General features: G+C 35.6%; 51 protein-coding genes, 1 pseudogene and 1 riboswitch (1 of these 53 running past the window's edge). Of the genes and pseudogenes, 29 read left to right on the plus strand and 23 right to left on the minus strand.

Annotated features, from left to right (window positions below):
* Positions 1–315 precede the first annotated feature (315 nt).
* The 10 genes from rppH (at position 316) to gltP (ending at position 11844) form a co-directional block, all read left to right on the plus strand.
* Positions 316–888, plus strand: a complete 573-nt coding sequence (rppH, locus tag GQ590_RS06390; protein WP_160407410.1) for an RNA pyrophosphohydrolase — start codon at positions 316–318, stop codon at positions 886–888.
* A complete protein-coding gene (lgt, locus tag GQ590_RS06395) occupies positions 885–1754 on the plus strand; it encodes a prolipoprotein diacylglyceryl transferase (protein WP_160407413.1) in 870 nt (289 codons plus the stop codon). Before rppH ends, lgt begins: the two co-directional genes overlap by 4 nt.
* Complete coding sequence (thyA, locus tag GQ590_RS06400) at positions 1751–2545, plus strand: thymidylate synthase (RefSeq protein ID WP_160407416.1); 795 nt, start codon at positions 1751–1753, stop codon at positions 2543–2545. Before lgt ends, thyA begins: the two co-directional genes overlap by 4 nt.
* 233 nt (positions 2546–2778) lie before the next feature.
* The gene (gene lpxL / locus GQ590_RS06405) at positions 2779–3729 is read left to right on the plus strand and encodes an LpxL/LpxP family Kdo(2)-lipid IV(A) lauroyl/palmitoleoyl acyltransferase (RefSeq protein WP_160407419.1); all 951 of its coding nucleotides are present in this window, start codon (positions 2779–2781) and stop codon (positions 3727–3729) included.
* Positions 3730–3773: 44 nt separating this feature from the next.
* Entirely contained in the window at positions 3774–4856 is a 1083-nt protein-coding gene (gene rlmM / locus GQ590_RS06410; protein ID WP_160407422.1) for a 23S rRNA (cytidine(2498)-2'-O)-methyltransferase RlmM, read from the plus strand.
* A gap of 20 nt (positions 4857–4876) precedes the next feature.
* A complete protein-coding gene (locus tag GQ590_RS06415; RefSeq protein ID WP_160407425.1) occupies positions 4877–6718 on the plus strand; it encodes a penicillin-binding protein activator in 1842 nt (613 codons plus the stop codon).
* Entirely contained in the window at positions 6684–7055 is a 372-nt protein-coding gene (locus tag GQ590_RS06420) for a YraN family protein (RefSeq protein ID WP_065636069.1), read from the plus strand. Before GQ590_RS06415 ends, GQ590_RS06420 begins: the two co-directional genes overlap by 35 nt.
* 15 nt (positions 7056–7070) lie before the next feature.
* Complete coding sequence (locus GQ590_RS06425) at positions 7071–7649, plus strand: SIS domain-containing protein (RefSeq protein ID WP_160407427.1); 579 nt, start codon at positions 7071–7073, stop codon at positions 7647–7649.
* Positions 7650–7746: 97 nt separating this feature from the next.
* On the plus strand, positions 7747–10443 hold the full coding sequence (gene gyrA, locus GQ590_RS06430; RefSeq protein ID WP_160407429.1) for a DNA topoisomerase (ATP-hydrolyzing) subunit A: 2697 nt from the start codon (positions 7747–7749) through the stop codon (positions 10441–10443).
* A 78-nt stretch (positions 10444–10521) separates the two neighbouring features.
* Positions 10522–11844, plus strand: a complete 1323-nt coding sequence (gene gltP / locus GQ590_RS06435; RefSeq protein WP_065636066.1) for a glutamate/aspartate:proton symporter GltP — start codon at positions 10522–10524, stop codon at positions 11842–11844.
* A gap of 144 nt (positions 11845–11988) precedes the next feature.
* Here gltP and rpmG read toward each other — a convergent pair whose 3' ends face one another.
* Positions 11989–12156 (minus strand): 50S ribosomal protein L33, encoded by a 168-nt coding sequence (rpmG, locus tag GQ590_RS06440; protein ID WP_034884348.1) that lies wholly within the window; start codon positions 12154–12156, stop codon positions 11989–11991.
* 15 nt (positions 12157–12171) lie between these two features.
* Positions 12172–12408: a 50S ribosomal protein L28 gene (gene rpmB, locus GQ590_RS06445; RefSeq protein WP_034884345.1), complete on the minus strand. Its 237-nt coding sequence runs from the start codon at positions 12406–12408 to the stop codon at positions 12172–12174.
* 390 nt (positions 12409–12798) lie between these two features.
* On the opposite strand from rpmB, the gene aroE reads away from it, so the two are divergent.
* Both aroE and aroL read left to right on the plus strand, forming a co-directional pair.
* On the plus strand, positions 12799–13629 hold the full coding sequence (aroE, locus tag GQ590_RS06450; protein WP_160407431.1) for a shikimate dehydrogenase: 831 nt from the start codon (positions 12799–12801) through the stop codon (positions 13627–13629).
* 751 nt (positions 13630–14380) lie between these two features.
* On the plus strand, positions 14381–14893 hold the full coding sequence (gene aroL / locus GQ590_RS06455; RefSeq protein ID WP_160407434.1) for a shikimate kinase AroL: 513 nt from the start codon (positions 14381–14383) through the stop codon (positions 14891–14893).
* Positions 14894–15147: 254 nt separating this feature from the next.
* Here aroL and GQ590_RS06460 read toward each other — a convergent pair whose 3' ends face one another.
* From GQ590_RS06460 to gltB, 3 genes are all read right to left on the minus strand, one after another.
* Positions 15148–15426, minus strand: coding sequence for an NINE protein (locus tag GQ590_RS06460; RefSeq protein ID WP_160407437.1), 279 nt, complete (start codon positions 15424–15426; stop codon positions 15148–15150).
* A gap of 669 nt (positions 15427–16095) precedes the next feature.
* The gene (locus GQ590_RS06465) at positions 16096–17508 is read right to left on the minus strand and encodes an FAD-dependent oxidoreductase (protein WP_160407440.1); all 1413 of its coding nucleotides are present in this window, start codon (positions 17506–17508) and stop codon (positions 16096–16098) included.
* A gap of 13 nt (positions 17509–17521) precedes the next feature.
* The gene (gene gltB / locus GQ590_RS06470; RefSeq protein ID WP_160407443.1) at positions 17522–21979 is read right to left on the minus strand and encodes a glutamate synthase large subunit; all 4458 of its coding nucleotides are present in this window, start codon (positions 21977–21979) and stop codon (positions 17522–17524) included.
* Positions 21980–22357: 378 nt separating this feature from the next.
* Here gltB and GQ590_RS06475 point away from each other — a divergent pair, with 378 nt between their 5' ends.
* On the plus strand, positions 22358–23539 hold the full coding sequence (locus GQ590_RS06475) for an NAD(P)/FAD-dependent oxidoreductase (protein WP_160407446.1): 1182 nt from the start codon (positions 22358–22360) through the stop codon (positions 23537–23539).
* 19 nt (positions 23540–23558) lie between these two features.
* Here GQ590_RS06475 and GQ590_RS06480 read toward each other — a convergent pair whose 3' ends face one another.
* Complete coding sequence (locus GQ590_RS06480) at positions 23559–24998, minus strand: sigma 54-interacting transcriptional regulator (protein WP_160407550.1); 1440 nt, start codon at positions 24996–24998, stop codon at positions 23559–23561.
* A 256-nt stretch (positions 24999–25254) separates the two neighbouring features.
* On the opposite strand from GQ590_RS06480, the gene lysA reads away from it, so the two are divergent.
* Genes lysA through GQ590_RS06500 form a run of 4 tightly spaced genes read left to right on the plus strand, consistent with a single transcriptional unit; the run spans position 25255 to position 30691 of the window.
* The gene (gene lysA / locus GQ590_RS06485; RefSeq protein ID WP_160407447.1) at positions 25255–26652 is read left to right on the plus strand and encodes a diaminopimelate decarboxylase; all 1398 of its coding nucleotides are present in this window, start codon (positions 25255–25257) and stop codon (positions 26650–26652) included.
* A gap of 52 nt (positions 26653–26704) precedes the next feature.
* A complete protein-coding gene (locus GQ590_RS06490; protein ID WP_160407450.1) occupies positions 26705–28111 on the plus strand; it encodes an APC family permease in 1407 nt (468 codons plus the stop codon).
* A 25-nt stretch (positions 28112–28136) separates the two neighbouring features.
* Positions 28137–29243 carry an alanine/ornithine racemase family PLP-dependent enzyme gene (locus tag GQ590_RS06495; protein WP_160407453.1) on the plus strand — a complete coding sequence of 369 codons (1107 nt, stop codon included), beginning with the start codon at positions 28137–28139 and terminating at the stop codon, positions 29241–29243.
* Between the two features lie 53 nt (positions 29244–29296).
* Positions 29297–30691, plus strand: a complete 1395-nt coding sequence (locus tag GQ590_RS06500; protein WP_202112907.1) for an amino acid permease — start codon at positions 29297–29299, stop codon at positions 30689–30691.
* 79 nt (positions 30692–30770) lie between these two features.
* Here the strand turns inward: GQ590_RS06500 and GQ590_RS06505 are convergent, their stop codons facing one another.
* The 7 genes from GQ590_RS06505 to GQ590_RS12875 form a co-directional block, all read right to left on the minus strand.
* Positions 30771–31373 (minus strand): MarC family protein, encoded by a 603-nt coding sequence (locus GQ590_RS06505; protein WP_160407455.1) that lies wholly within the window; start codon positions 31371–31373, stop codon positions 30771–30773.
* A gap of 147 nt (positions 31374–31520) precedes the next feature.
* Positions 31521–31871, minus strand: a complete 351-nt coding sequence (rplS, locus tag GQ590_RS06510) for a 50S ribosomal protein L19 (RefSeq protein ID WP_034900792.1) — start codon at positions 31869–31871, stop codon at positions 31521–31523.
* Between the two features lie 33 nt (positions 31872–31904).
* A complete protein-coding gene (trmD, locus tag GQ590_RS06515) occupies positions 31905–32657 on the minus strand; it encodes a tRNA (guanosine(37)-N1)-methyltransferase TrmD (protein ID WP_160407458.1) in 753 nt (250 codons plus the stop codon).
* 16 nt (positions 32658–32673) lie between these two features.
* Positions 32674–33204, minus strand: a complete 531-nt coding sequence (gene rimM, locus GQ590_RS06520; RefSeq protein ID WP_160407461.1) for a ribosome maturation factor RimM — start codon at positions 33202–33204, stop codon at positions 32674–32676.
* Positions 33205–33227: 23 nt separating this feature from the next.
* Positions 33228–33476 carry a 30S ribosomal protein S16 gene (gene rpsP / locus GQ590_RS06525; RefSeq protein ID WP_034900786.1) on the minus strand — a complete coding sequence of 83 codons (249 nt, stop codon included), beginning with the start codon at positions 33474–33476 and terminating at the stop codon, positions 33228–33230.
* A 252-nt stretch (positions 33477–33728) separates the two neighbouring features.
* Positions 33729–34103 (minus strand): DUF956 family protein, encoded by a 375-nt coding sequence (locus GQ590_RS06530; protein WP_160407464.1) that lies wholly within the window; start codon positions 34101–34103, stop codon positions 33729–33731.
* 203 nt (positions 34104–34306) lie between these two features.
* Positions 34307–34876, minus strand: a complete 570-nt coding sequence (locus GQ590_RS12875) for a DDE-type integrase/transposase/recombinase (RefSeq protein WP_202112908.1) — start codon at positions 34874–34876, stop codon at positions 34307–34309.
* A 249-nt stretch (positions 34877–35125) separates the two neighbouring features.
* Between GQ590_RS12875 and folK the strand changes: the two genes are divergently transcribed.
* The 3 genes from folK to gluQRS all read left to right on the plus strand — a co-directional run bounded on the left by folK (position 35126) and on the right by gluQRS (position 37134).
* Positions 35126–35611, plus strand: a complete 486-nt coding sequence (gene folK, locus GQ590_RS06540) for a 2-amino-4-hydroxy-6-hydroxymethyldihydropteridine diphosphokinase (protein ID WP_160407467.1) — start codon at positions 35126–35128, stop codon at positions 35609–35611.
* Positions 35612–35747: 136 nt separating this feature from the next.
* Entirely contained in the window at positions 35748–36203 is a 456-nt protein-coding gene (gene dksA / locus GQ590_RS06545; RefSeq protein WP_160407470.1) for an RNA polymerase-binding protein DksA, read from the plus strand.
* A gap of 43 nt (positions 36204–36246) precedes the next feature.
* Positions 36247–37134, plus strand: a complete 888-nt coding sequence (gluQRS, locus tag GQ590_RS06550; RefSeq protein ID WP_160407473.1) for a tRNA glutamyl-Q(34) synthetase GluQRS — start codon at positions 36247–36249, stop codon at positions 37132–37134.
* Here the strand turns inward: gluQRS and moaA are convergent.
* On the minus strand, positions 37114–38088 hold the full coding sequence (gene moaA, locus GQ590_RS06555; protein WP_160407476.1) for a GTP 3',8-cyclase MoaA: 975 nt from the start codon (positions 38086–38088) through the stop codon (positions 37114–37116). The genes gluQRS and moaA overlap by 21 nt on opposite strands.
* Positions 38083–38209, minus strand: a riboswitch (molybdenum cofactor riboswitch). (Overlaps the previous gene by 6 nt.)
* A 494-nt stretch (positions 38210–38703) precedes the next feature.
* Between moaA and GQ590_RS06560 the strand changes: the two are divergent.
* A pseudogene (locus GQ590_RS06560) lies at positions 38704–39254 on the plus strand (transposase); the annotation flags it as partial.
* Positions 39255–39306: 52 nt separating this feature from the next.
* On the opposite strand, the gene GQ590_RS06565 reads toward GQ590_RS06560, so the two are convergent.
* From GQ590_RS06565 to GQ590_RS06605, 9 genes are all read right to left on the minus strand, one after another.
* Positions 39307–40218 (minus strand): PTS system mannose/fructose/sorbose family transporter subunit IID, encoded by a 912-nt coding sequence (locus tag GQ590_RS06565; protein WP_160407479.1) that lies wholly within the window; start codon positions 40216–40218, stop codon positions 39307–39309.
* Between the two features lie 16 nt (positions 40219–40234).
* On the minus strand, positions 40235–41035 hold the full coding sequence (locus tag GQ590_RS06570) for a PTS mannose/fructose/sorbose transporter subunit IIC (RefSeq protein WP_160407482.1): 801 nt from the start codon (positions 41033–41035) through the stop codon (positions 40235–40237).
* A 20-nt stretch (positions 41036–41055) separates the two neighbouring features.
* The gene (locus tag GQ590_RS06575; RefSeq protein ID WP_160407485.1) at positions 41056–42030 is read right to left on the minus strand and encodes a mannose/fructose/sorbose PTS transporter subunit IIA; all 975 of its coding nucleotides are present in this window, start codon (positions 42028–42030) and stop codon (positions 41056–41058) included.
* A gap of 131 nt (positions 42031–42161) precedes the next feature.
* Positions 42162–43064, minus strand: coding sequence for an N-acetylmuramic acid 6-phosphate etherase (gene murQ, locus GQ590_RS06580; RefSeq protein ID WP_160407488.1), 903 nt, complete (start codon positions 43062–43064; stop codon positions 42162–42164).
* Positions 43051–44238, minus strand: coding sequence for a lysophospholipid transporter LplT (lplT, locus tag GQ590_RS06585; protein WP_160407491.1), 1188 nt, complete (start codon positions 44236–44238; stop codon positions 43051–43053). The genes murQ and lplT overlap by 14 nt, the downstream gene beginning before the upstream one ends.
* Positions 44239–44253: 15 nt before the next feature.
* Complete coding sequence (aas, locus tag GQ590_RS06590; RefSeq protein WP_160407494.1) at positions 44254–46395, minus strand: bifunctional acyl-ACP--phospholipid O-acyltransferase/long-chain-fatty-acid--ACP ligase; 2142 nt, start codon at positions 46393–46395, stop codon at positions 44254–44256.
* Positions 46396–47052: 657 nt separating this feature from the next.
* On the minus strand, positions 47053–48069 hold the full coding sequence (gene gpsA, locus GQ590_RS06595; protein ID WP_160407554.1) for an NAD(P)H-dependent glycerol-3-phosphate dehydrogenase: 1017 nt from the start codon (positions 48067–48069) through the stop codon (positions 47053–47055).
* A 43-nt stretch (positions 48070–48112) separates the two neighbouring features.
* Entirely contained in the window at positions 48113–48589 is a 477-nt protein-coding gene (gene secB / locus GQ590_RS06600) for a protein-export chaperone SecB (RefSeq protein WP_160407497.1), read from the minus strand.
* A 25-nt stretch (positions 48590–48614) separates the two neighbouring features.
* On the minus strand, positions 48615–49055 hold the full coding sequence (locus GQ590_RS06605; protein ID WP_160407500.1) for a rhodanese-like domain-containing protein: 441 nt from the start codon (positions 49053–49055) through the stop codon (positions 48615–48617).
* Between the two features lie 437 nt (positions 49056–49492).
* Between GQ590_RS06605 and glnA the strand changes: the two genes are divergently transcribed.
* The 8 genes from glnA to cra all read left to right on the plus strand — a co-directional run.
* On the plus strand, positions 49493–50902 hold the full coding sequence (glnA, locus tag GQ590_RS06610; RefSeq protein ID WP_160407502.1) for a glutamate--ammonia ligase: 1410 nt from the start codon (positions 49493–49495) through the stop codon (positions 50900–50902).
* Between the two features lie 70 nt (positions 50903–50972).
* Complete coding sequence (glnL, locus tag GQ590_RS06615; RefSeq protein WP_160407504.1) at positions 50973–52022, plus strand: nitrogen regulation protein NR(II); 1050 nt, start codon at positions 50973–50975, stop codon at positions 52020–52022.
* An 11-nt stretch (positions 52023–52033) separates the two neighbouring features.
* On the plus strand, positions 52034–53488 hold the full coding sequence (gene glnG / locus GQ590_RS06620) for a nitrogen regulation protein NR(I) (protein WP_160407506.1): 1455 nt from the start codon (positions 52034–52036) through the stop codon (positions 53486–53488).
* A 218-nt stretch (positions 53489–53706) separates the two neighbouring features.
* The gene (locus tag GQ590_RS06625; protein ID WP_160407509.1) at positions 53707–54660 is read left to right on the plus strand and encodes a siderophore ABC transporter substrate-binding protein; all 954 of its coding nucleotides are present in this window, start codon (positions 53707–53709) and stop codon (positions 54658–54660) included.
* An 11-nt stretch (positions 54661–54671) separates the two neighbouring features.
* Positions 54672–55628 carry an iron chelate uptake ABC transporter family permease subunit gene (locus GQ590_RS06630; protein WP_160407556.1) on the plus strand — a complete coding sequence of 319 codons (957 nt, stop codon included), beginning with the start codon at positions 54672–54674 and terminating at the stop codon, positions 55626–55628.
* The gene (locus GQ590_RS06635) at positions 55618–56589 is read left to right on the plus strand and encodes an iron chelate uptake ABC transporter family permease subunit (RefSeq protein WP_160407510.1); all 972 of its coding nucleotides are present in this window, start codon (positions 55618–55620) and stop codon (positions 56587–56589) included. The genes GQ590_RS06630 and GQ590_RS06635 overlap by 11 nt, the downstream gene beginning before the upstream one ends.
* On the plus strand, positions 56586–57341 hold the full coding sequence (locus GQ590_RS06640) for an ATP-binding cassette domain-containing protein (RefSeq protein WP_160407512.1): 756 nt from the start codon (positions 56586–56588) through the stop codon (positions 57339–57341). Before GQ590_RS06635 ends, GQ590_RS06640 begins: the two co-directional genes overlap by 4 nt.
* Positions 57342–57465: 124 nt before the next feature.
* Positions 57466–57671: the start of a catabolite repressor/activator gene (gene cra, locus GQ590_RS06645; protein ID WP_160407514.1), read on the plus strand. Its footprint extends 799 nt past the window's final position; the window shows 206 of its 1005 coding nt (coding positions 1–206); its start codon is at positions 57466–57468; its stop codon lies off the right edge, out of view.

Genomic DNA, 57671 nt, shown 5'->3' on the forward strand with positions numbered 1-57671 from the left:
TGCCGAACTCAGAAGTGAAACGCCGTAGTGCCGATGGTAGTGTGGGTATTACCCATGTGAGAGTAGGGTGCCGCCAGACTTTTAAATACACGAGCCCAGCAGCAATGCTGGGCTTTTTTCTTTTGTAGTTTTTTATTTAGAGATAAAAGTAGTACATAATGACATGTGTATATGAGTAATATTATAGTAAATATTTTTAGTGTTAAAAACGCACAAAAAAGATGTATTTATCCTATTAATACTATTTTTTTATTTATTTATTGCTCTATGTATGAAACAATTTAACTATATAAAAATAGATTTTTGAGGTAGTCAGTGATCGATAATGATGGCTACCGTCCAAATGTAGGAATAGTTATTTGTAACAGGTATGGTCAGGTACTTTGGGCTCGTCGTTACGGGCAGAATTCCTGGCAATTTCCTCAGGGCGGCATAAAACAAAACGAAACGCCTGAGCAGGCAATGTTTCGTGAATTAAACGAAGAAGTTGGTTTATCATCAAAAGATGTGAAGATTTTATCCGTTACTAATGGTTGGTTACGATATAAATTACCTAAAAGGATGGTTCGTTGGGAAAATCACCCCGTCTGTATTGGACAAAAACAAAAGTGGTTCTTACTAGAATTAATATCTGATGTATCGGTAATAAATCTTAATACATCGTCAACTCCTGAATTTGATGATTGGAAATGGGTCAACTATTGGTATCCTATTCGGCAAGTAATTACTTTTAAAAGAGATGTTTATAGGAAAGCAATGAAGGAGTTTTCTTGTATTGTTTTTTCGATTCAAATTGAAATAGATGTACCTATTACTAACATTTCTAAAAAGAAACGGTTTAATTTCTTTGTTCATAAACATAAAAATAAAAAGCGTATTAAAAAATGAATCAATATTTGCAATTTCCTAATTTCGATCCAATAGCATTTTCTATTGGTCCTATATCGCTCCATTGGTATGGTGCTATGTATTTGTTTGGTGTGCTTGGAGCTCTTTATTTAGCCAAACGCCGTGCAAATAAACCTAATAGTAAATGGACGTCACAACAGGTTGAAAATTTATTATTTTGGGGATTTTTAGGCCTTTTTATTGGTGGTAGATTAGGTTATGTTTTCTTTTATAACTTTGATGCCTTTATTAAAGATCCTGTTATTTTATTTAAAGTTTGGGAAGGAGGAATGTCTTTCCATGGTGGTTTAATTGGCTCTATTTGCGTTATTGCTATTTTTGCAAAAAAAGCAAAGAAAACTTTTATGGAAGTAGGTGATTTTGTTGCTCCGCTTGTCCCGATTGGTTTGATGTTTGGACGATTTGGTAATTTTATTAATGGAGAACTTTGGGGAAGAGTAACTAATTTGCCTATTGGTATGTTATTTCCAACCTCAGCACATGCCGATTTTATGTTTGTTCAGTCCCATCCTGAATGGTTTTCACTTTACTCACAACTAAATGGTATTTTGCCAAGGCATCCTTCGCAGCTTTATGAAATGCTGTTTGAAGGAATTTTATTATTTATTATTTTAAATATTTTTATCCGAAAGCCAAGACCTGCTGGCGCAGCATCAGGGTTATTTTTGCTTTGCTATGGTTTATTTAGATTTGTTATAGAGTTTTTTAGGCAACCAGATGAACAACTAGGTTTATTTTTAAATATTATCAGTATGGGACAAATATTATGTCTACCAATGATTATTGGTGGTATTTTAATTCTTTTATTTGCGTATAGATTTAATAATAAGGCAAAAACACAATGAAACAATATTTAGTGTTAATGCAAAAAATTTTAGATGAAGGTACTCCTAAATCAGATAGAACAGGAACAGGCACGTTATCTATTTTTGGTCACCAAATGCGGTTTAATTTACAAGAAGGTTTTCCGCTTGTTACAACTAAAAAATGTCATTTACGGTCAATTATCCATGAGTTGCTTTGGTTTCTAAGAGGCGATACTAATATCAACTATTTAAAAGATAACAAAGTAACAATTTGGGATGAATGGGCTGATGCCAACGGTGACTTAGGGCCTATTTATGGCAAGCAATGGCGAGCATGGGGTTCTGCTGATGGTCGTCAAATAGATCAAATTTCACAATTAATTGATCAAATTAAAAATGATCCTGATTCTAGACGTATGATTGTTTCTGCTTGGAATGTTGGAGAATTAGATCAAATGGCATTAGCACCATGTCATGCTTTTTTCCAATTTTATGTTGCAAACGGTAAACTTTCTTGTCAGCTTTATCAGCGTTCTTGTGACGTATTTTTGGGACTACCATTTAATATAGCTAGCTATTCATTGTTAGTTCATATGGTTGCACAACAATGTGAGTTAGATGTCGGTGATTTTGTGTGGACAGGTGGTGATACACATCTTTACTCTAATCATATGGAACAAGCTCATTTGCAATTAAGCCGTGAGCCAAGAGTATTGCCAAAATTAACTATTAAACGTAAACCTCCAACAATTTTTGATTATAAGTTTGAGGATTTTGAAATTGCTGGCTATGATCCACATCCAGCAATCAAAGCCCCCGTTGCTGTTTGATTTTTGTCAAAAAGTTTCAGGAAACTATGTGTTTCAGTATAAAAATAGATAATTTTAAGAATAAATCATAGTTCATAAGTTTCAATTATTAACTATGATTTATCTTAAATATCAATTGATAACAAATATTGTAACACAATAATGTTATTAAGCTTTGTTTATTTTTATGTCCTGAAAAATAAGATATGGTATATAATAAACAACTGCATTATTAATAATAATTTGATCTTAATATGAGTCAAAACCAAGAAATTCGGCCTATTTTTACTAAAAATTTATTGCACCCTCGTTATTGGTTAACGTGGTTTGGTATTGGTGTTTTATATATAATCGTTTTATTGCCATACCCTATTATTTATCAATTAGGAAAAGGGTTAGGATTGCTTTCGATGAAACTAATTGGTAAACGGAAAGAGACTGCAAGGCAGAATCTTAAACTTTGCTTTCCAGAAAAAACGCCGCAAGAACGTGATCAGATGTTGCGTGAGAACTTTATTTCTACTGGATTAGCTATTTTTGAAACCGGTATGGCTTGGTTTTGGTCTGATAAACGTTTAGCTAAAAATACGTCTATTGTTGGCGATAATTATATAACAAAAGTACAACAGTCAGGTCAAGGCGTTTTACTTATTGGTATCCATTTTTTAACATTAGAATTAGGTGCACGTATTTTGGGAATGAGTCATCCAGGAGTGGGGGTGTATCGACCGAATGATAACCCTGTTATGGATTATGTTCAGCTTAAAGGACGTTTAAAATCAAACAAATATATGTTGGAACGCCATAATACAAAAGGTATGATTAGGGCATTAAAAAATGGTGAATTGCTTTGGTATGCTCCTGATCATGATTATGGTCCTAAAAATAGTGTTTTTGCTCCTCTATTTTCAGTTGAAAAAGCAGCGACAACAGTAGGTACGCGTATATTAGTCAAGTTAGGTCATCCTGCTATTATTCCATTTACACCTAAACGAGAAAAAAGTGGTCGGTATGTTGTTTATATTTCTCCTAGAGTTGAAGGATTTCCTATAGAAGATGATGTTCTAGCGGCAACGTTCATGAATAAAATAATTGAACAAGAGATTTTAAAAGCACCAGAACAATATATGTGGTTACATCGTCGATTCAAAACACGTCCAAAAGGAGAAGCCCCTTTATATTCTAATAATGTGCAATCTGATTAAAATATTTTTTTATAACATCTTTTAAAAGAGTAAAAAATTACAATATGCAAAAACTAAATAAAATTATTTTATATTGTCGTTCTGGATTTGAAAAAGAGTGTGCGGCAGAAATTACAGATAGAGCTGTGAAAAAAGAAATATATGGTTTTGCTAAAGTAAAAGAAAACAGCAGTTATGTTATTTTTGAATGTTATCAAGATGGTGATGCGCAATTATTAATAAAAGATTTGGCTTTTCGGACACTTATTTTTGCACGGCAAATGTTTGTAGCAGGTGATTTATTAGTTGATTTGCCAACAGATGATCGTATATCTCCTATTATTAATGCATTATCTGGATGTATAGATAAAGCCGGTGATTTACGAGTTGAAGTTGCTGATACTAATGAAGGCAAAGCGCTTTCAGGATTTTGCCGTAAATTTACTGTTCCGCTTCGTCAAGCATTACGAAATAAACGTATTTTATTGAAAGTTGAAAATCCTTCTCGTCCGGTTATTCATTTATTTTTTATCAATAATAATAGCTGTTATGTTGGTTATTCATTTAGCCAAAATAATTCTCCTTTTTATATGGGAATTCCACGGCTAAAATTTCCTGCAGATGCTCCAAGTCGCTCTACGTTAAAATTAGAAGAAGCTTTTCATATTTTTATCCCATATGAAGAGTGGGATGAGCGATTAAAAGGTGGGTTGAATGCTGTCGATTTAGGAGCTTGCCCTGGGGGATGGACTTATCAGCTGGTTAAAAGAAGTATGATGGTTTATGCCATTGATAATGGATCTATGAATGAAAAATTAATGCAAACAGGTCAAGTTAAACATTATAGAGAAGATGGTTTTAAATTTATGCCTAAAAAGCATAATATTTATTGGTTGGTCTGTGATATGGTTGAAAAACCAACCAAAGTAACCGAATTAATAGCTAAATGGCTAATTAATGGTTGGTGTAGAGAGGCTATTTTTAATCTCAAATTACCAATGAAAAAGCGTTATGAAGAAGTAAAACAAAGTTTACAATTACTAAACAATGAATTAAATAATAAGAAAATTAATGTACAAATTCAAGCTAAACAGCTTTATCATGATCGAGAAGAAGTGACCGTTCATGTACAACGAATTTGGGGATAACAACTTATAAGGGAATAGGTATGAATCTAAAACGCTCCTTTTGTGTTATGTTAATAATGTCATTATTTGTATTTTTGGTGGGATGTAGTTTTGAATCAAATAAGTCTCTTGACTTTGATGAGCATCAAAACTCTAATTATTATTTGTCACAAGCGGATAATAGCACAGGTTCCATTAAAGTTAATTGGCAACTATTAGCTATTCGGGCTTTAATAAAAGAAAATAAATTTTCGCAAGCAAATGCATTATTAGCAAATTTACCTCTTAATCTTAATGCTGAACAGCAAAAAGAAAAGTTATTATCAGAAGGTGAAATTGCTGTAAAAAAGAGGAAAAAATTTGACCTTAATCAATTTACTCTCGATAATTTGACTAATTCACAGTTATACCGTTATTACACTATAAAATTAGGTCTAGATATAAATAATAAAGATATTAATGCTCAAGCTCATGATTATCTTCAATTAGAAAAGTATGTATCAGAAACTGAAAAACGGCAATTATTAATTAATACATGGAATTTTTTTCGTAAGTTAAAATCTGATAAACTTGGTAAGATTTTAGTTGATGAAAACGAAACCGTATTACGAGGTTGGGTTGATTTAGCTTACACTTACCAAAATAATAGTAACAAACATGTTTCGCAAGATGATGATACTCCAGAAACAATTGCAGCAAAATCTGAAAATCAAAAACAGTTACTAAACCAAGCTATCAATAATTGGGCTACACAATACCCACATCACCCTGCTAACGAAATTATTTCAATATTGACTGGAGGGCAAACACTTTCGGTTGATGCTAATGCAAAAAATGTTGCTTTATTATTACCATTAAATGGTCCTTCACGTATATTTGGTGAAACGATTCGTCAAGGTTATATCAATGCTATAAATTTTTTTCCGCAAGAGCCACAACAAAATGTGATTGTATTTGATACAACTAGTGCTCCTATGGATACTTTAATTCAACAAGCACAAGAGCAGAATGTTGAATTAATTGTAGGGCCTTTATTAAAAAATGAAGTTACTAAAATAAAAGAATTAGCACCAACCATTCCGGTTTTAGCCTTAAATAAAGTTGATAGCATGGCTTCTTCTGCTAATAAAATGTGTTTTTTTGCTTTATCTCCTGAAGATGAAGCAAAAGATGCGGCAGACCATATTTATTCTCAAAATAAAGTAAAACCATTGCTATTAGTACCCCAAACTGATTTAGGACGACGTGTTGCTCAAAGTTTTGCAATGGAGTGGTCACAATTGTCGGCAAATAACTCACAAGCTTACGTACAATATTTTGGTAATACTACAACATTAAGCGCCAATATGAATCATAATATAGGTATTACCCTTGCAGGAAATCCTATCTTGAATGATGAGGCCGTGTCAGAGGGAATGTTATCTACTGGGTTTGATGCTATTTATATTTATTCTTCATATGATGAATTGACATTGATAAAACCAATGCTTGATATGGGGGCAAATAAAACTATTGGCAATTCATCGGCTATTATGCTTTATTCAAGTTCAAAAAGCCATGTAGCTAATGCTTCTAAAGATTTTAACTACGATATGAATAAAACTGAATATGCAGAAATTCCTATGATTGTGAATCAAAAGGATAATACAAATAATATTCCTAGTAATGTTCAAAAAGATTATTCATTAATGCGTTTGTATGCGATGGGAATTGATGCGTGGAGACTTGCCAATCGTTTTAATCAACTTAGTTCATATCAGCCTAATTTTTTAGATGGAATGACAGGTAAATTATCCACAACTGATCAATGCGAAGTAACTCGAACACTCTCTTGGCAGCAATATATTTATGGTGATGCTAAATCAGATTCTAAGAGCGAATAAAAAACAAATTGGTGAGTATTATGAAAATATTGCTTGCCAATATCTACTTAACAAAGGTCTTATATTTTTAGCACATAATATTCAATTTCGCCAAGGTGAAATCGATTTAATAATGTTAGATAAGGACTGCATTGTTTTTATTGAAGTGCGTTACCGAAAAAATGCAAATTTTGGTGATGCCGAAATGACCGTAACATTAAATAAACAAAATAAGATAAAGCAGGCTGCTCAGCTATGGATGATAGAGCAAAATTTAAATATTGAAGATACCGCGTTTAGATTTGATATTTTTGCTATTACAGGTAAAAGTCAAAAGTGGATTATCAATGCATTTTAATTTTTAGGTGAAAGCGTGCAAGATTTAATTAAAAATTATTTTACTGAAAGTATTCAGACTCAAATCGTAATGGCTGAATCACTTGGTTATTCTATCGAAAAAGCAGCAAATATTATTGTTGATAGTTTACTTAATGGTAATAAAATTATGAGTTGTGGCAATGGCTCATCAGCAGCCAATGTGCAAAGCTTTACTTCACGTTTAATTACTAGTATTAACATTGAAAGACCGAGTATTCCTGCGATAGCTTTAGTATCGGACAATGTTTTATTAAGTGCGATAGCTAATCATGAAGAAATTTATGCTCGTCAAATTCAAGCACTAGGGCAACAAAGCGATGTTTTAATTATAGCTACTTGTCAAGGTAAAAGTCGTGCAATTATTCGAGCTGTTCAAGAAGCAGTAATTAAAGATATGAAAATTGTTGCATTAACGGCATTTGATGGTGGTGAAGTTATTGGTTTATTAGGACAAAACGATATCGAAATTAGAATACCATCTTATAAAAAGGTCATGGCTTACGAAATGCATGCCATGATTTTAAACTGTTTATGCCAATTAATTGAAAATACCTTGTTTAATCACGTTGAATAAGTTTGAATAAAACAGTTTTGTTCTGCCTTAATAGTGAATATTATGCTATAATTATAAGCTGTTTTAATGAATTAAATTATTAAGAGAAGTTGGTGTTATGACCGAACTAGCCAAAGAAATAACTCCCGTTAATATTGAAGATGAACTAAAGTCCTCATATCTTGATTATGCTATGTCAGTAATTGTAGGTCGAGCTTTACCTGATGTGCGAGATGGTTTAAAGCCGGTGCATAGGCGTGTTTTATTTGCAATGCATGAAGCAGGGTATGATTGGAATAAACCTTATCGAAAATCGGCACGTGTTGTTGGGGATGTAATTGGTAAATACCATCCGCATGGTGATTCTGCTGTTTATGATACAATCGTCCGTATGGCTCAACCATTTTCATTGCGTTACATGCTAGTTGATGGTCAAGGTAACTTTGGTTCTGTTGATGGCGACTCAGCTGCTGCAATGCGTTATACCGAAATTAGGATGCAAAAATTTGCAGGAGCATTGCTTACAGATCTTGATAAAGAAACTGTTGATTTTTCACCTAACTATGATGGATCAGAAATGATCCCAGATGTGTTACCAACTCGTATTCCAAATTTGTTAATTAATGGTTCATCAGGAATTGCTGTTGGTATGGCAACTAATATTCCTCCTCATAATTTATCTGAAGTTATTAATGGTTGTTTGGCCTTTATTGAAGATGAAAATATCTCGATTGATGGTTTAATGGAATATATTCATGGGCCTGATTTTCCGACAGCAGCATTAATCAATGGTCGAAAGGGTATTGAAAACGCATATCGTACTGGTCGTGGTATTATCTATATTCGCTCTAGAGCAACAATTGAAGTTGATGAGCATAGCGGTCGTGAAACAATTATCGTTAACGAAATTCCATATCAAGTTAACAAGAAAAAATTGATCGAAAAAATTGCTGAATTAGTCAAAGATAAAAAAGTAGAAGGTATTTCGGCATTACGTGACGAATCAGATAAAGATGGTATGCGTATTGTTATTGAAATAAAACGTGATGCTGTTGGTGAAGTTGTTTTAAATAACCTTTTTTCTTTAACTCAATTACAAGTTTCATTTGGCATTAATATGGTGGCCTTGCATAAAGGTCAACCTAAACTGTTAAATTTGCGTGAGATGATTGAAGCTTTTGTACTTCATCGCCGTGAAGTTGTAACGCGTCGAACCATTTATGAACTACGCAAAGCACGCGAACGCGCTCATGTATTAGAAGGTTTAGCAATCGCACTTGCCAATATTGATCCTATCATTGAACTAATTCGTGCTGCTGCAACGCCTAGTGAAGCAAAAACTAAATTATTGAGTCAAGCTTGGCAACTTGGAAATGTTGCAGCCATGTTAGAAAAAGCAGGTAATGATGCAGCTAGACCAGAAGATTTAGCGCCAGAGTTTGGTATTCATGATGGACATTATTATTTATCAGAAGCACAAGCTCAAGCGATTTTAGATCTTCGCTTACACCGCTTAACTGGCCTTGAACATGAAAAAATTCTTCATGAATACAAAGATTTGTTAGTTCAAATTGGTGAGTTATTGCATATTTTGGCAAGTTCAGAGCGTTTAATGGAAGTGATTCGTGAAGAATTAGAAAGTGTTCGAGACCAATTCCAAGATGCTAGACGAACAGAAATTACAGCAAGCAGTGCCGATATTAATATTGAAGACCTTATTGCTCAAGAAGATGTCGTCGTCACTCTTTCCCATCAAGGTTATGTAAAATATCAACCACTTTCAGATTATGAAGCTCAACGTCGTGGTGGCAAAGGTAAATCTGCAACTAAAATTAAAGAAGAAGACTTCGTTGAAAAATTATTAGTGGCTAATACTCACGATACGATCCTCTGTTTTTCAAGCCGTGGTCGATTATATTGGATGAAAGTTTATCAATTACCTGAAGCTAGCCGAGGTTCTCGTGGTCGTCCAATTATTAATTTGTTACCTCTAGAACAAAATGAGCGTATTACCGCAATTTTACCAGTTCGAGAATTTGATGATGAACATTGCGTATTTATGGCAACAGCGCAAGGTACAGTTAAGAAAACATCCTTAATTGAATTCAGTCGTCCACGAAGTGGAGGTATTATTGCGATTAATTTGCGTGATGATGATGAATTAATTGGCGTTGACTTAACTAGCAATGATCTTTCAGCTATGACTGATGATGAAGAAATGAATGATGATATCGTTGTAGAAGACGTTGATGTTGAAGATGATGAAGTTTCACAATGTTCAACGACTGAAGATATTATGTTATTCTCAGCCAATGGTAAAGTTGTTCGATTCCCTGCTAATAAAGTTCGTTGTATGGGAAGAACCGCAGCGGGTGTTCGAGGTATAAAGCTTGATAGTGATGATAAAGTGGTATCTTTGATAGTACCGCGTGGAAACGGTGCAATATTAACTGCAACTCAAAACGGTTATGGTAAACGAACTCAGCAAGAATTATATCCAACAAAATCACGAGCAACTAAAGGCGTTATTTCTATTAAAGTAAGTGAGCGTAATGGTGCTGTGGTTGGCGCAGTTCAGGTTGATGAAACCGATCAAATTATGTTAATTACAGATGCAGGAACACTGGTTCGCACTCGAGTTTCAGAAGTAAGTATTGTAGGTCGTAATACTCAAGGCGTTATGCTTATCCGAACAGCTGAAACTGAAAAGGTTGTGGGATTACAGCGAATAGCTGAAACAGAGGATGATAGCGAATCTGATTCATTATCTCATAGCGAAGAGCGGAGTGATTTTGAACAAGGATCCGAAGAATAATTTTTAATTATAAAAAGGATTAGTGATATTAACTAATCCTTTTTTATTTAGAATAACCTCGATAAGGAACAGTATTAGATGGCATTTTTTACAAAAAAAATCTTAACAAATCTTGCATGGCAAATTTTAATTGCTTTGGTTTTAGGTGTTGCGATGGGGGCTTATTTATTTGAGCTTTCTGTTCCATCTCATCCATTACACACTTATTATCAATTTTCTATAGTTAATATTTTTCAGCCCGCGGGTGATATTTTTATTCGTTTAATCAAAATGATTGTATTACCTATTATACTCAGTACATTAACGTTAGGTATTGCAGGTATTGGTGGTTCGAAAAGACTAGGAACTTTAGGTTTTAAAACAATACTTTATTTTGAGATTATTACCACTATTGCTATTTTATTAGGTCTTTGCTGGGGAAATATTTTTTCACCAGGGGCGGGTATTGATTCATCTACGCTTGCAACAACAGATGTGAGTAAATATGCAAAGGCAGCCGAAGAATTAAGCGGAAAACCACACGGTTTAATTGTTATGATTCTTGATATGATTCCTGCAAATATTTTTAAAGCAATGACTGATGGGGCTGTTTTACCCGTTATCTTTTTTTGTGTCTTTTTTGGTTTAGGACTAATGTCTTTACCTGACAAACAACGTGAACCGTTTCTTTTCTTTTTAAAAGTAATTTCAGATACCATGTTTAAAGTAACCAATATGATAATGCGTTATGCACCTATTGGTGTATTTGCACTTATCACAGTAACTGTTGCTAAATATGGTTTTGCATCTTTACTGCCATTATTTAAGTTAATTTTAACTGTATATTCGGCAATGATTATTTTTACATTAGTAGTACTTGGCCTTGTTTGTAAAATATGTCGCTTCAATATTTTTACATTGCTGAGAATTTTAAAAGAAGAGCTAGTCATTGCATTTTCAACGGCAAGTTCAGAAACAGCATTACCGAAAATTATTGAAAAGATGGAAGCCTATGGTGCTCCAAAATCAATAACTAGCTTTGTGATTCCAACGGGATATTCATTTAATCTTGATGGTTCAACACTTTATCAAAGTATAACAGTTATCTTTTTAGCTCAACTTTTTAACATTGATCTCACCATTTTGGATCAAATTATTATTGTTATTACATTGATGATTGCTTCTAAAGGTATTGCAGGTGTTCCAGGTGCATCAATTTTAGTTTTATCGGCAACGCTTGGTAGCGTTGGCATCCCTCTTGAAGGTATTGGTTATATAATGGGCGTGGAACGAATTTTAGATATGGGAAGAACGGTAGTTAATGTCGTTGGTAATGCATTAGCTGCAATAGTTATTGCTCGCTGGGAACATGTTTTTGATGATAAAAAAGCAAGAGCATATGAACAGCAATATTTAAAATAAAATCATTATTTGTTTACTAAAGCTTCAGCTAAAAACTGGAGCTTTTTTATTGCTTAAATAATTATTTGATAATTAATGAATAATATCATCATTTAAAAGATATAAAAAAACCCAGCATAACTGGGTCTTTTTGTTTATTTAAAACTATTTAATTTTAGCTTCTTTATAAACTACATGCTGACGAACTACAGGATCATATTTTTTGATCTCCATTTTTTCAGGCATAGTTCTTTTGTTTTTGCTAGTGGTATAAAAATGACCTGTACCAGCAGAAGAAACTAATCTAATTTTTTCGCGTACACCTTTTGCCATGATATGGTTTCCTTATTAGTACTTTTCACCACGGGCACGAAGTTCAGCTAAAACTGCATCAATACCCTTTTTATCGATAGTACGCATACCTTTAGCAGATACACGTAGTTTTACAAAACGTTTTTCACTCTCAATCCAAAAACGATGAGTTTGAAGGTTTGGTAGAAAACGACGTTTAGTAGCATTCATCGCATGAGAACGATTATTCCCTACTAAAGGACCTTTTCCTGTTACTTGGCATACTCGTGACATGTCAATAATTCTCCAAAATTTCTATGCTTAAGCCCTGGGCGTAATATGTTAATGGAATTAACCTCGTCAGGCTTTTAGTTTACTGCAGTTCTATCTGAGAAGCAGTCTACCTCTCACATTACACCCACAATAATGAGGTAGCGAAGTATACGCTTTTATGCGCAAATTCTCAAGCATTATCTTATTTAAGTGTAAAATAATTTTATTGATAAAATGAATATTAACAAATGAATAACAGCTATTGAGTTATTATAATTAAAACAATTACTTTCCAATTTAAATTATTTTGATTAAAAACAAAAACGGTTTAATTTTATAATAAATATGTTTTAATACTAAATTATAGATTTTATCTATTAAATTTAATTTTTTGACTTTTATGGAGGTTATATGAACCAATTTACGCCATATAATATATACGCCATTATCGGTTATCCTTTAGGGCATAGTATGAGCCCTCTCATTCATACAACTTCATTTCAAGACTATAATATTCCTGCTGTTTTAGTTCCTTTTGCTACACCTCCGCAAGAGATTGCAGCTTTATTTAAATCAGTAAGATTATTAAATATTCGTGGTTTATGTGTCACTATTCCGCATAAACAAACGATTATTCCTTATTTAGATGAAGTGACCGAGCATGTAAAAAAAGCAGGAGCGGCTAATTTAGTATATTGGCGTGGTGATAAGCTCTGTGGTGACAATACGGATATTGTTGGATTTATGGAACCACTCAAAAGCAAAAAACTATCGGCAGAATATAACAAAGTGTTATTACTTGGTGCAGGTGGTGCTGCGCGAGCAGCCGTTGTTGGCTTACAAGAGCTTGGTTATACCAATATCACAGTAACCGATATTGCAGATGACTCAGCTCAAATATTAGCTAATGAATTCAACCTAAAAACCATTAAATGGGAAGACCGTGGCGAGGTTGAAGCACAAATTATTATAAACTCAACACCACTGGGCATGACAGGTAAGTTTGAAGATCAAACTCCTTACAAACAGGCTTGGTTTAAAGGCAAAGGTGTGGCTTATGACATCGTTTATACTCCATACAATACACGATTTAGACAAGAAGCAGAGCAAGCGGGTTGGGAATCTATATCAGGACGTGAAATGTTTATTGGCCAAGCAAATGCTCAATTTAAAATTTGGACAGGAAAGGATCTTTCTGAGCGTGCAAAACAGGCTGTAATTGATGCTTTAACTAAAAAATAATTTGTAGGAAAACGCCGAGTTGTTTACACTTTATGATTAAAATAATCCGCTAAAAATCATAAGGTGTTTTCTCTGAAATCGCTTTATGCGGTTTAACCGTATGATAAAAATTAATCAAACATTTAAGCTTTTGTTTTCACTCTTTGGAATCGTTAAATATTGGCTGATTATGCTGCATCTCAATTCAAAATTCGTATCACGTTTTCGGCTTTTCCACTGGTTTATGGGCAGGTGATTTTTGCTTGATATACTAGTTATCACACAGTTTATCTAAATCAATACAGTAGAATTTTTGTTAAAAAGCTTCAGGAGTGTACTACGTTTATGTATAAAAACCTTAAAAATCAAATAGATACAAACAGGCAAATATTCTTTGGTTTGTTGCTTGGTTTGTTTTTTAAGTAACGGCAAACTTTAGGTATCAGTTCACGGAAGCAATTCAATTTAATATAAAATTCGCTCAACTTAGTAAAAAACTCGGTTTGCATGTTGAGCGAATTTGTTTTTTATTTTGGCTAGCGCGATACAGGAAGGCTCTGTTAGTTGACTTCATCAAAAAATTTAGTGTTATTTAGGATTTCTTTATGTTTTAATGTAAAAATGACAAAAATTTTTTTAGGTAGCTATTGAAATTATTGTAAAAAATAATTTTTTCAATGCATTAAAGAATGTTTAAGAAAATATTGCAAAAAAAAGAACAAATCACTAGCATGACTAGCATATTCTGTAAATCAGAAAGGACATACCCAATATGAACAAAACAATTTTTTTAGTTGGAGCAAGGGCTGCAGGTAAAACAACAATAGGGAAAATGTTAGCTGATAAGCTATCATTTTCTTTTATTGACACTGACAGCCACTTACTTAAAACAACTCAAAAAACAGTCGCCGAAATTGTTGAAGAAGAAGGTTGGGAAGGATTTAGAGCAAGAGAAAGCCAAGTGCTTGTTGATACGACTAAATCTAATCGTGTTATTGCAACTGGCGGAGGAATGGTGTTAGCTGAGCATAACCGTAATTTTATGAAACAAAATGGCATTGTTATCTTTTTATCGGCACCTGTTGATACTTTAGCTGCTCGTTTAATGAAAGACCCCAATGTTGCTCAACGTCCATCACTAACGGATTTACCAATTATTGATGAAATGGAAAACATATTGTCTGAAAGATTACCTTTGTATCATGATGTTGCGCACCATGTGGTGAATGTTGATCAAGATAAAGATTTGATTTTGGAAAGAATAATTGAAATACTTGAACGGTAACTTTAATTTTTTCAGAAAATACTAACTGAAAACGGAATTTTTGACAATAGAAAATAGTGGTATAGAAAATTCTTGCATTGTTTTTCTCCAGTTATTCAATCAGTTAAAACTAGCTAAAAAGAGCTAGATAACAGCAGTTTTTCTTATTAACATAATAATAAAATAATGCTTCGAGATGATATCAAATTATAAAAAATAAGGCAATTTCAGGAAAACTTGCCTTATTTTTTAGAAAATTATTTTAATCAAACGTATTACACATTTTTTTTGTTTATAGTTACGATAGTATCCGTTGACGATTGATTTTGATTCATATTGTTAGTCGGTGATAAATTATATTTGCTTTTATAGATGCAATTAGCATAGTCAACCATACCACTAGTTAAAAATAGGTCTAAAAACCATCCAATACCAAATAAACCAACAGTAAAAAACCAAATAATGCCAGTAATCCATTTACCACAGTACATTCGATGGACTCCCCATACTCCAAAAAAGAACCACAATAAATAAGCAAGGCCTTTACTTCTCATACTATCTCCGTTTTATAATTAATTTATGATTTTATTAATTATTAATGTTTTTTGACATCTACTAGATTATATTTGTTAGCATCATATTTTTTATATAATGCACTATTCTAACGGATATCGTTCATGCCTGAGGCAATTAATAATTGATATAATGTCGGTTTTATTAAAATGTGATATTTTTACACTTTTTTATTTATTGTGCAAATAGATACATATAATATCACAACAAGTTAAATCTGTTTTAGGTAAACACCTTGATGTTTTCTTATGCTTTAACTTTTAAACTAAACTAGCTCGGTACAATGTTGACTGTGAGGTGTTAGCTTAATGTCCTTATGCAACTATATACACTTATTCATATCGCATTAATTAAATAGGATTTTTTTACTTAAACACGATACGTTCCTGAAACTTTTTAACAAAAAAAGGCTTTTGTTTGTTTAGGTAAACAGTGTGATAACCAGCGTATCAATCAAAAATTTACCAGCCACAAACCAATGGGAAAGCCGAAAGCGTGATACGAACTTTGGATTGAGGTGTGGCATAATCAGACATTATTTAGCGATTAACAAGAGAGAAAACGCCTTATGAATTTTTAGTGGATTATTTTAATCATGAAGAGTAAATAACTCGGCGTTTTCCTACATTTAATTTAAACTAAAATAGTTATTAAACCTCCAAATAATTCAAAATACCTTCAGCCGCTTTGCGCCCCTCACTAATCGCCGTTACCACTAAATCTGACCCTCGAACGGCATCGCCTCCGGCAAAAATTTTAGCATTCGTTGTTTGGTAGCCGTTGGTTTCTGGGGCGATGATTCGGCCTTGGGCATCAAAATCAACACCATGTTCTACTAACCAAGGCATGGCGTGAGGTCTAAATCCAAAGGCCATTACAACCGCATCAGCAGGTAAGACAAATTCTGAGCCTGCAATCACCACTGGTGAACGCCGACCTTTTGCATCGGGCTCTCCAAGCTTGGTTCGGATCATTTTCACGCCTGTGACTTGCCCAGTGCTGTTAATTTCAATGCTTAGTGGTTGTACATTAAATTGAAACTGTGCACCTTCTTCTTTGGCGTTTTTAACTTCTCGCTTTGAGCCCGGCATATTGGCTTCGTCTCGGCGATAAGCACAAGTGACTTCGGTAGCGCCTTGGCGAATAGAGGTTCGGACACAGTCCATTGCGGTATCACCACCACCAAGCACAACCACACGTTTATTTTTCATGTCAATGTAAGGCGTATCTTGAGTTTGTTGATGTTGCATGAGGTGCTTGGTATTGGCGATTAAAAATGGCAGTGCATCGTAAACACCGTTAGCATCTTCGTTCTCAAGCCCTGCTCGCATTGATTGATAAGTACCTGCACCAACAAATATGGCATCAAATTCATTGATTAAGTCGGTTAATTGCACGGTTTTGCCCACTTCAGTATTTAGCCTAAATTCAATGCCCATTTCGGTAAATATGCGACGTCGGTTAATAAGGACTTCTTTGTCTAATTTGAAAGCGGGGATACCAAATGTCAGTAATCCGCCAATTTCAGGGTGGCGGTCAAATACTACAGGTGTTACACCATTGCGGACTAAGACATCAGCACAGGCAAGGCCTGCTGGGCCTGCGCCAATAATGGCGACTTTTAACCCTGTTTGTTCGACATTCGATAGGTTGGGTTTCCACCCCATTTTAAAGGCTTCATCAGTAATATAACGTTCAATATTTCCAATGGTAACTGCTCCAAATTCGGCATTTAAGGTGCAAGAGCCTTCACAAAGGCGATCTTGTGGACAGACTCGACCACAAACTTCGGGCAGGCTATTGGTTTGGTGCGAGAGTTCTACCGCTTCTAGAATTTTACCTTCGTTAACTAGTTTTAACCAATTGGGAATATAGTTATGTACAGGGCAGCGCCATTCACAATAAGGGTTACCACAAGCCAGGCAACGATCGGCTTGTGCTTGTGATTGCGAGGCAGAAAAGCCTTCGTAAATTTCAACAAATTCAATTTTGCGGATGTTTAACGATTTTTTAGGCGGATCAACACGTTGTAAATCGATAAACTGATAAACATTTTGACTCATTTTCGTGTTCTCCTTATTGTGCCTGAACACGCAGTTCTGCTGATGAGCGACTGCGGTGCCCAAGTAATGCTGTTACATCACTGGATTTTGGTTTGACTAATACAAATTGTTTAGAATAATCATTCCAATTAGCCAAAATATTTTCGGCTCGTGATGAGTGGGTTAGTTGAGCATGTTCCATAATTAAACCGCGAAGGTGTTCTTCGTGAATGGCGTAATTTGCGACGTTTAGCATTTCGACCAGCTCTTTATTGATGCGTTTGTGTAGTTCGCCATCTTCATCTAAGATATAAGCAAACCCACCCGTCATGCCAGCACCGAAGTTAACCCCCGTTTTTCCAAGTATACAAACAATACCACCTGTCATATATTCACATCCATTATCACCAATGCCTTCAACAACGCTGATGGCACCGGAATTACGTACGGCAAATCGTTCACCAGCTCGACCTGCGGCAAATAATTTGCCACCTGTTGCGCCATATAAGCAGGTGTTGCCCGCGATGGTCGCTTCATGACTTAAAAATGCCGAGCCTTGCGGCGGACGAATGACAATACGACCACCAGCCATGCCTTTACCAACATAGTCGTTGGCATCGCCAGTTAGGGTTAGATCTACACCACCGGCATTCCATACGCCAAAACTTTGCCCCGCCGTGCCGTTGAAGTTTAGCGAGATCGGATCGGTGACTAAGCCTTGATCGCCATATTTTTGGGCAATATAGCCTGATAGGCTTGTGCCCACCGAGCGATCGGTGTTTTGTATATCAAAATAGAAGCTTTTGCTTTGGCGTTCATCCACCGATTGTTGGGCTTGGGTGATGATTTCTTTGTTTAGTACGCCTTTGTCAAATGGCTTGTTATCTTCAATGCAGTAAACTGGCTTGCCTTCAAGTGGAGTGGCTGTTTGAAGCAGTCCAGATAAATCCAGTTTTTGTTGTTTAGCTGTTATGCCATCAAGCTCTAAGAGTAAGTCTGTTCGCCCAATTAAATCGACTATTCGGCTTACGCCAAGTTCTGCCATGACTTCACGCGTATTGCGAGCAATAAAGCGGAAGTAGTTAATCGCCTTTTCGGGTAATCCGTGGTAGTGGTGGCTGCGTAATTTTTCATCTTGAGTAGCAACGCCTGTTGCACAGTTATTTAGGTGGCAAATACGTAGGTATTTACAACCTAAGGCAACCATTGGCCCTGTTCCAAAACCAAAACTTTCAGCACCTAAGATAGCGGCTTTGACAATGTCGGTACCCGTTTTTAAACCACCATCGACCTGTAGGCGTATTTTGTGGCGTAAGCCGTTAGCAACAAGGGATTGTTGGGTTTCAACCAAGCCAAGTTCCCATGGTGAGCCAGCATATTTGACCGATGTTAACGGACTAGCTCCCGTTCCTCCATCGTAACCCGAAATAGTGATTAAATCGGCATAGGCTTTAGCAACGCCTGTTGCGATAGTACCAACACCCGGTTCAGAAACCAATTTGACCGAAATCATGGCATTTGGGTTGATCTGTTTTAAATCGAAGATTAATTGCGCTAAATCTTCAATCGAGTAAATATCGTGATGAGGCGGTGGCGAAATGAGTGTGACACCCGGTACAGAAAAACGCAATTTAGCAATGTAAGGGGTGACTTTGTCGCCCGGTAGTTGTCCGCCTTCACCTGGTTTTGCTCCTTGGGCAACTTTAATTTGAATTACATCTGCACTCATCAAATAGCTTGGCGTTACCCCAAAGCGCCCAGATGCGACTTGTTTAATTCGGGAAACTTTAATGGTGTTGTAACGGGCAGGATCTTCACCCCCTTCGCCAGAATTTGAGTAGCCACCTAATGTGTTCATGGCTTCGGCAAGCGATTCGTGTGCTTCTGGGCTGAGCGCGCCAATTGACATAGCGGCCGAGTCAAAGCGTTTAAATAACGATTCTTCGGGCTCGACTTGTTCAAGCGCAATGGCGGCGTTTTTAGGTGGATTGAGTTTTAATAAATCCCGCAATGTGGTCGCTGGGCGGTTATTTACGATGTCAGTATAACGTTTGTAATCTTCATAACTGCCATTATTGACCGCTTTTTGTAGTGATTGTACAACATCAGGGTTATAGGCGTGATATTCGCCACCGTGTACAAATTTTAGCAATCCACCTTGATCTAATGGTTTACGGCGTAACCATGCTTGTTTGGATAAATTGAATTGATCTTGCGCAAAATCATCAAAATTTGCACCACTAATACGGCTAGTTACCCCTTGGAAACAAAGCTCAACGACTTCGTTGTGTAATCCTACTGCTTCGAACAATTTTGAACAGCGGTAAGAGGCAACGGTCGAAATGCCCATTTTAGACATAATTTTGTATAAGCCTTTATTAATGCCATTGCGGTAATTGGTTATTACTTCACGGTGAGATTTGTTGATGGTGCCATTATCAACCATTTGCGCTAAGGTTTCGTAAGCTAAGTAAGGGTAAATGGCTGTGGCACCAAAACCAAGCAGTACGGCAAATTGATGCGGATCGCGGCAACTTGCGGTTTCAACAATGATATTGGCATCGCAACGTAAATTCTTTTCAACCAAACGTTGTTGCACCGCACCCACAGCCATTGGTGCTGGAATTGGTAGGCGATCGGCTGCAATATTTTTATCTGATAATATGAGTAATACAGTTCCATTACGGACTTTTGCTTCGGCATCACCACATAACTGCTCAATGGCATCGCGCAGGCTACCGTCAATTTCATAGGTGATATCTAATGTTTCTGATTTGTAGTAGCGTGATTCTAATGCAGTTAATTGTTTAAAATCAGAATAAACTAAAACAGGAGATTTGAACGCAACACGATGAGCTTGGCCTTCGGCTTCGGCAAAGACGTTCATTTCTCGACCAATGCTGGTGGATAGCGACATAACATGTGCTTCACGCAATGGATCGATTGGTGGGTTTGTGACTTGTGCAAATTTTTGGCGGAAATAGTCATAGATTAGACGAGGTCGGCTTGATAATACAGCAAATGGGGTATCATCGCCCATTGAGCCCGTAGCTTCTTGTCCGTTTTCGCCAAGTACTCGAATGCATTGGTCTAGCTCTTCGGCGCTATAAGCAAATTGTTTTTGATAGGTTGCTAGTAAGGTATCGTCATAATCACGCGATCCGATGTTATCGTCAGGCAGGTTTTCAAAAGGAACAAGTCGTTTGACGTTTTTTTCCATCCATTCTTTATAAGGATGGCGTTTTTGTAAGTCGTTATCTGTTTCTGAAGAGTGTAAAATGCGACCTTCTTCAGTGTCGATAACTAACAATTCACCCGGACCAACACGTCCTTTGGTGACGACTTCGTCAGGTTGATAGTCCCAAATACCGATTTCAGAAGCGCAGGTAATCAGTTTATCTGTGGTAATCACATAACGCGCAGGACGAAGTCCATTACGATCTAAGTTACAGGCGGCATAACGTCCATCAGACATGACAATTCCTGCAGGGCCATCCCATGGTTCCATATGCATTGAGTTGAAATCAAAGAAGGCTTTGAGATCTTCGTTCATGTCAGGGTTATTTTGCCATGCGGGTGGTACTAGTAAGCGCATGGCTCGCACAATGTCCATGCCTCCGACTAAAAATAGTTCAAGCATATTATCTAATGAGCTTGAATCAGACCCCGTCACGTTGACGAATGGTGCTGCATTTTGTAAGTCAGGGATGAGTGGCGTTTTAAATTTATACGATCTGGCTTGCGCCCATTGACGGTTGCCTTCAATAGTATTGATTTCGCCATTGTGAGCAAGATGTCGAAAAGGTTGCGCTAAAGGCCAACGGGGTACGGTGTTGGTTGAAAATCGTTGATGAAATAAACATATTGCCGTTTCCATGCGGATATCAGCTAAATCTAAATAGAATCGAGGTAAATCTTTTGGCATACATAAACCTTTATAGATATTGACCTGATTCGAGAAGCTACAAACGTAAAAGGTGTCGTCTTGTACTCGTTTTTCAATACGACGGCGCACCATATATAAGCGACGTTCTAAATCAATTTTTGACCAACCTGCTGGAGCGTTGACAAATACCTGTTCGATTTTTGGTAGTGATGATAATGCAATTTCGCCAAGTACACTTTTATCAATTGGTACTTCTCGCCAACCTAGAATTGATAAAGTTTCCTCAGCAAGCTCTTGTTCTACTATATCTCGGCTAGCTTGTGCTTCGGGTTCGTCTTGACTTAAAAATAGCATGCCAACAGCGTAATTGGTCGCGAGTCTCCAGCCCGCTTCTTGAGCAACGACTCTAAAAAAACGGTCTGGTTTTTGTAATAAAAGCCCACAGCCATCGCCAGTTTTACCGTCAGATAAAATTGCTCCACGGTGTTGCATTCTGGCCAAGCCGTGAATTGCTGTACGCACCACTTTGTGACTTGGTTGCCCTTCAATGTGTGCAATTAAACCAAATCCGCAGTTGTCTTTTTCATGATGCTGGTTATATAACATATCATTGCCTCTAATTCATCGCTTTTATCATTTTGAGAAGGTATAGGCATTAATCCCATATTGGCTACAAAATTAAAGAAAAATCACCTTTTGGTCAAATAAATATTACTTATAAGTCAAGCTTTTAATAAGTGATATGGGTGTTATTAATAAAGCTAATAATGATAAATATCACAATGATTTTTAATGATTTTATAAGTTGGAATTATCTTTTAGTCGTCTAGAGGGCGATTTTTGATATAAGTTGTTTTTCTTTCTTGTTAAAAAGTTTCAGGGAAATATCTGTTTCAGTATCAAAACTACTGTTCAAGCTAATGGCTATGAGTAGCAATTGTATGCTGTTATAATTTGTTATCTTCTATTTTTGATCTTTTAATAATGCAAACGAAAATTACAATTATAGGCGCTGGCGCCGCTGGGCTTTTTTGTGCTGGTTTACTGGGGCAAAAAGGGTATGACGTTACCGTGATTGATAATGGTAAAAAGCTAGGTCGTAAAATTTTAATGTCTGGCGGGGGAAAATGTAATTTTACTAATTTGGACGTTGAGCCTAAACATTATTTGTCACAAAATCCGCATTTTTGTAAATCAGCATTAACGCGTTATACGCAGTGGGATTTTATTCATTTGGTGAATCAATATCATATTGCTTATCATGAAAAAGAGCACGGACAGCTTTTTTGTGATGATTCAGCTCAGCAAATTGTTGATATGTTAGTTAAAGAGTGTCAAAAAGGGGGCGTTAATTTTATGATGCAAACGCAACTTAATGACATGGAGTGTGATGCAGGTAAATTTAAATTACATACTTCAAAAGGTGTGATTGAGTGCGATAATGTGATTATTGCAACAGGTGGGCAGTCTATGCCTGCGTTGGGGATGACTTCGGTGGGGTATAAAATTGCCGAAAAATTTAATCTGCCCGTTGTTCCTGTAAAAGCTGGTTTAGTGCCATTCACTCTGCATAAACCTTTGTTAGATGTGCTTTCAACATTGTCTGGCATTGCTGTGCCAGTTGAAGTATCAATACCTAAAATCAGTTTTAAAGATAATTTGTTATTTACTCATCGGGGATTATCTGGACCTGCTATTTTGCAAATTTCAAGCTATTGGCAAGCAGGAGATACAATTCAGGTTAATTTGTTGCCGAATATGCATTTCGAAACAGAATTTAAACCATTATTAGAGCAAAACCGTAATCAAAATATAAAAAATTGTTTGGCTCAGATTTTACCTAAAAGGCTTGTTGAAGCATTAATGCAACTAAATTTAGTGGCCGATTTGACTGTGAAGCAACTTACTCCTAAACAACAACAAAATCTTTATGATGTTTTAACCCAATGGGCGATTATTCCTAATGGTACTGAAGGGTATCGTACCGCCGAGGTGACATTAGGTGGTGTCAGTACCGATGGGCTATCATCAAAAACCATGGAAGCAAAAAACCAGCCCAATCTTTATTTTATTGGTGAAGTTGTTGATGTGTCAGGCTGGTTAGGGGGGTATAACTTTCAATGGGCTTGGAGCAGTGCGTTTGCTTGTGCTCAAGCATTTGATTGATCGTTTTTGAATGATTAAATTAATCATTAATCACTCCCATTTGAATGCAATATTTTTTGACTTTATATTGTAACGTTGTGCGTGAAATGTTTAATATTTTTGCTGCTGTAATAATTTTACCATTAGCTTGATTTAAGGCATCAATGATAAGTTGTCGTTCGTAGTTTTCTACTTGTTCGGTTAAGTTATTTCCGTTTGGCGATGTGATTTGTGTTGTTTTGTTTGGCTTACTGCTTTCATTGCCTTGATAAAATGAACTATTGAGATCAAATAGTTCTTCGTCAAGTGTGATATGTTTTAATTCACCTGGTTCGCTTTGCAATACCATACTTCTGACTATAGTATTTTCAAGCATTCGCACATTACCAGGCCAAGGGGCTGATATTAATTGTTGTAGTGCATGTTCACTAATACCGCTGATAACAATATTTATATCATTTTTATGTTTATCAATAAAATAGTGCGCTAAAACGGGAATGTCTTCTGTTCTGTCTCGTAAAGCTGGGAGCTTTATTAAACCTACGTTTAATCGATAAAATAGATCATTTCTTAATTTACCTGTTTTTAATAATTCTGTTGGTGATTCATTCATCGCTGCAACAATACGAACATCAGAATACATTTCTTTATTGCCACCTAATGGCCAATAGGTTTTTTCTTGTAAAAATCGTAATAATTTGCTTTGCATATCTAAAGGCATGGCATTTAGTTCATCAAGAAACAGTGTACCGCCATTAGCAAGCTCTAAATATCCTTGTCGAGTTTCAGCGCCCGTAAATGCCCCTTTGACCGTACCAAATAGGGTGCTTTCAATTAGTGTTGTTGGTAACGCACTACAATTTAGGGATATGAAAGGTTTGTGTCGGCGCTGACTTGTTTGGTGTATTAAGCGAGCAAATAGCTCTTTACCTGTGCCTGTTTCGCCAACAATTAATACAGGAACATCATTTGCACCCAACATATTGGTTTGATCAATAACTTGTTGCATTTTTGAGGAAACAAAAACAATTTCGGGTAATGGTTGTTCTTTATTGTGGTATAACTTGCTATTTAGTTTAAAAACCTGATCTTGTAAGTGCCTAACAGTAGATAAATTTCGTCCTATTTCTATTGCGCCGATAATTTCTTTATTCTTATTATAAAGTGGTACGGTTGTGTGCATGTAATCAACAAATTTACCAACATGATTGTAATAACTTTGGTAATTATCTTGATATTCTTTACCTTGCTGTAGTGCTTGTAGCATGGTGCTGTCTTCTTTCTTCATTTTTGGATAAACCTTAAGTATGGGTTTACCAATAGCTTGCTCTATGGGGTAACCATCTAGTTCTGCACTTTCTTGATTGTAATAAATGTATTTGCCTTCTTTATTGATAATGGCGATTGGTTGATGGATTAGATCAAAAAAATGTTTAAATATATCTAGCGATTGTAATAATTCAGGATCGATTGTCATGATATGAGTGCCTTTTAATTTTGAATTATTTTTAAGCCTTGTTTAGGTTAATTTAAATCCTTTTCAACTCTTACTAAAATGACGAATTTTTGTCATAAAGATATGTTTTACACTATATGACTAATTTTCTTTTGTGATAATTATTATTAATGATTTGATTATTATTGTTTTTTAAGTTGGCATACTGATTGCATTACAGGTGAGAAGCCATTTTTCTTATTCATTATGTACTTTTATGTACTAATTAACTGGAGGTCATATGTCCGACACAATTATGTCAAATTATAACAAAATACGCACTGATCTTGTAACTAAAGATCGTCGTTTTAGTGCTGAAAGTGGCAAACTATGTTTTGATGGTATTAATTTAGAAAAGTTAGCCAAAAAATATCCAACGCCTTTTTATGTGTTTTCTGAAAAGGAAATTGATCGTAATGTGCAAGAAATCAAAGATGCATTTAAAGCGCATCCAAATACAAAAATCTTCTATGCATCAAAAACCTGTTCTGTAATGGGTGTGCTTAAAGCAATTAAAGATGCAGGAATTTATGCTGAAGCGAACTCAATGTTTGAAGTGCGTAAATGTTTAGATATCGGTTTCCCTGGTAGCCAAATTGTGTTTAATGGTGTGGTTAAAAAACCAGTGGATTTAGAGTTTGCTATCCAAAATGATCTTTATATTATCAATGTGGATAGCTTATATGAGCTTGATATTATTGATGAAATTTCAAGACGTTTGAAAAAAGTAGCAAATGTTTGTGTTCGTGTTGAGCCAAATGTTCCGTCAGCAACTCACGCAGAATTAGTTACTGCTTATCATGCTAAGTCAGGTATCGATTTAGAACAAGCAGAAGAAACCTGTCGTCGTATTTTAGAAATGCCATATGTTCATTTACGCGGTTTACATATGCATGTTGGTGATCAGGTGCCTGAAGCCGAGCCTTTTGCTAAAGCAACGAAGGTTTTAGTTGATGAATCACGTCGCTTAGAAGAAGTGCTTGGTATTAAATTTGATTTAATCAACGTTGGTGGCGGGATTCCTGTTCCATATAAATATGATGAAGAAAATGGTAATCCATTAGAAGATAATATGTATGCAGGTATTACGGCACAAGATTTTGCTGATGCGGTTATTAGTGAAGTACACAAATGGCGCACTGATGTTGAGATCTGTATTGAACCAGGTCGTAAAGTAACAGGCTCAGCTGGTGTGCTTGTAACTGAAGTTGCCTGTGAAAAACGTAAAACCAATTATGATTTAGACGGCAACATTGAGGAGCATGTTGAGTGGAAATTTGTTGATGCAGGCTATAGTGTTTTATCTGATAGTCAACATTTTGATTGGTTCTTCTATGTTTATAATGCTTCAAAAATTAATGAAACACATGATGAGTACATCAAATTAGCAGGTCCTTTATGTGATGGAGGTGACTATTTCCATGTAGGTGTTAAAGGTGAAGAATTCTTAATGCCAAAAGACACTCAAATCGGTGATATTGTGGCTTTCCTTGATGCTGGTGCTTATACCATCGAAAGCCAAACTGTTTATAACAATCGTCCTCGTACTTCTGTTGTTATGATAGATAAAGAAGGTAAAGATCGATTGATTCGCCGTGAGGACACTTACGAAGATATGGTTGGATACGACATCTATTAATCATCAATATCTGGGGCATTTTATGCTCCAGATATTATAAAGTGAGGTTATTATGAGTGATTCTAAAGATTCAAGCCTACTTGGTATTAAAGACATTGTTTTTATGAATGTCATTGCAATACTAAGTTTGCGCCAAATTCCGAATGTTGCTCCTTATGGAGCGTCAGCGATGGTACTTTGGTTACTTGCTGCATTTTGTCTTTTCTTCCCATTAGCGATGGTTTGCGGTGAGCTTTCAACTGGTTGGCCAAAAGATGGTGGTATTTTTGTTTGGGTAAAAGAAGCATTTGGTAAACGTATTGGTTGGATTGTTGTTGTTTGCTTTTTGTTTTCTTGCGTTCTTTTCTTCCCTCTAATGTTGCAATTTGGCTTTACTGCCATAGGCTATATGTTTAGTGCGGAGCTAGCTCAAAATCAAGTGTTTATTGGCGTTGGTTCAATGGTTGTGTTTTGGATTCTAACGTTGATGAATATTCGTGGCATGCAATGGACTAAAATCATTAATAGTGTGAGTGCATGGCTTGGCGTATTTATTCCTGCTGCCATTATTATTGTTTTAGCCGTGGTGTGGTTATTAACTGGGCATCCAATGGCAACAAGTTATAGCCATGTTAGTGATTGGATCCCTGATTTAAGCAGTTGGGATACTATCGTATTTTTGTCTAGCATGATGTTTGCATTTGCAGGTCTTGAAGTTGCACCTATGATTGCAGGACGTACGCGCGATCCTCAACGTGATTTTCCAAAAGCAATGCTAGTTTCTGCAATTGTAATTGTTGGTATTTATATGGTGGGTTCATGGGCAATTAATACATTGTTACCTGCAGCTGATACCGATATTGTTGCTGGTGTTATGCAAGCGATGGAAGCTGCGGCTAATGAATTACATATGCCTTGGTTATTACCTGTTATGGCAATTTGTTTATTCTTTGGCGCTTTAGGACAAATTAACTCATGGTTAGTAGGCCCTATTTATATGTTACAAGAAGCATCAAAAGAAGATAATTTGCTTGGTGAGCGTATTGGTCGTTTACATCCTGTGTATAAAACACCTGCTTTTGCTTTAATTATTCAAGCAATTATTGTTACTGTGCTTTGTTTTTCAACATTTGTGTCACCAAGTATTGCAGCGGCATATTGGATGTTAACAGCACTTACAACAATTTGTTATTTTATTCCATATTTAGTGATGTTTATTGCGTATTATCGTTTACGCTTTACTCAACCTGATGTACCGCGTAGCTTTAAAATTCCAGGTAAGATTATGCCAATTGTTTTACCTGCATTAGGATTTTTATCAACGCTATTTGCTGTCATTTTGGTCTTTATTCCACCAGCTCAAATTGATATGGGGGGATATGTTGAGTATATCGCTAAAATAGTAGGTGGTGCTGTGCTTGCTATTGGTTTAGCTGAGTGGATCTACTATCGAGCACAAAAGCGTAACCGTTTGCAATAGTAACAATATATAGAGGAGTAATTGTATGTACAAACCTATATTAGAAATTGATTTGCGCAAATTAAGAAATAATGCTCGCGTTGAAAAGGAATTGTTAGCTAAACACGGCATTGAAGTCATGGCTGTCAATAAAGTTTTTGATGGCTGTGTAGAAACCGCCAAAGCCGTCCTTGACGGCGGTATCGATGTGATTGCCGAGTCAAGAACTTACAATTTAAAAAAATTGAAAGAGGCTTTAAATTGTAAAACATGCTTATTACGCAGTCCTTGTTTAAGTGAAATTACTGATGTGGTTAAATATGCTGATATTAGCCTAAATAGCGAAAGGCAAGTTATTCAAGCCCTTTCTGATGAAGCGGTTAAGCAACAAAAAGTTCATCAAGTGTTGTTGATGGTAGATATGGGAGATTTGCGAGAAGGTATTTGGTTTGAACATGTTGATGAAATTATTGATATGGTCAAATTAATTCTTTCTTTACCAGGTGTTGAGCTCTATGGGCTTGGCACCAATTTCAACTGCTATGGTACCGTTTTACCAACAGTAAAAAATGGAGTGGACTTTTTACATATTGCGCGTAAAGTAGAAGAGTCTTGTAATATTAAAATTAACTATTTATCGGCTGGTAATTGTACAAGCTATCACCTATTAGATAAAGGTATTTGGCCAGAAGGGTTGAATCACTTAAGAATAGGAGGATTGCATGAATTTGGTATTGAGTATGTAGATATGAAATATCTGGATGAGTTTCATCATTCAAGCAAACCTGTTGATAAAGCATGTAGTGATTTGTATAAATTATATGCGCAAGTTATTGAGCTCAATAGCAAGCCAACAGTTCCTGTTGGTGAATTAGGTGTAGATGCATTTTTAAACAGCAAAACGTTTGTTGATAATGGTACACGCAAACGAGCACTTCTTGCCTTTGGACGGCAAGATGTACCCGCCGAAAGCTGTGTGCCTATCAATGATAAAATTACTGTTTTAGGGCAAACAAGTGATCATACTATTGTTGATATCGAAGATGTTTCTGAAACATTACATGTCGGTGATATGATCGGTTTTGAACTTGATTACACTGCCTTACTTATGGCTTGCCAAACAAATGGTGTAGAAAAACGGTTTATTTATTAATTGTGTTAGCTGCTGGGAAACCAGCAGTTTTTATTGATTATTAGGCGGTTTATATGGCAACATCAGAATCACAAGAAAGTCCTTATCCCAGTAGTTTGAAGAAAAACCTAAAAAATCGTCATCTTTTGATGATTTCTTTAGGTGGTTCAATTGGCACTGGCTTATTTATCGGTATCGCATCACCACTTAGTACGGTTGGTCCATTAGGAACCATTATTGCCTATTTAATGGCAGGAAGCATAATGCTTTCAACTATGTTATGTTTAGGCGAGCTTTCTTGTGCATTCCCTCATGCCGGCTCTTTTCAACATTATGCATTGATGTTTATACCCAATCCAATTTGGAGTTATACCATCGGTTGGTTGTATTGGCTTAGTTGGGTGCTATCTATGGCAGCTGATTTGACTGCTGCTTCTATGATTGCTCACCAAACTTTCCCTTCGATTCCTATTTATCTTTTTAGTCTATTAATTCTAATTGTTCTTACTTCAGTGCATTTAACCTCTGTTCGTGCATTTGGAGAAAGTGAGTATTGGTTTTCAACGATTAAGGTTCTTGCGATTATTGCATTTATTGGGGTGGGGATTTATTTACTTCATCACCAATATACCCAAACGCATATCTTACCAACATTTAAAACCGAAAAAGGCTGGTTTCCTAATGGCTTTTTAGCAATATTTGTTTGTATGACTATTGTTACTTATTCATTTCAAGGTGTCGAATTAATTGGAAATGCAGCGGGTGAAGCTGAGTCTCCGCAATCTGTTTTACCTAAAATTATTACTGGTGTTGCTTTTCGTATTATTTTATTTTATGTCTTGGCTATTGCTGTTTTGGCTTTGGTGTATCCATATGGAACAGAACATAATGAAATCAGTCCATTTGTGTGGGTATTTAATCAGGCTGGAATTACATTTGCTTCGTATTTAATGCTTTTTGTGATTTTTTGTGCAGCTATATCTGCTGCTAATTCAGCTATTTATGCAAGCTCAAGAATGTTGTGGTCTATGGCCCAAGATAATTTGGCTCCGAAATATTTTTCAGAAGTAAATCGACGAGGAGTGCCAACAAAGGGTATATTATTTATTGCTGTTATTGCATTAGTTTCTTTGTTTTCTAAATATATTGCGGCTGAAAAGCTTTATATTTATTTAGTAGCAGGTACAGGGCAAGTAGGGTGCTTTGCGTGGATTATTATTGCTTGGTGCCAATATCGTTTTCGTAAAGGTGTAAATAGCGGTAAATACGCTAAAGAGATGATAAAGTTTAAGTCACCACTTTTTCCTTGGCTTGCTGTTATTTCTATCATTATAAATAGTATTATTATTGTTGGTGTTTGGTTTGGTGAATCTGGGAAATTTATTTTATTATCTGAAGTTATATTAGTTATTATTATTCTTATTTCTTATTTGTTTTATAAAAAAAACAACCCAATTAAAAATGATTAATGTGATGTGTATTTGTATGCAATCATCTGAACAATGTTATTTTCAATATGATTACATACAATCACTTTTATTTTAAGCATTATTTTAAAAAAGCAGATATTCCTGTAAACACAACCTGCGCTGCAATTGCTGATATAAGTAACCCTGTTAGCTTTGATAAAATCGCAATTCCTGTATTTTTTAATACGTTAGCAATTCTTTTTGCGCATAACAGCATTGCATAAATTCCAGAAGAAGCAATAAATAAAGAGACAGCACCAATCATATTGGCCGCAAATCCAAGTGAACTTGTCCCCATTACAATAATAGTACCGATGGATGCGGGTCCCATACATAGCGGGATAGCAAGAGGAACTACACTGATATCTTCATCGCTATTAATTTTGTTCTTTTCAGGCGAGTCATTCATGAGTGAAACAGCCGTAATAAATAGTAATGCCCCTGAGCCAATTCGAAATGCATCAAGCGTAAAGCCAAAAACACTAAACATGGTATTACCAAAAAAGAATAGTACAATGCCAATGATGAAAACCGCACAAGATGTTTTGAGTGCAGTTTTTCGTTTATGTTCTTCATCATATTGCTTTGTGCCACTTAGAAATGCACTCAAGACAGCGGGCGGTGTCATTAATGCAAATAATTTTACCGTTGTCGATAAAATAGCAAAAATATAGTCAATCATAGCTCATCTTTTGTATTAATTATTTTAAAAACTACATTAATTTACCAACGATGATTGTTGGATTAAAAAGTTTTATACTATATATAAAAACGGTCACCACGAAGGTGACCATCTTAATCTGATATTTTTATTGATAACAATAAAAAATTAATTAAGGCGCTCTTTAATACGAGCAGCTTTACCACGAAGTTCGCGTAAGTAGTATAGTTTAGCTTGACGTACTTGACCACGACGTTTCACAGTAATTGAATCAACAATTGGTGAGTGAGTTTGGAATACTCGTTCAACACCTTCGCCATTCGAGATTTTACGCACTGTAAATGCTGAATGTAAACCACGATTACGAATCGCAATGACGACACCTTCATAAGCTTGAAGACGTTTTTTGTTACCTTCAACAACCCATACTTTTACTTCAACCGTGTCACCAGGGCGAAAAGACGGGATGTCTTTTTTCATTTGTTCTTGTTCTAATTGCTGAATAATTGCATTTTTCATAATGTTATCTCTTATGCTAGTTTCACTGAAATTTTAATTGCTTTGTTTATTGCTGTATTCATGTTTAAATTCAGCAAGCAAACATTGCTCTTCATCAGTCAGAGCTAGATTTGCAAGAAGATCTTCTCTTCTTAACCAAGTTCGTCCTAGTGATTGTTTTAATCGCCAACGACGAATCGCTTCATGGTGACCAGACATTAATACATCAGGCACCGCCATTCCATCTAACACCTCAGGCCGAGTATAGTGTGGACAATCAAGTAAACCGTTAGCAAAAGAGTCTTCTTCTGCTGATGATTGGTGATTTAATACACCAGGAATAAATCTGGCTAGTGCATCAATCATTGTCATCGCTGGCAACTCACCACCACTTAACACATAATCCCCAATTGACCATTCTTCATCAATTTCGGTTTGGATAACGCGTTCATCTATACCTTCGTATCGTCCACAAATCAAAATTAATTTTTGATTTTGTGACAACTCGCAAACACCTTGTTGGTCTAATTTACGCCCTTGTGGGGAAAGATAGATTACTTTTGTATTATCACCTGCAACTGCTTTTGCCGCATGAATTGCATCCCTAAGTGGTTGTACCATCATTAACATGCCTGGACCACCACCATAAGGTCTGTCATCGACAGTCTTATGCTTATCATGCGCAAAATTGCGCGGGTTCCAATAATCTACTGTTAACAGCCCGTTTTTTACTGCTCGACCAGTTACGCCATAACAGGTAATAGCTTGAAACATTTCGGGAAAAAGGCTAATTACGCCAATCCACATATTGTTACCTTACCAATTAAAAAGCAGGATCCCAATCGACCAAAACCGTTTTTGTTGTCAAATCAACTTGTTTAATAAATTGATCTTCAACAAAAGGGATTAAACGTTCTGTTGCTCCAAATGCATCTTTTAGATTTGCTTTTACCACCAATACATCATTAGATCCAGTTTCCATTAAATCAGCCACCAGTCCTAAATCATAACCATTAACTGTTTTAACTCGGCAACCAATGAGATCTTTCCAATAAAAGTCACCGTTGCTAAGCGCTGGTAATTTTTCAGCATCAACAAATACTTCAGCATTAGTTAGTGCATTAGCTTGATCTCGATCATCAATGCCTTTGAGTTTCACAATCATGTCTTGATTATGCGGTTTAAAGCTTTCTACGATTATTTCTTGCCATTGTCCAGCACGCTGGATATACCAAGGAGTATAATCAAAAATACTATCTGGAATTTCTGTAAACGAAAAAATTCTGATCCACCCACGAATTCCGTAGCTTGAACCAAGCTTGCCAACAACAATGAGGTTATCAGTATTCATCATTACAGTGACTCTTAATAACTTTATTAAGCAGCTTTTTGTGCTTGTTTGATTAGTGCGTTAACACGATCAGAAACAGTTGCACCTAAACCAACCCAGTGATTTACGCGATCAAGATCTAAACGTAATTCTTCTGCTTTACCTTGTGCAATTGGATTAAAAAAGCCAACGCGCTCAATAAAACGACCATCACGTGGGTTACGGCTATCAGTGACAACTACTTGATAAAAAGGGCGCTTTTTAGAGCCGCCACGAGCTAAACGAATAGTTACCATAACATCCTCTTAAGTTAAAAAATAATCTTTTTTCTGCCCAACATGGACAAAATCAAAGCCTCAGAATTATACTCTTTCTAGTAAAAAGTGCAATGGCTGATTGTTGTTGATGTGATTCTATGTTGTTTGTTTAAGCTAAGTTACAAAAAAGAATAAAAAAAGTAATACCATTATGGTTTATTTAATTTTAGTGCCACAAAAAGCACTAAAAATAGTCCATTTTATTTATGGAGGGTTATCATAATGATGATGCTATTTCTTTTTATTTTTTCGAAAAAAAGCTCGCTTTAAAACATCAAAAAAGCCCAGTGAGCGAACCATTTTTTGTCCGTCAACATAAACTCTAATAGCTTTTAGTACTTTTTTCGGGTCTTTAGATGCAAAAGTGAAAGTTCCATTTTTTTTGGTTTGAATTGAATAGCGAGGAATCCATCTACCGCCCAATAGCACAGATGCGACAACGTAGTCTACTTCGTCCCAAGGTATTTGTATATATTTATGAGGGTCATGTTTGTGATAGAACTCAAAGGCTTTGTCGCCAATCATAATATTGCCATATTCTGTAAAACCAACGAAAGCTGTGGCTTGAATAGTTAAGTCTATTTTAGTATTTAATGATTGAACCATTGTTATCCATAAATAAATTGGTAGTTTTATAAATTAACCTGTCGGAAAACGCCGAGTTGTTTACACTTCATGATTAAAATAATCCTCTAAAAACGCATAAGCGTTTTCCAAAAATCGCTTTATGCAGTTTAACGGTATTATAAAAATTAATAAAGCGTTTGAGTTTTTGTTTTCTATCTTTTGAATCGCTAAATATTTGCCGATTATGCCACATCGCAATTCAAAGTTCGTATCACTCTTTCGGCTTTCCCATTCGTTTGTGGGCGGGCCGGTTTGGTGAATTTTTGATTAATACGATGGCTATGACACGTTTTAACAAATAGGTGCTCGCTGGTGCCTTGATATTCATGCCCATTATCGGAATAAATACATGTAGTGGTATAAGGACACTGGGCTAACACATCGTCTTGTAAAAATTGTGCTGAGCTAAATTGGGATTTATCAGGGTAAATACCGGCATAAAGCTCACGTGAAAAATCATCAATGCCAACAAATAAATATTCTCTCGTTTGTTGTTTCGTTTCATTTTTAAGTAAAGGTAAACGTTTGGTATCAACGTGTAGCATTTCACCTGGATAGGTTTTGTTATCGCGTTTAGCTTGCCGTCTTAATTTATCTTCAATCGATTTTTCAACTTTAACCAGACGTTTAATTCCATAACTGATGGTTTTATAACGTTCATTTTTACTGGATAAAGGCACAAACAGCTTCAATCTAGCTTTCTTTAGTACGTTATAAATGGTAGGGCGACTGACCATAAAGCGTTTAGCCAAATCAGTGGCCGTTATTTTTTCTTTATGCTATAAACGCCATATTTCTTGTCTGTGATAAGGCGTTAATTTTGTTTTTTTATGTATATTCATTACAGTATTTTCTCAAATTACTGTAAACAACGAGAGGAATTTCTACAAATAATCAAAAACAATAATCAACAAAACAATATCGCCTTTTTTGCCAATGATATTATGTGTTAAAATTGTTATTATCAAATACAAATCATATCAAAAAATAAACGACTAATTATGTCTATTTGTTATATCGCCTTAGGTAGCAACCTTGAAGATCCATTAGCACAAGTTAATCGTGCAATAACGGCATTAAAGCTATTGCCTAACACAACTTTTTTAGAAGTCTCACCTTTTTATCGCAGTAAGCCACTTGGTCCGCAAGATCAAAATGATTATCTTAATGCCGTTGTAAAAATTACAACAACCCTATTCCCGATTGAACTACTTGATGCACTACAAGCAATTGAAAAAGTCCAAGGCCGTGTGCGTAAAGAAAATCGATGGGGTGCAAGAACCTTAGATCTTGATATTTTACTGTATGATGATTTAGTGATCGAAAGCGAAAGACTAACAATCCCTCACTACCATATGAAAAACCGAGAATTTGTCCTCTACCCGCTATTTGATATCAGTCCTGAACTTATTTTACCTGATAACGATAAGTTGTATGATTTAGTAACCAAATGCCCTAAAAATGGATTAGAAGAGTGGAAAAAGTAATTATCTTTATTAATAACATACAGTTGTACTATTTTGCTTATTTATAGGCAGAAAAAAGATAAAAAAAAATTTGCCAACAGCTAATTTATTGTTATAGTTTACCGCTTGCAAATAATCTGTACTTAAGGGGATTGCTGTGAAAAAGGAACAAAAATTAAATACATCTTCTCTTAGCCTGCTTTCAATTGCGGGGCTTAAGCCTTATCAAGAGGCAAAAGGCGAGGAGTATATGAATCCTAAGCAATTAAAACATTTTAAACTTATTTTAGAAGCATGGCTTGCTCAATTACAAGATGAAATGGGAAAAACAGTTTCGCACATGCAAGACGAAGCCGCTAATTTCCCTGATCCTGCTGACCGAGCAACGCAAGAAGAAGAATTCAGTTTAGAATTACGCGCTCGCGATAGAGAACGAAAACTAATCAAAAAAATCAAAAAAACATTAAAGAAAATTGAAAACGATGATTTTGGTTATTGTGAATCTTGTGGAGTTGAAATTGGTATTCGCCGCTTAGAAGCAAGACCAACAGCTGATTTATGTATCGACTGTAAAACACTTGCTGAACTCCGCGAAAAACAAATGGGCATGTAAACCCAACTTTCTTAGTCTTTTATTATCCTACCTAATTTGACCTATGCACTATATTGGTCGTTTTGCCCCGTCACCATCTGGACCATTACATTTTGGTTCACTGGTGACCGCGCTTGGTAGCTATTTACAAGCAAAATCTTGTCATGGCAAATGGTTGGTTCGTATTGAAGATATTGACCCGCCACGAGAAGTAAAAGAAGCATCATCACTCATCTTAAAAACATTAGAAGCTTTTAATTTATACTGGGATGATGAAATCTTATACCAATCGGCGTGCAGTGAACGTTATCGAGCTGTTTTACAATCTCTTTTAGATACACAGCAAGCTTATTTTTGTGACTGCACAAGACAACGCATTCACAATTTACCTTATGGAATTTATGATGGTTTTTGTCGTGATCGACATCTAAATAGCCCCAACCAACCACTTGCCATGCGCCTAAAACAGACTCAACCCGTATATCAATTTACTGACCGCATTCGTGGCATCCAAACGTTCGACGCCAAAAATGCCCAAGAAGACTTTATTATTCACCGCAAAGATGGATTATTTGCTTACAATTTAGTGGTTGTACTCGATGATCATCAGCAAGGTATTACCGAAATAGTGCGAGGCGCAGACTTATTGCCTGTCACCGCTAAACAGATTTCGCTCTACCAGCTTTTTGGCTTACCAACACCAAGCTACTGTCATTTACCATTGGTACTAGATAATAACGGCAACAAGCTTTCCAAACAAAACCACGCAAAACCCATTGAGGTCAGTAATACACAATCCTTAACAATACAGGCACTGCAGTTTTTAGGACAACAAATCCCTCAAGATTGGCAAGATGCCACGCAAAAACAGTTATTAGATTGGGCGATTAAAAACTGGAAAATAACCAATATTCCTAAACAAAATAGCTTATTAACCACCAACATAAGATAAGTTAGGCATAATCCCAACCTTATGGTCATGCAATAGATGTTTTTCAGGCTTTATCATCAACGAAGCAAAGATTCTTTCAATTAATTGTTGCTTTTGTTCTGAACTTTGGAGTAAATCACGCAAATCCACTGCCGCATCACCAAATAAACAATAATGCAACCGCCCAATCGATGATACCCTTAACCGATTACAACTGTTACAAAAATCTTTTGAATACGGCATAATCAGTCCAATCTTGCCTTGATAATCACGATGAGCATAAACCTTAGCTGGTCCAGATAAAGCCGCTTTAGGCTGCAACTGCCAACCTTGCTCAATTAGTTGTAATTCGATTAATTGCCCAGAAACATGGTGACGATTAAAAATATCACCGCTTTCGCCTGTTTCCATCAGTTCAATAAAACGCAATTCAACAGGACGGGGTTTAATCCACGATAAATAATCATTTAGATTATCATTCATGTTTTTCATCAAAACGGTGTTAATTTTGACCTTTTTTATACCCACTTCTAACGACTTTTCAACACATTGCAATAATTCTTTAAGCTTATCTTGCCCAGTAATTAATTTAAACAAATGGGGGGAAAAACTATCAATACTAATATTAATCGCATTCAAACCTGCTTGATGCCAATGATGGATATTTTTTAATAAACGCGAGCCATTAGTTGTCATGGCAATTTCGTTAATACTTGAATATGCAGAAATCAGCGACAAAATATCAACAAAATCACGACGCAAACTCGGTTCGCCACCTGTTAACCTAATTTTGTGCACACCAAGCTTGGCAAATGTTGATACTACATTATCAATCTCGTTAAGAGTTAAAAATTGATGTGTTTTATTAGGTTGATAACCATTAGGCAGGCAGTACTGACACTGAAAATTACACTGCTCGGTAATCGACAAACGCAGATACTGAAATCGACGTTGATAATTATCCATTAATTGCATATAAAATAAACACCTTATCCAAATCGGGAAGCATAGCCATTTCTGAGCTATACTGCGGCTAATCTACCGTATAAAATAACTATTTCACTTAGATAAAAGAGCTTCAGAGTTTGGCTCAGTCTAGCATAGACTTTATTTTTTGACTATGAACAAATTGGCCTTTACAAGTAAACGATTTTTGACGGAAATAAGATTTTTTTGGTTTTGAATGATGGAATAGATTAGGTATAAGAAAATGCTCCTCATGCTTTTAAGGCATACTTATCTATAAAATATAAGTATTTTGCATGGATAAGTTCGGCAGGTTTCTGCTATTATCAAGATCATATTGATTAATAAAAAACGGCGGAGTTATTCGCTTCAGATTGATGACAAAGAACTGGCTTTTTGGCGAGTTCTTTGAGTTAATAGAGAACAGTCCATTATAAGAGGAATTCTTCTATGCTAAAAAAACAACTCGAGCGACACCAGAAAAAATAAAGCAAATTTCGTTAGATGCTCTTGTCCCTCAAAATCACCTTGTTCGTAAAATAGCTAAAGTCATTGATTTTGAATTTATTCGAGAAGCGGTAGCACCACTTTAATTGCCCTAATAACGGTCGTCCGGCAGAAGTTCCGGACAGTGGCTTTATGTATCGGGAAGGCAAGCCTAAAGGGTTCTTTTACTTAGATCACCGAACGGTTGATGGAAATCATTAATATATAAAACGACTAGCAGAGAAGGTTATCGTCATTATCATTCTGATGCAGCAACCTGCAAAGTCTGTCCGTTATTGTCACAGTGTACACAGAGTAAAAATAAACAGAAAGTCATCACACGCCATATCTGGGAAGCAGATAAAGAGAAAGCCAATCAGATTCGTTTAAGTCAGTGGGGTAAAAAAGTCTATGCTCGGCGAAAAGAGACCGTAGAGCGCAGTTTTGCTGATGCTAAACAACACCACGGACATCGCTATGCAAGATTTAGGGGAAGAGCACAGGTTCAAATGCCGTGTTTATTGGCCGCAACAGCTCAAAATATCAAGAAAATAGCGATAAAGCTATTTTTGTTACGTTTTTTTAGGCTGTTTTTTAATTTATTTAATAAAATCCAAATTAAAAATCCTGTTTATGATTTAAATCAAGAAATAAACCCCGAATTATATCGAGGTTTGTCACTAATCTGACTATATATTAAAATATAGTACTTTTTTAGAAAATTTTATAAAACTTTATATTTTATAACAGGCCGATTACATGCCCAACTATACCAATAATAAATAATCCAAGGATGATTAAAATTGGTGATACTTTTTTACGAAGTAACCACATACAGAAGAAGGTCAATAGTAAAGGAACTAGTCCTGGTATTAATTGATCTAAGTTATTTTGTAAAGTAGTTACCTTTTCTTGGGTAAGTGATAATCCATTTTGCATTTGCATCAATGCTTTTTGAATGCCTTCTCCACCAGTAGGTAATGAGTTCCAGTCAATGAATGCACCGTTATCTAATTTTACTTTTGCAACAACGGGTTGGAATTTTATTGATACCCACCTTTGTACTAAGGCGGCTAGAATAAACATCCCTAAAATTGATGCTCCTTTCGTAATTTTTTGTAGTAAGCCGCCAGATAAATTATCAGTAATTTTCGAGCCTGTACGATAACCAAATTCTTGGGTATACCACATAAAGGACCATCGAATAATATTCCATAAGAAAAAGAATAAAATTGGTCCCATAATATTGCCACTAAGCGCTAGCGAAGCACCAAGTGCACCAAGCATAGGGCGGACAGTAAACCAGAATACAGGATCACCCACACCCGCTAATGGTCCCATCATTCCGACTTTTACCCCTTGAATAGCTACATCGTCAACAGCAGCTCCATTAGCTCGTTCTTCTTCAAGAGCAAGTGTTACACCAAGTACAGGCGAAGCTAAATAAGGGTGAGTATTAAAAAACTCTAAGTGGCGTTTAAGAGCTGCTGAACGATCTTCTTTGCTAGTATATAATTTTTTGATAGCAGGAATCATTGAGTAAACCCAACCACCATTTTGCATACGTTCATAATTCCAAGAACCTTGAAGGAAAGTTGAGCGCCAAGCAACAGCTAAACGATCTTTTTTACTTAATTGAATTCTATCAGTCATTTTTTTCTCCAAGTTCCTAGTAATCATTTAAAATATCATCAAGTGGATCACCTTTACTGCCACCATTGGATGAATTGCCACGTTCAGAAAGATTGAGATAAATCAGTGCTAATGCAATACCTAATGCACCGAGTGCAATTAGTGTAAGTTGTGATATTGCTGCAACTACAAAACCAATAATGAAAAATGGCCATACTTCACGATTTGCCATCATATTAATTACCATTGCATAACCCACAGCAACCACCATTCCACCACCAATAGCCATACCAGTTGTTAGCCATTTTGGCATTGCATCTAGTGCGCTTTTAACAACTTCGGCAGGAATAAAGAGTAATGCTGCTGCTGGAATTGCGATTCTTAAACCTTGTAAGCAAATACCTAAAATTTGTAATAATTCAATTTTTCGGAAATTGCCTTCTTCTGCTGCCGCATCCATCATATGTACTAATGGGACAGCAATGGTTCGAACTACCATAGTTAAAAATAGCCCTGCAACAGCTAAAGGAATAGCAATAGCAATGGCAGTAGATACACCAGCAACACCTTGTCCACCTAACACTAAAATAATTGACGAAGCAATAGATGCCAGTGCGGCATCGGGTGCAACAGCTGCCCCAATATTAGCCCAACCAAGAGCTATCATTTGCAATGAACCACCTAGTACGACGCCTGCTTCTAAATTACCTGTCACTAGTCCAATTAACGAACAAGCAACCAAAGGTTGATGGAATTGGAACTGATCTAAGATGCCTTCCATTCCTGCTAAAAAGGCGATAATTATCACCAAAATAATAGCAATAATTGATAATGTCATAATATAACCCCTTAAATAAATTAATTATTTTGCCGCGCTAATTCTTCTTTGGCTTTTTTTAGTAATTCGTCCATATTGCTATTAGAATCGTTAGGAACTTTGCGAACATCAAATTTTATATTTCTGGTTTTTAATTTTTCAAATGTTTCGACATCTTCGGCATTCATTGATAGTACTTTGTTTACCATAACTTTGCCTACAGAGTGAGCCATCGATCCCACATTAATCTCATTGATGTCAACACCTCCTTCTATTGTTCGTAATACATCTTGCGGTGTTTCAAATAAAAGTAGCGCTTTGGTATTACCAAAACGAGGATCGCGTGAAACTTCAATAATTTTTTTAATTGGAACAACATTGGCTTTTACACCAGGAGGGGCAGCTTCTTCAATGAGTTTTTTTCTTAATTCATCTTTTGCAACTGAATCCGAAACAACAATAATGCGGTTAGGGTTGGTTGATTTTGTCCATGCTGTCGCCACTTGCCCATGTAATAGGCGCGAATCAACACGGGCTAACACGATTTTCATTTTACCATCGCCAAGTACTGTGCCTTCTGGAATAGTTGGCGATTGCTTGCTTGATTGAGTATTACTTGTTGGAATTTCGACTGTTGTACGAACGCCTTCTTTACCGGGTTCAATAATTGCAGCTGCAATTTCTTTCGCTGTTTCCATTGAAAAACGAGAGGAATAGGCTTCAATTAACATAGGTAGGTTTAAACCTGCTACAATAGCCCAGTTACTATGCTCTCCACATAAATTATTGGCCTGATTAAATGGTGTGCCTCCCCATAAATCAACTAAAAAAATTACTTCATCTTGATTATTAAATGTAGATATTGCTTCAAGCATTCGCTCTTTTAAACTTTCAGGACTATCACTTGGATGTAAGGTAACAGCTTTAACATTTTCTTGTTCTCCAAATATCATCGAACCTGATTGTAAAATACCTTCTGCAAACTCACCATGAGTTGCTAGGATAATTCCAACCATACAGCGACCTCCTAATTTGCATTAATTTGTAGGCAATATTTTTTTATTTTACATCATAAAAAAACATAAAAAATATACACTCATCACATTATGATAAAAAAACTTTTTTGTTTTTATCAAAAAATGATTGGTTAGGGCTGTAGTGCTTGACGAATAAAACCGTTATTTTTGTTAAGAGCTTGCCTAGCTTGTGTTGCATTTAGGCCTGAAAGAATCATTAAAATAGCAGTTTTGCAATGCTTTTGACATTGGTTTAATGTTTGAATAGCCATTTCCCGATTGCAATCAGTTGCCTGCATGACGATTGATATTTGTCGATCAATAAGTTTGGCATTGGTTGCTTGGACATCAACCATGAGATTGCCGTACACTTTACCTATTTTAATCATGCTAGCTGTAGTTAACATATTTAGTACCAATTTTTGTGCCGTGCCTGCTTTCATTCTTGACGAACCAGTAACTACCTCAGGACCAACAATAGGGGTGATTGCTATATCTGCTATGTTGATCATTGGGGCTTTAGGGTTGCAGCATAAGCTGATCACTGTTGAACCAATTGATTTAGCATATTGCATAGCACCTATTACATAAGGTGTGCGCCCACTAGCTGCAATGCCAACTAAAACGTCATTTGAGTTAAAAATAATGTTTTTTAAGTCAGTAATTGCCAGTTCAGGGTTATCTTCGGCGTTTTCAATTGCCTTAAAAATAGCTGTTTTGCCTCCAGCAATTAAGCCAATAACTTGTTCCGGTGGTGTGCCATAAGTTGGTGGGCATTCACTTGCATCTAAAATACCTAGTCGTCCTGAAGTGCCAGCACCTATATAGATTAGTCTACCTTGATTTGAAAATGCTAAACTAATCGCATCAACGGCTTTTGCGATATTGGGTAACTCTTTTTCAATAGCTAATGCGACTTTTTTATCTTCATTATTGATGATTTGTAGCATTTCTAATGTTGAACAGTTATCTATTTTTTCGCTATTAGGATTACGACTTTCTGTTATCATTGCTGATAGATTAATGTGATTCATTATTTTTTAACCCTAACCATAATAAAAATATAACTAAAGCAAATAAGCTCCCAAAACCAACACCGATAGCAGTAACCGATAAATTTAAAGCAACGGCTAACGTATAAAGCCCTAACATTATCATCATCGCTGAGTATTCACTTAGGTTTTGTACTGAAATAACACTGCCGGCACCGACCAAATCTTTCCCTATTTTTTGAATAAAGGCATTTAATGGCACTAAAAAGAACCCACCTAATGCACCAATAACAATAAGTAGTATATAAGATGAAATGATATGGCCTTGTAATGTAAAAGCGATTACAGCGATTCCCATCATTATTCCTGCTGGAATACAACGTAATGTGTTGTTAATAGTAATAAATGTACTAGCTAGACCTGCGCCAATAACAATACCGATAGCAACGATTGCATTAAGGTTTGTTGGTGTTGCGTTGTCATGAATATTTAAGATAGCAGGAACCCAACTAATTAATAGAAAACGTAAAGTAATACCAGCTCCCCAAAATAAACTGGTACCCAACAGTGTAAATAAAACACGTTTATTGTTGCATATGATTTCTAATGTATTAGTAAAATCGTTTACCATATTGATAAATTGCCATGAAATATTTTGTCGTGCAGCAGGTAATTTAGGAATAAAAAAGTTAGCAATAACAGCCAGTCCGTAAACTAACACGCACACAAGTAAGGAAGTGCTCACATTAAGATCGGCAATATGACCACCAGCTAGCGAACCAAGTAAAATGGCGGCAATGGTTGATGCTTCTATTAACCCATTTGCTTTAACTAAATTATCACCTGTAGTTAGTTCGCCTAAAATTCCATATTTAGCGGGAGAGTAGGCCGCAGCACCTATACCAACTAGAAAGTAACCAACAAAAGGACTTATATTTAAACAAATACAACCTGCACCTAATAATTTGATGCTATTTGAAATCATCATTGCTTTGCCTTTTGACATGCTGTCAGCAAATTGCCCCACAAAAGGTGAAAGTATGATAAACGGTGCGACAAAACTAATTTGTAATACCGATTGGCTCCATGTTGGATAATGTAAATTCTTAATGAAAGCTAAAATAGCAAAAAAGATTGCATTATCAGCAAATGCTGAAAAAAACTGCGCAAGCATGGTTGCAACCATGCCTTTGCTTAATAGAGAATGTTGTTTCATGTGACATCCTTTAGTTTATTCGTCAGCCATTTTTCGTAAAGTAATAAAATCAATTTTACCTGTACCTAGTAGTGGTAACTCTTTTACTATACGAATATCACGAGGAACGGCTAATGCTGGAATGCCCAATTCTTGAGATGCTTGATTAAGTTGCTCTCGATTTAATTTTGTTGAGGTAGTAAATAAGACAATTGCTTCCCCTTTGCCTGCATCGGCTTTAACTGTTGCCCCGTGCATTGCATCAGAGTCAACTTTTTTTGCTAAGGATTCAACACTTTCTAATGAAACCATTTCACCGGCAATTTTGGCAAATCGTTTCAAGCGTCCTTTAATTGTTACAAACCCCTCACTATCAATAGCAACGATATCGCCGGTATCATACCAACCTTTTTCGGCTTGTCCATTTTCATCAACTGCTACTGGTTTTTCAAGTTTACCCGGATTTTCCACCCGTAAATAGCCTTTCATCACATTAGGTCCTTTGACTTGCAATTGACCTCCATCGCTAATGCCTGGAATGTGAATTAATCTTGATACCATGCCTGGAAGTAATCGCCCTACAGTCCCAGCTTTAAACGCCATAGGAACATTAAGGGCTACAACAGGTGCACACTCGGTAACGCCATAACCTTCTAAAATACGAATGCCATATTTATCTTTCCATTGTTCTCGTACTGCATCTGATAATTTTTCGGCACCTGCAACAACATAGCGTAAACGCATAAAATCATATGGGTGCGCATAACGGGCATAGTTTGCCAAGAAAGTTGGCGTACCGAATAAAACTGTACAGTTTTGGTCATAAATAATTTCAGGCACCATACGGTAATGTAATGGATTTGGATATAAAAATGTACGACTACCTGAAAATAGTGGTAGGAATAATCCTGCTGTAATACCAAAAGCATGGAATAATGGTAGAGCCGACATGAAGCGATCTGCAGGAGTTGGATCTATAACCGTTCGAATTTGCTCAACATTAGCAAGTAAGCTGCCATGGCTGTGAACAACACCTTTAGGATTCCCCTCTGAACCAGAAGTAAACAGTACGAGTGCTTCGTCATCGCTTGATTGTTGGTATTTAATTAAGCGTGGAATATATTGATGCACTGCAACATAAAGTTTATCTTTTAAAGTTAAGTTGTTACGCAAATCTTCAAGAAAACACCACTTAACATCTTTAATTTCTTCAAGTAGATAATCAAGTTTGCCTTTTCTAATAAATTTGCGTGAAGTAATAATCGTTTTGATTTCAGCAGCAGTAATGGCACAGTTTAAGCCTTTTGTTCCCGCAGTATAGTTAAGCATTGCTGGAATTCGATTTTTTACTGACAAACCAAAAATAGTTGCAACAGTAATGGTTGCATTGGGTAATAAAACACCTATTCGCTCTTTGTCTTTGGTTATTTTGGCAATAATGCAGCTAACGCCAATAATTTGTTTGAGTAGGTTACGATAAGAAGCTTCATGAGTTGTTGGGTCTTGTACCATTCTTGATTTCACGCCATAGCGAACTTGTGCTTCTAATAATGCTTCAAACAACGTTAATTTTGGACGACTTGCCATGCGTGCATTCATCATAATTTGATGAAGTTTTTCACCTGCAATATAGCGCCTTTCACTAGCCTTAGGGGCGTCAGGCATCGCAATTGATGTTGGCTCAAGCACATGAATGGTTATTTTAGGGAATAAACGACGTTTAAATAATCCTTTTAAACGGCTAGTTAAGGTAAATTCTGCTCCCTCTATCCAAACAGGTACAATGGTGGCTTGAGAACGAGCTGCAATAAAAGCAGCGCCATCATAAATTTTCATTAAAGAACCAGTTACAGTAATTCTTCCTTCAGGAAATATCACTATCGGCCTACCTTTTTCAACTTCTCTAACTAATCGCTTTATTGCCATTGGACTAAGTGGATCCATTGGCACAAAATCAACATAGCGCTTTGCTAAGCGGACTAACCAATGATTAATATAACCCGAATAAATAGCAAAGACAGGTCTTACAGGTAAAAATACAGCGATTAGAATACCATCAAGGAAAGATACATGATTAGGGGTAATAAGAAGTTTATCTTGTTTTAAGTTTTCAAAATTACCATGAATTTTTACATGGAATAACATCTTTAAGAAAAATTTTAATATTTTAAATAACATCTGATTTCTCAAGTATCGTGCAAAATTACACGCTGTAATAATAGTGAAAATATAGAAAATATACAAGAAAGGTAATTTTTATTATATAAAACCCAATAAAATAATGAGTTATTTTTATTTCATAATTAAGAGTCTACTAAAACGTATTAGGAATTTTTCAAAAATCTCTCAAAATTTTGCTTTTTATCTTTTGCACTTTCGAATATTTGCTGATTATGCTCATTTTAATTAAAAGCACGAATTACTACATCTATTTTTTTTATCTCAAACGGTATAGAATCCTGAATATTTTTTACAAAAAATATAATCTACAAAGTGAATAATTATGTAAATTTACCATAGCAAGTACCACTTAACGCAGAAAATTACATTACCCGTTTTTAGTCGCTTATATTCATTACAGTAGTTACTTAAATAGCCATAAACAACAAGAAAAATTCCTACAGATATAAAATAACCTGCTCTATGTTGTCAAAATGATGAGCAAATAGCATTATTTAAAACGGTTGGAACCGCTATATTAGATGTGTATATTGGTTAGAATATCTACTTAAAGAAAAACGAAAAGCAATAGGTACGTATTTATAACAATTAAACATCAAGCTCGTATGATTTTTGTCAAAAAGTTTCAGGTAGATAGGTGTTTGAGTATAAAAACTAGCTTTTTAGTTCTTCTTTTTGTGACCGTCCAAGTAATGTCATTGCAGCTTGTTTGGGTTCTTTATTTTCATAAAGAACGCGATAAATTTGTTCGGTTATTGGCATATCAACATGATATTTTTGGGCTAGTAACCAGACTTCTTTGGTATTATTACGCCCCTCAACAACTTGCGCAATGGCATCTTGGGCTTCTTGAATTGATTTATTTTGACCAAGTAAAATTCCAAAACGACGATTACGGGATTGATTATCTGTGCAAGTTAAAACAAGATCACCAAGTCCTGCCATTCCCATAAAGGTTGCAGGATCTGCGCCTAACACCGCGCCTAATCGCATCATTTCGGCAAGTCCACGGGTAATTAATGCTGTTCTGGCATTGGCGCCAAAACCAAGACCATCAGACAATCCTGCGCCAATAGCGATAACATTTTTAATTGCACCACCAAGTTGCACACCAATAAAATCTTTGCTGCTATAAACACGAAAACTTTTACTACAATGAAATAAATGTTGTAGTTGAGTTAAAAACTGATCATCAGTCGATGCGACAGTTACTGCTGTAGGTAGGCCGGATGCCACTTCTTTGGCAAATGTTGGGCCTGAAATAACCGCTAACGAAATTTGATTACCTAAAATCTCTTTTGCGACATCTTGTAATAATCGACCTGTATCAACTTCTAGTCCTTTTGTTGCCCAAACTATCTTAGTATCTTTACGCAAAAAAGGTTTGATTTGCGTTAGTGTGCTTGCAAAAGCGTGGCTTGGTACCACGATAAGTAAAATAGGGGCAGCTGAAACCGCTGTTTTTAAATCGCTTTCAATTTGTAATAAATCTGGAAAAGAAATATCGGGTAAAAATTGTTTATTTTGCCTATCATGCTGCAAAATGGTCATTTTATCTGGGTTATGTCCCCATAATAAAGTGGAATGACCATTTCTTGCTAGTAAAATAGCTAAAGAAGTCCCATAGGAGCCTGCGCCAATTACTGTAACTGCAGCATTTTTTTTCATAATATCCCAATAAACTTATCGTTAATTAACTAAAATACAATAATTATTATTGTAATGTTTCAGTTGATTCAGTTTGTTGTTGCTGTTGTTGAAGATAATTAATAAATAAAGCCTCAAAATTTACTGGCTCTAAATTTACTTGTGGGAATGTTCCTTTATTAACTAAACTGGAAATAACTTCACGCGCGTAAGGGAACAAAATATTTGGGCAGTAAGCGCCAACGCAATGTTGAATTTGGCCGTCGTCAAATCCGATAAGTGAAAAAATACCCGCTTGAGTTACTTCACAAATATATACTACCTCATCTTGTTGTTTTGCCGTTAAAGTGACACGTAGCGCAACTTCGTACACATTTTCACTTAATGTTTGTGAAGATGAATTTAACTCAATATTTAATTCTGGTTGCCATTGCTTGGTAAAAACTTCAGGAATATTGTTAGTTTCAAATGAAACATCTTTAGTATAAATACGCTGAATAGCAAATTGTGTTTCGGGTTGTTGTGTATTGTTTTGTTCTTTCATGGTAACACCTTATTTTTTAATAATATTATTTTTTAACTAATGGTAAATTTTCGCCGTTCCATCCAGCAATGCCATCTTTTAGCACAAAGACATTTGAAAAACCTTGTTTGACAAGTATTTCACCAACACCAACAGATGATAGGCCATTTTCGTCAATCAAAATGACAATTTTTTCTTTAAATTTTTCAATTGTTTTTGCGCTCGCATTTTTAATGTCGATAGGTAAAACGTTGTAAGAATCAGTGATATGCCCTTTTTTAAAGCTATCGGCTGAGCGAATATCAATAATAACGGCATCTTGCTTATTAAGCATTTGGATAGCTTGCGCATTATTGGTAACTTTAACTTTAGAAAGTTTACCTTTAATGGTTAATACAATAATTGCAATAAACAGTACAATCCAACCTAAGGAAAGCAAAAGATGGTTTTTTATAAAAGGTAGAATTTCGAGTGTTATAAAGTCCATACTTGTATGATTACCTAATTTTTTAAATATAAGAAAAGATTATAACGATATTGCACACCGAAATACAGTGTCTAGAGAAGAAAACTTGTTTATAAGAACAACGCTTATTTAATTTAAAAAATTACATAACCTGAAGTGTATCATATGATTTGTTGCTTGTTTTAGTATGGAAATTTATTATCCGTTCTAATTAGGAGGTACTAATTTTATACAATTAAATCTAGATACTTATATTACAGCCTTTTATTTTGGTGCATTACTTTGGTGCTGATTGCTTTATTTTAGTGCAATTGTAATATTTATGTTACTATAGCCACTTATAAAGCTATTAAAAAATAGAGTTAAAAAGTGGCATTATATTTGCATATTATCTAATAATTCGGCAAGAATACCTTTTAAACTGAACAATTATTATTTGTCCTTAATGGAGAAGATACATGTCTATACAAAAAGTTTTAAAATTAATTAAAGAAAATGATGTGAAATTTGTTGATTTACGTTTTACCGATACTAAAGGTAAAGAGCAACACGTAACTATCCCTGTTAGTCAAATTGATGCGGATTTTTTTGAAGATGGTAAAATGTTTGATGGTTCATCAATTGCTGGTTGGAAAGGAATTAATGAATCAGATATGGTATTAATGCCTGATGCTTCAACTGCGGTTATTGATCCATTTTTTGAAGATGTAACATTAAATCTACGTTGTGATGTATTAGAACCAGCAACACTGCAAGGGTATGATCGTGATCCTCGTTCAATTGCTAAACGTGCTGAAGAGTTTTTAAAATCATCAGGTATTGCTGATACCGTTATTTTTGGGCCTGAGCCAGAGTTTTTTTTGTTTGATGATGTCCGTTTTGGTTCGCCAATGTCAGGTAGCTTTGTGCATATTGATGATATTGAAGCCGCTTGGAATTCTGGTACTAAATATGAAGAAGGCAATAAAGGACATCGTCCTGGTGTGAAAGGTGGTTATTTTCCACTTCCTCCAGTTGATTCATCACAAGATATTCGTTCTGAAATGTGCTTAATTATGGAGCAGCTTGGTTTAGTGGTCGAGGCTCATCACCACGAAGTGGCAACTGCGGGTCAAAACGAAATTGCATGTCGTTTTAATACGTTAACTAAAAAAGCTGATGAAGTACAAATCTATAAATATGTAGTACAAAATGTTGCTCACGCTTACGGTAAAACTGCGACGTTTATGCCTAAACCAATGTTTGGGGACAATGGTTCAGGTATGCACTGTCACCAATCATTAGCGAAAGATGGCGTAAATTTATTTGCTGGCGATAAATATGCAGGTCTTTCTGAAATGGCATTATTCTATATTGGTGGCATTATTAAACACGCTAAAGCAATTAATGCATTTACTAACCCAGCGACTAACTCTTATAAACGTTTAGTACCAGGTTATGAAGCACCTGTAATGCTTGCTTACTCAGCACGTAACCGTTCTGCATCAATTCGTATTCCTGTTGTAACTAGCCCTAAAGCTCGTCGTATTGAAGTTCGCTTCCCAGATCCAGCTGGTAATCCATATTTATCTTTTGCTGCACAGTTAATGGCTGGTTTAGATGGTATCATCAATAAAATTCACCCTGGTGATGCAATGGATAAAAACTTATATGACTTACCACCAGAAGAGTCTAAATTAATTCCGCAAGTTGCAGGTTCACTAGAGGAAGCTCTTAACGCATTAGATGCAGATCGCGAATTTTTAACTCGTGGTAACGTATTTACTAATGACACTATTGATGCTTATATTGATTTAAAACGTCAAGATGTTGATCGTGTACGTATGACTCCACATCCAGTTGAGTTTGAAATGTACTATAGTTTATAAGTTATTTTTACAATAAATTTAAACCACCGCTAACGTGCGGTGGTTTCTAAATCAGGACGGAAAACCGACGATGACATTTGCTAATGAATCTGATGCTAATCTTGTTCTCGATTCAATGCTCACAAGTATTTTATTACTTGATAAAAAACTTAATATTCTTTATGTTAATACTGCAGCACAACAGTTATTAGCGCAAAGCAACAAAAAGCTACTAGAAAGTTATTTTCCCGACTTATTAAGCTATTTTTCATTAGATATTAATTTAATGCTGAGTGCATTAGAACAAAATCAAGGTTTTACCGACAATGAAGTGAATTTAGTTATTAATAATGAATTGCATATTTTATCGTTGACTGCTCAACTATTAGGTAATGGTCGCATTTTAATTGAGATGGTTCCATTAAATAATCATAAACGCCTTAGTCAAGAACAACTGCAACAAGCTCAACAAAATGCAGCTCGTGAATTAGTTCGAGGGCTTGCTCATGAAATAAAAAATCCTCTAGGAGGGCTTCGAGGCGCCGCTCAGCTATTATCACGCGAATTACCTAAAAATGAATTACAAGATTATACAAAAATCATTATTGAACAGGCAGACAGATTACGAAATCTTGTCGATAGATTATTAGGACCACAACAACGTTTGCAACAAAAAGAGCAAAGTATCCATCAAGCAATAGAGCGAACTTATGCTTTGCTGTGTTTAGAAAAGCCAATCAATATTGAAATTTTTCGTGATTATGACCCAAGTTTACCGGATTTTATTCATGACTCCGAACAAGTAGAGCAAGTGATTTTAAATATTGTTCGTAATGCTTTACAGGCCATTGGTTCTAATTCTGGCATAATTACAATTAGGACAAGAACAGCTTTTCAGGTTACTTTACACGGGCAGCGTTACCGCTTATGTGCTCGTATTGATATTGAAGATACAGGTCCAGGAGTGCCTGTACATATACAAGATACCTTATTTTACCCTATGGTGAGTGGCTATGAAGGTGGTACAGGTATTGGGCTTTCAATTGCACACAATATTGTTGATCAACATCACGGTAAAATCGAATTTAATAGTTGGCCTGGGCATACGATTTTTTCTGTCTATCTGCCAATTAAGCAGTGAGGTAAATTAAAATGAATGTTTGGATTGTTGATGATGATAGTTCAATTCGCTGGGTATTAGAAAAAGCATTAACTAATGCTCATTTTAACTGTGTTAGTTTTGAGAGTGGTCAACAAGTTATTGATGCATTAAATACATATGTACAAAAACCAGCAGTATTAATTTCTGATATCAAAATGCCGGGGCTTGATGGCTTAACATTACTTCATTATGTTAAAGAAAAGTTGCCTCATTTACCTGTTATTATTATGACTGCCCATTCTGATCTGGATGCAGCAGTAAATGCCTATCAAAAAGGTGCTTATGATTATATCCCTAAACCTTTTGATGTGGACGAAGTTATACAACTGGTTGAAAGGGCAATTTCCCAAACTCAAACCAATAAAACTAACAATAATACAACTACAAAAGCATCAACAGGCATTATTGGTGAAGCCCCTTCAATGCAAGAGGTATTTCGTATTATTGGACGATTATCTAAATCATCAATTAGTGTACTTATCAATGGTGAATCAGGCACGGGTAAAGAGTTAGTTGCTAAAGCATTACATACCCATAGCCCACGTTCTCAATCCCCTTTTATTGCGTTAAATATGGCTGCAATTCCTAAAGAGCTGATTGAAGCTGAACTTTTTGGGCATGAAAAAGGCGCATTTACAGGTGCTGCTCAAATTAGGCACGGACGGTTTGAACAAGCTAATGGTGGCACTTTATTTTTGGACGAAATTGGTGATATGCCACTTGATGTTCAAACTCGATTACTCAGAGTTTTAGCCGATGGGCAGTTTTACCGTATTGGTGGTTATTCCCCCGTAAAAGTTGATGTGCGAATTATTGCAGCTACACATCAAGATTTAGAGGTAAGAGTTAGAGAAGGTAAATTTAGAGAAGACTTATTTCACCGTTTAAACGTTATTCGTATATTACTTCCGCCTTTACGGGATAGATCGCAAGATATTCCAAAACTTGCTGAACATTTTTTGCATACCACAGCAAAAGAACTTGGCGTAGAAAGTAAAATATTAAGCTCCGAAGCATTAGATGTTTTATGTCGATTTAATTGGCCAGGTAATGTTCGCCAACTTGAAAATACCTGTCGATGGATTACGGTAATGTCTTCAAATAAAGAAGTTCTTGTTCAAGATTTACCGCCAGAATTGTTGCAATTATCAACAACTAAAATGATTGATAAAAATGAATATTCAGCATTAACTACTAACCGATTATCACAACAACAAGCCGATTGGAAACAATTATTTGAACAATGGGCAAAGCAAGCCCTTATGAGTGGGAAAACGGGCATTTTGACTGAAGTGATACATGATATTGAATGTATCTTATTAAAAAATGCGCTTAATTTTACTCGAGGCCATAAACAAGATGCGGCTCATCTATTAGGTTGGGGACGCAATACATTAACGCGAAAACTTAAAGATTTATCAGTTGATCCAAATCAAAATTTCTAATTATTGATATTTACTATGCTACCGAATAAATCGGTAGCTTTTTAGTCTATTGATTATCATTTTACTTCTATTTAGCCGCCTTTATTACATATTGTGTTTTTTAATATTTAAAGTTCATTGAACCTTATATATTTTTTGGTTACAATCATAATGTAAATGATAATTATTATAATTATCATTTTGTAAATTTTTATTCGGACTGACAATTAGGAGTTATAATGTATTCATATATTAAAGCAAAATCCGTTGTTCTACTTACTGTATTACTTGTTTTAGTTGGATGTGATAATAAAAAAGAACAACAATCGTCTATTAAAACGGTTACCGTTGAACATTCTCAAGGTAAAACAGACGTACCTGACAACCCTAAAAAAGTTGTTGTTTTTAATACTGCAACGCTTGATATTATGGACGCATTGAATATACCTGTGACGGCAGTACCTCAATCAGATGTTCATTATCCCACTTTCTTATCTAAATACGACAGTAAAGATTACACCAATGTGGGTACTTTATTTGAACCAAATTATGAAGTTTTAAGTTCTATTCAACCTGATATTATTATTGCTGGTGGTCGCGCCAATGATGCTTATAATAAATTAAATGACATTGCACCAACAATTTCGTTAGATATTGATTACAATAATTTTCTAGGAAGTATAACGCAAAGAACACAACAATTAGGCGAGATTTTTCATAAACAAAATGAAGCGAATAAACTATTAGCTGATTTTAATCAAAAAATAGATCAACTAAAACCTAAAACAAGTACAGCAGGAACTGCATTAGTTATCATGATTAATGGTGGAAAAATGTCTGCTTATAGTGCGAAATCTCGTTTTGGTTTTATATTTGATGTATTAGGATTCAAACCTGCCACCACTTTCCAAGAAGCAGGGCGTCACGGCAATGCTGTTAGTTCGGAATTTATCTTAAGTGTCAATCCAGAATGGTTATTTGTTTTAGATAGAGATAATGCAATTGGTAATAAAGAAGCGCAATCAGCGCAGCAAGTATTGAATAATGAATTAATTCAAAAAACCTCAGCATGGCAGCACAATCATATTGTTTACTTAGATTCAACATCGATCTATATTTCTGGCGGTATTCAAACTTATAGCCGTTTGATGGAACAAATTAGTGTAGCTTTACAAGCTGAACCAGCTCATTAATATAAAGCATGATTAAATCGTTTTATTATATTGCAGGCATTTTCATTTTATTGATCATGGCTGCAATAAGTTTATTTATTGGTGCTGGAAACGTGACGCTATTGGACTTATGGTTTGATAGTAACATGCGCGAAATTTTCTTTGTTAGCCGTGTACCTAGAACTGTTGCTTTATTATTAGCTGGTAGCGCTATGAGCGTTGCAGGGTTAATTATGCAACTTTTAACCCAAAATCGATTTGTTGAACCCTCTTTAGTTGGCACTACTCAATCTGCAAGTTTTGGTTTATTAGTTATGATGGTTCTAGCTCCTGGTGCTAGTGTCATGACTAAAATGGTTGTTGCTAGTCTATTTGCTATGATTGGCACAATGATATTTATGGTGATTTCTCGAAAGATTATTTTAAAGTCAGCAATAATGGTACCTCTTATTGGCATTATGTTAAGTGCAGTTATTAGCGCTATTACTACATTTTTTGCCATGTATTTTGATCTGTTACAATCACTTGGTGGTTGGGAATCAGGTGATTTTTCAGCTATTTTAAAAGGCCGTTACGAATTATTATGGTTGGTGGGTGGTTTGACATTACTTGCTTGTTGGTGTGCGGATCAGTTTACTGTAGTTGGCTTAGGGCGTGATTTTTCTATTAATGTAGGGCTTAACTATCGTCGTGTTATGTTGACAGGACTTATTGTCATTGCATTAATCGGTGGTATTGTCGTTGTAGTTGTTGGCGTTTTACCCTTTCTTGGGTTAATTGTCCCCAATATCGTTAGCTTATTATTTGGAGACAATGTTCGTAAAACCATTCCATGGATCTGTTTGTTTGGTAGTGGATTAGTTTTAATTTGCGATATTATTGGGCGTGTAATTCGCTATCCTTTTGAAATCCCCGTGAGTGTTATTCTTGGCGTAGTTGGCGCTATTATTTTTTTAATATTGTTGAGTCGAAAACGTCATGTTAATTAATCAAAACCGTCATATTTCAAGTCAAAAAAGAGTGCTTTTATTATTTATTATTGCATCAATTTGTGTAGTTTGCTTTATGACAATTGGTCTTAAAGGCAATATTAACTACATTTTGAAGCATCGAACTTGGATTATACTAACAATGATTTTAGTTGCCTTTTCGGCAGCAACATCAACATTACTTTTCCAAACCGTTACCAACAATCGGATATTAACTCCTTCCATTATGGGGTTTGAATCGCTGTTTGTACTTATTCAAACAGTTGTGATCTTCTGTATTGATGCACAAGGTATTACCTATATTGGTATTATTGGTCGATTTATATTTGAATCACTTTTATTAATTTTATTCTCTTTATTTTTATATCGAGGTTTGTTTACTAAGCTCAAGCAAAACTTACATTTAGTATTATTAATCGGTATTATTTTAGGCACATTATTCCGTAGTTTTTCTAATTTATTACAGCGTTTAATGACGCCTTCCGAGTTTGCAATATTGCAAAGCCGAATTTTTGCTACCTTTACCCGTGCCGAACCGATGTTAATTATCTTCTCATTAATCATTGCTTGTATCATTGGTTTGTTTTTATGGCGAATGCGATATCAGTTTGATGTTCTGGCGTTAGGGCGTGATAATGCTATAAATCTAGGCATTGATTACCAAAAAAGTGTTACCGTTATTTTATTGCTTGTGTCTGTTTTGGTTTCGATATCAACCGCATTAGTTGGACCATTTACTTTTTTAGGGCTTTTAATTGCTAATTTAGCTTATAGTATTAGTGGATCAAGCCAACACCGTTTTTTACTTCCTACTGCTTTTTTGTTGGGGGTGATATTTCTTATTGGTGGGCAAATATTCTTAGAACGGGTGCTAAATATGATTGGCGCATTATCGATTGTGATCGAATTTATAGGTGGCTTATTGTTTATCTTCTTATTATTGAAAAAGGTTCCGATGTGATAGAAATTGATAATATTAGTAAAAACTATCAAACAATACCTGTATTAAAAAATGTCAATGCGACGATTTCAAAAGGTGGTATTACAGCTATTATTGGTCCAAATGGGGCAGGTAAATCGACATTATTGTCAATCATAAGTCGACTTTTAGTTGCTGATGAAGGGCAAGTTAAAATTCAAAATATGGATGTTGTAAATACGCCAAGCGATAAGCTAGCGACCTATTTATCGGTATTAAGACAAGAAAATCGTTTTACCAGCAGATTAACGGTTTTTGAATTAGTCGGATTTGGTCGTTACCCTTATAGCAAAGGGTGCTTAACTGTCGATGATTACGAGCACATTCATCGAGCCCTTGAGTTTTTAGATCTTACGCAATATAAAGACCGTTTTTTAGATGAGCTTTCAGGTGGCCAACGACAACGCGCTTACGTTGCTATGGTATTATGTCAAGATACGGAATATGTATTACTTGACGAACCGCTCAATAACCTCGATATGAAACATGCTGTTGCCATGATGAAACAATTACGCCGCGCAGCTGATGAGCTTGATAAAACAATTATGATTGTTATCCATGACATCAACTTTGCGTCTGTATACTCAGACTATATTTTAGCCATGAAAAATGGTGAACTGGTATATCAAGGCAATCCTCAACAGATTATGAAAGCTAATATTTTAGAAGATATATTCGATACTCCAGTAAAAATTGAAAATATCCACAATCAAAATATTGCTATTTACTATTAACAAATATAATACAAATTAATAGTAAAAAGTTACAAGTGTTTAATTAAGTAAATAAAAATTATTGTTTACTATTTATTTCTAACCATGTTAAATAATTGGCAATATTTTTGTTGAGATAATTATAATGAAATTACAGGAAATAGCACTTTTAGCCGGTGTATCAAGGACGACGGCCAGTTATGTGATTAATGGAAAAGCCAAAAAATACCGTGTTAGTGACAAAACAATCGAAAAAGTCATGTCGGTAGTAAAAGAGCACAATTACCAACCTAATGCAGTTGCAGCAGGGCTTAGAGCCGGTAAAACCCGTACTATAGGCATTATTATTCC

It is taken from the genome of Gilliamella sp. Lep-s35 (assembly GCF_009795845.1).
Classification (GTDB): domain Bacteria; phylum Pseudomonadota; class Gammaproteobacteria; order Enterobacterales; family Orbaceae; genus Gilliamella.

Excerpts from the sequence above, each read along its gene's own strand:
- lgt (WP_160407413.1), top strand. The coding sequence starts at position 885 with ATGAATCAATATTTGCAATTTCCTAATTTCGATCCAATAGCATTTTCT.
- thyA (WP_160407416.1), top strand. The coding sequence starts at position 1,751 with ATGAAACAATATTTAGTGTTAATGCAAAAAATTTTAGATGAAGGTACT.
- lpxL (WP_160407419.1), top strand. The coding sequence starts at position 2,779 with ATGAGTCAAAACCAAGAAATTCGGCCTATTTTTACTAAAAATTTATTG.
- rlmM (WP_160407422.1), top strand. The coding sequence starts at position 3,774 with ATGCAAAAACTAAATAAAATTATTTTATATTGTCGTTCTGGATTTGAA.
- GQ590_RS06415 (WP_160407425.1), top strand. The coding sequence starts at position 4,877 with ATGAATCTAAAACGCTCCTTTTGTGTTATGTTAATAATGTCATTATTT.
- GQ590_RS06420 (WP_065636069.1), top strand. The coding sequence starts at position 6,684 with ATGGTGATGCTAAATCAGATTCTAAGAGCGAATAAAAAACAAATTGGT.
- gyrA (WP_160407429.1), top strand. The coding sequence starts at position 7,747 with ATGACCGAACTAGCCAAAGAAATAACTCCCGTTAATATTGAAGATGAA.
- gltP (WP_065636066.1), top strand. The coding sequence starts at position 10,522 with ATGGCATTTTTTACAAAAAAAATCTTAACAAATCTTGCATGGCAAATT.
- rpmG (WP_034884348.1), bottom strand. The coding sequence starts at position 12,156 with ATGGCAAAAGGTGTACGCGAAAAAATTAGATTAGTTTCTTCTGCTGGT.
- rpmB (WP_034884345.1), bottom strand. The coding sequence starts at position 12,408 with ATGTCACGAGTATGCCAAGTAACAGGAAAAGGTCCTTTAGTAGGGAAT.
- aroE (WP_160407431.1), top strand. The coding sequence starts at position 12,799 with ATGAACCAATTTACGCCATATAATATATACGCCATTATCGGTTATCCT.
- aroL (WP_160407434.1), top strand. The coding sequence starts at position 14,381 with ATGAACAAAACAATTTTTTTAGTTGGAGCAAGGGCTGCAGGTAAAACA.
- GQ590_RS06460 (WP_160407437.1), bottom strand. The coding sequence starts at position 15,426 with ATGAGAAGTAAAGGCCTTGCTTATTTATTGTGGTTCTTTTTTGGAGTA.
- GQ590_RS06465 (WP_160407440.1), bottom strand. The coding sequence starts at position 17,508 with ATGAGTCAAAATGTTTATCAGTTTATCGATTTACAACGTGTTGATCCG.
- gltB (WP_160407443.1), bottom strand. The coding sequence starts at position 21,979 with ATGTTATATAACCAGCATCATGAAAAAGACAACTGCGGATTTGGTTTA.
- GQ590_RS06475 (WP_160407446.1), top strand. The coding sequence starts at position 22,358 with ATGCAAACGAAAATTACAATTATAGGCGCTGGCGCCGCTGGGCTTTTT.
- lysA (WP_160407447.1), top strand. The coding sequence starts at position 25,255 with ATGTCCGACACAATTATGTCAAATTATAACAAAATACGCACTGATCTT.
- GQ590_RS06490 (WP_160407450.1), top strand. The coding sequence starts at position 26,705 with ATGAGTGATTCTAAAGATTCAAGCCTACTTGGTATTAAAGACATTGTT.
- GQ590_RS06495 (WP_160407453.1), top strand. The coding sequence starts at position 28,137 with ATGTACAAACCTATATTAGAAATTGATTTGCGCAAATTAAGAAATAAT.
- GQ590_RS06500 (WP_202112907.1), top strand. The coding sequence starts at position 29,297 with ATGGCAACATCAGAATCACAAGAAAGTCCTTATCCCAGTAGTTTGAAG.
- GQ590_RS06505 (WP_160407455.1), bottom strand. The coding sequence starts at position 31,373 with ATGATTGACTATATTTTTGCTATTTTATCGACAACGGTAAAATTATTT.
- rplS (WP_034900792.1), bottom strand. The coding sequence starts at position 31,871 with ATGAAAAATGCAATTATTCAGCAATTAGAACAAGAACAAATGAAAAAA.
- trmD (WP_160407458.1), bottom strand. The coding sequence starts at position 32,657 with ATGTGGATTGGCGTAATTAGCCTTTTTCCCGAAATGTTTCAAGCTATT.
- rimM (WP_160407461.1), bottom strand. The coding sequence starts at position 33,204 with ATGATGAATACTGATAACCTCATTGTTGTTGGCAAGCTTGGTTCAAGC.
- rpsP (WP_034900786.1), bottom strand. The coding sequence starts at position 33,476 with ATGGTAACTATTCGTTTAGCTCGTGGCGGCTCTAAAAAGCGCCCTTTT.
- GQ590_RS06530 (WP_160407464.1), bottom strand. The coding sequence starts at position 34,103 with ATGGTTCAATCATTAAATACTAAAATAGACTTAACTATTCAAGCCACA.
- folK (WP_160407467.1), top strand. The coding sequence starts at position 35,126 with ATGTCTATTTGTTATATCGCCTTAGGTAGCAACCTTGAAGATCCATTA.
- gluQRS (WP_160407473.1), top strand. The coding sequence starts at position 36,247 with ATGCACTATATTGGTCGTTTTGCCCCGTCACCATCTGGACCATTACAT.
- moaA (WP_160407476.1), bottom strand. The coding sequence starts at position 38,088 with ATGCAATTAATGGATAATTATCAACGTCGATTTCAGTATCTGCGTTTG.
- GQ590_RS06565 (WP_160407479.1), bottom strand. The coding sequence starts at position 40,218 with ATGACTGATAGAATTCAATTAAGTAAAAAAGATCGTTTAGCTGTTGCT.
- GQ590_RS06570 (WP_160407482.1), bottom strand. The coding sequence starts at position 41,035 with ATGACATTATCAATTATTGCTATTATTTTGGTGATAATTATCGCCTTT.
- GQ590_RS06575 (WP_160407485.1), bottom strand. The coding sequence starts at position 42,030 with ATGGTTGGAATTATCCTAGCAACTCATGGTGAGTTTGCAGAAGGTATT.
- murQ (WP_160407488.1), bottom strand. The coding sequence starts at position 43,064 with ATGAATCACATTAATCTATCAGCAATGATAACAGAAAGTCGTAATCCT.
- lplT (WP_160407491.1), bottom strand. The coding sequence starts at position 44,238 with ATGAAACAACATTCTCTATTAAGCAAAGGCATGGTTGCAACCATGCTT.
- aas (WP_160407494.1), bottom strand. The coding sequence starts at position 46,395 with ATGTTATTTAAAATATTAAAATTTTTCTTAAAGATGTTATTCCATGTA.
- secB (WP_160407497.1), bottom strand. The coding sequence starts at position 48,589 with ATGAAAGAACAAAACAATACACAACAACCCGAAACACAATTTGCTATT.
- GQ590_RS06605 (WP_160407500.1), bottom strand. The coding sequence starts at position 49,055 with ATGGACTTTATAACACTCGAAATTCTACCTTTTATAAAAAACCATCTT.
- glnA (WP_160407502.1), top strand. The coding sequence starts at position 49,493 with ATGTCTATACAAAAAGTTTTAAAATTAATTAAAGAAAATGATGTGAAA.
- glnL (WP_160407504.1), top strand. The coding sequence starts at position 50,973 with ATGACATTTGCTAATGAATCTGATGCTAATCTTGTTCTCGATTCAATG.
- glnG (WP_160407506.1), top strand. The coding sequence starts at position 52,034 with ATGAATGTTTGGATTGTTGATGATGATAGTTCAATTCGCTGGGTATTA.
- GQ590_RS06625 (WP_160407509.1), top strand. The coding sequence starts at position 53,707 with ATGTATTCATATATTAAAGCAAAATCCGTTGTTCTACTTACTGTATTA.
- GQ590_RS06635 (WP_160407510.1), top strand. The coding sequence starts at position 55,618 with ATGTTAATTAATCAAAACCGTCATATTTCAAGTCAAAAAAGAGTGCTT.